Source organism: Coprococcus intestinalis (assembly GCF_023656595.1).
GTDB classification, from domain to species: domain Bacteria; phylum Bacillota; class Clostridia; order Lachnospirales; family Lachnospiraceae; genus Coprococcus_A; species Coprococcus_A intestinihominis.
In genome coordinates, this window is sequence record NZ_JAMOKJ010000018.1 from 1 (window position 1) to 57,671 (window position 57,671).

Annotated in this window: 53 protein-coding genes, 3 pseudogenes and 1 riboswitch; of the genes and pseudogenes, 10 read left to right on the top strand and 46 right to left on the bottom strand. The window is 42.7% G+C overall.

Features of this window, described 5'->3' with window-relative positions; all coding sequences use genetic code 11:
* Window positions 1-564: 564 nt before the first annotated feature.
* The 16 genes and pseudogenes from NBH03_RS12710 to NBH03_RS12785 all read right to left on the bottom strand — a co-directional run bounded on the left by NBH03_RS12710 (window position 565) and on the right by NBH03_RS12785 (window position 14,263).
* Window positions 565-910, bottom strand: a pseudogene (locus NBH03_RS12710) (YoaP domain-containing protein).
* A 157-nt stretch (window positions 911-1,067) separates the two neighbouring features.
* Entirely contained in the window at window positions 1,068-1,682 is a 615-nt protein-coding gene (locus tag NBH03_RS12715; protein ID WP_250799803.1) for a TetR/AcrR family transcriptional regulator, read from the bottom strand.
* A gap of 56 nt (window positions 1,683-1,738) precedes the next feature.
* On the bottom strand, window positions 1,739-2,638 hold the full coding sequence (locus NBH03_RS12720; protein ID WP_250799804.1) for an ABC transporter permease: 900 nt from the start codon (window positions 2,636-2,638) through the stop codon (window positions 1,739-1,741).
* The gene (locus tag NBH03_RS12725) at window positions 2,638-3,549 is read right to left on the bottom strand and encodes an ABC transporter ATP-binding protein (RefSeq protein ID WP_250799805.1); all 912 of its coding nucleotides are present in this window, start codon (window positions 3,547-3,549) and stop codon (window positions 2,638-2,640) included. Before NBH03_RS12725 ends, NBH03_RS12720 begins: the two co-directional genes overlap by 1 nt.
* Window positions 3,550-3,616: 67 nt before the next feature.
* Entirely contained in the window at window positions 3,617-4,207 is a 591-nt protein-coding gene (locus tag NBH03_RS12730; protein WP_250799806.1) for a TetR/AcrR family transcriptional regulator, read from the bottom strand.
* A gap of 173 nt (window positions 4,208-4,380) precedes the next feature.
* Window positions 4,381-5,529 carry a beta-aspartyl-peptidase gene (gene iadA, locus NBH03_RS12735; RefSeq protein ID WP_250799833.1) on the bottom strand — a complete coding sequence of 383 codons (1,149 nt, stop codon included), beginning with the start codon at window positions 5,527-5,529 and terminating at the stop codon, window positions 4,381-4,383.
* A 94-nt stretch (window positions 5,530-5,623) separates the two neighbouring features.
* Window positions 5,624-6,664, bottom strand: a complete 1,041-nt coding sequence (locus NBH03_RS12740; RefSeq protein WP_015513292.1) for an alcohol dehydrogenase — start codon at window positions 6,662-6,664, stop codon at window positions 5,624-5,626.
* 113 nt (window positions 6,665-6,777) lie between these two features.
* Window positions 6,778-7,098, bottom strand: a complete 321-nt coding sequence (locus NBH03_RS12745) for a nucleotide pyrophosphohydrolase (protein WP_215689999.1) — start codon at window positions 7,096-7,098, stop codon at window positions 6,778-6,780.
* 242 nt (window positions 7,099-7,340) lie between these two features.
* Window positions 7,341-7,892 carry a hypothetical protein gene (locus NBH03_RS12750; protein WP_250799807.1) on the bottom strand — a complete coding sequence of 184 codons (552 nt, stop codon included), beginning with the start codon at window positions 7,890-7,892 and terminating at the stop codon, window positions 7,341-7,343.
* Between the two features lie 140 nt (window positions 7,893-8,032).
* Window positions 8,033-8,563, bottom strand: coding sequence for a type II toxin-antitoxin system death-on-curing family toxin (locus NBH03_RS12755; RefSeq protein ID WP_250799808.1), 531 nt, complete (start codon window positions 8,561-8,563; stop codon window positions 8,033-8,035).
* A gap of 149 nt (window positions 8,564-8,712) precedes the next feature.
* Complete coding sequence (locus NBH03_RS12760) at window positions 8,713-9,636, bottom strand: helix-turn-helix domain-containing protein (RefSeq protein ID WP_250799809.1); 924 nt, start codon at window positions 9,634-9,636, stop codon at window positions 8,713-8,715.
* Between the two features lie 141 nt (window positions 9,637-9,777).
* Complete coding sequence (locus NBH03_RS12765) at window positions 9,778-10,368, bottom strand: nitroreductase family protein (RefSeq protein WP_250799810.1); 591 nt, start codon at window positions 10,366-10,368, stop codon at window positions 9,778-9,780.
* 87 nt (window positions 10,369-10,455) lie between these two features.
* The gene (locus tag NBH03_RS12770; RefSeq protein WP_250799811.1) at window positions 10,456-11,313 is read right to left on the bottom strand and encodes a YitT family protein; all 858 of its coding nucleotides are present in this window, start codon (window positions 11,311-11,313) and stop codon (window positions 10,456-10,458) included.
* A 273-nt stretch (window positions 11,314-11,586) separates the two neighbouring features.
* Window positions 11,587-12,129, bottom strand: a complete 543-nt coding sequence (locus NBH03_RS12775) for an NADH peroxidase (protein ID WP_015515274.1) — start codon at window positions 12,127-12,129, stop codon at window positions 11,587-11,589.
* Window positions 12,130-12,324: 195 nt separating this feature from the next.
* The gene (locus tag NBH03_RS12780) at window positions 12,325-13,380 is read right to left on the bottom strand and encodes a pyridoxal phosphate-dependent aminotransferase (RefSeq protein ID WP_215690004.1); all 1,056 of its coding nucleotides are present in this window, start codon (window positions 13,378-13,380) and stop codon (window positions 12,325-12,327) included.
* A 55-nt stretch (window positions 13,381-13,435) separates the two neighbouring features.
* Complete coding sequence (locus NBH03_RS12785; RefSeq protein WP_250799812.1) at window positions 13,436-14,263, bottom strand: MerR family transcriptional regulator; 828 nt, start codon at window positions 14,261-14,263, stop codon at window positions 13,436-13,438.
* A gap of 141 nt (window positions 14,264-14,404) precedes the next feature.
* Here NBH03_RS12785 and NBH03_RS12790 point away from each other — a divergent pair, with 141 nt between their 5' ends.
* Entirely contained in the window at window positions 14,405-15,742 is a 1,338-nt protein-coding gene (locus NBH03_RS12790; RefSeq protein WP_250799813.1) for an MATE family efflux transporter, read from the top strand.
* A 321-nt stretch (window positions 15,743-16,063) separates the two neighbouring features.
* On the opposite strand, the gene NBH03_RS12795 is transcribed toward NBH03_RS12790, so the two are convergent.
* The 5 genes and pseudogenes from NBH03_RS12795 to NBH03_RS12815 form a co-directional block, all read right to left on the bottom strand.
* Entirely contained in the window at window positions 16,064-17,125 is a 1,062-nt protein-coding gene (locus NBH03_RS12795; RefSeq protein WP_215690007.1) for an FUSC family protein, read from the bottom strand.
* An 80-nt stretch (window positions 17,126-17,205) separates the two neighbouring features.
* Window positions 17,206-17,661, bottom strand: coding sequence for a MarR family winged helix-turn-helix transcriptional regulator (locus NBH03_RS12800; protein ID WP_015513274.1), 456 nt, complete (start codon window positions 17,659-17,661; stop codon window positions 17,206-17,208).
* A 267-nt stretch (window positions 17,662-17,928) separates the two neighbouring features.
* A complete protein-coding gene (locus NBH03_RS12805; protein ID WP_117539185.1) occupies window positions 17,929-19,047 on the bottom strand; it encodes an iron-containing alcohol dehydrogenase family protein in 1,119 nt (372 codons plus the stop codon).
* 151 nt (window positions 19,048-19,198) lie between these two features.
* Window positions 19,199-19,471: pseudogene (locus NBH03_RS12810) on the bottom strand (P-II family nitrogen regulator); the annotation flags it as partial.
* Window positions 19,472-19,531: 60 nt separating this feature from the next.
* The gene (locus NBH03_RS12815) at window positions 19,532-20,926 is read right to left on the bottom strand and encodes an alanine/glycine:cation symporter family protein (protein WP_250799814.1); all 1,395 of its coding nucleotides are present in this window, start codon (window positions 20,924-20,926) and stop codon (window positions 19,532-19,534) included.
* A 261-nt stretch (window positions 20,927-21,187) separates the two neighbouring features.
* Here NBH03_RS12815 and NBH03_RS12820 point away from each other — a divergent pair, with 261 nt between their 5' ends.
* Window positions 21,188-21,790 carry a helix-turn-helix domain-containing protein gene (locus NBH03_RS12820; RefSeq protein WP_215690009.1) on the top strand — a complete coding sequence of 201 codons (603 nt, stop codon included), beginning with the start codon at window positions 21,188-21,190 and terminating at the stop codon, window positions 21,788-21,790.
* A 105-nt stretch (window positions 21,791-21,895) separates the two neighbouring features.
* Here the strand turns inward: NBH03_RS12820 and NBH03_RS12825 are convergent, their stop codons facing one another.
* From NBH03_RS12825 to hcp, 8 genes are all read right to left on the bottom strand, one after another.
* Window positions 21,896-22,306, bottom strand: a complete 411-nt coding sequence (locus NBH03_RS12825) for a putative toxin-antitoxin system toxin component, PIN family (RefSeq protein ID WP_250799815.1) — start codon at window positions 22,304-22,306, stop codon at window positions 21,896-21,898.
* Between the two features lie 15 nt (window positions 22,307-22,321).
* Window positions 22,322-22,615, bottom strand: coding sequence for a type II toxin-antitoxin system RelB/DinJ family antitoxin (locus NBH03_RS12830; protein ID WP_250799816.1), 294 nt, complete (start codon window positions 22,613-22,615; stop codon window positions 22,322-22,324).
* 251 nt (window positions 22,616-22,866) lie between these two features.
* The gene (gene malQ / locus NBH03_RS12835) at window positions 22,867-24,351 is read right to left on the bottom strand and encodes a 4-alpha-glucanotransferase (protein ID WP_215690010.1); all 1,485 of its coding nucleotides are present in this window, start codon (window positions 24,349-24,351) and stop codon (window positions 22,867-22,869) included.
* Entirely contained in the window at window positions 24,348-25,382 is a 1,035-nt protein-coding gene (locus tag NBH03_RS12840) for a LacI family DNA-binding transcriptional regulator (RefSeq protein WP_250799817.1), read from the bottom strand. Before NBH03_RS12840 ends, malQ begins: the two co-directional genes overlap by 4 nt.
* Before the next feature lie 112 nt (window positions 25,383-25,494).
* Window positions 25,495-26,331: a carbohydrate ABC transporter permease gene (locus tag NBH03_RS12845; protein ID WP_215631991.1), complete on the bottom strand. Its 837-nt coding sequence runs from the start codon at window positions 26,329-26,331 to the stop codon at window positions 25,495-25,497.
* Window positions 26,332-27,174, bottom strand: coding sequence for a carbohydrate ABC transporter permease (locus NBH03_RS12850; protein WP_215631990.1), 843 nt, complete (start codon window positions 27,172-27,174; stop codon window positions 26,332-26,334).
* Window positions 27,175-27,324: 150 nt separating this feature from the next.
* Window positions 27,325-28,710: an ABC transporter substrate-binding protein gene (locus NBH03_RS12855; RefSeq protein WP_250799818.1), complete on the bottom strand. Its 1,386-nt coding sequence runs from the start codon at window positions 28,708-28,710 to the stop codon at window positions 27,325-27,327.
* A 275-nt stretch (window positions 28,711-28,985) separates the two neighbouring features.
* A complete protein-coding gene (gene hcp, locus NBH03_RS12860) occupies window positions 28,986-30,587 on the bottom strand; it encodes a hydroxylamine reductase (RefSeq protein WP_227082250.1) in 1,602 nt (533 codons plus the stop codon).
* A gap of 85 nt (window positions 30,588-30,672) precedes the next feature.
* On the opposite strand from hcp, the gene NBH03_RS12865 reads away from it, so the two are divergent.
* Complete coding sequence (locus tag NBH03_RS12865; protein WP_215631987.1) at window positions 30,673-31,335, top strand: Crp/Fnr family transcriptional regulator; 663 nt, start codon at window positions 30,673-30,675, stop codon at window positions 31,333-31,335.
* Window positions 31,336-31,337: 2 nt separating this feature from the next.
* On the opposite strand, the gene NBH03_RS12870 is transcribed toward NBH03_RS12865, so the two are convergent.
* The 3 genes from NBH03_RS12870 to NBH03_RS12880 are packed head-to-tail and all read right to left on the bottom strand — an operon-like array spanning window position 31,338 to window position 36,551.
* Window positions 31,338-33,503 carry a hypothetical protein gene (locus NBH03_RS12870; protein ID WP_250799819.1) on the bottom strand — a complete coding sequence of 722 codons (2,166 nt, stop codon included), beginning with the start codon at window positions 33,501-33,503 and terminating at the stop codon, window positions 31,338-31,340.
* A 15-nt stretch (window positions 33,504-33,518) separates the two neighbouring features.
* Window positions 33,519-35,840 (bottom strand): ABC transporter permease, encoded by a 2,322-nt coding sequence (locus NBH03_RS12875; protein WP_250799820.1) that lies wholly within the window; start codon window positions 35,838-35,840, stop codon window positions 33,519-33,521.
* Window positions 35,841-35,852: 12 nt separating this feature from the next.
* The gene (locus tag NBH03_RS12880; RefSeq protein ID WP_015513261.1) at window positions 35,853-36,551 is read right to left on the bottom strand and encodes an ABC transporter ATP-binding protein; all 699 of its coding nucleotides are present in this window, start codon (window positions 36,549-36,551) and stop codon (window positions 35,853-35,855) included.
* Between the two features lie 179 nt (window positions 36,552-36,730).
* On the opposite strand from NBH03_RS12880, the pseudogene NBH03_RS12885 reads away from it, so the two are divergent.
* A pseudogene (locus tag NBH03_RS12885) lies at window positions 36,731-36,928 on the top strand (metal-sensing transcriptional repressor); the annotation flags it as partial.
* A gap of 86 nt (window positions 36,929-37,014) precedes the next feature.
* Here NBH03_RS12885 and NBH03_RS12890 read toward each other — a convergent pair.
* From NBH03_RS12890 to NBH03_RS12905, 4 genes are all read right to left on the bottom strand, one after another.
* Window positions 37,015-37,779 carry an acetoacetate decarboxylase family protein gene (locus tag NBH03_RS12890; protein ID WP_250799821.1) on the bottom strand — a complete coding sequence of 255 codons (765 nt, stop codon included), beginning with the start codon at window positions 37,777-37,779 and terminating at the stop codon, window positions 37,015-37,017.
* A gap of 23 nt (window positions 37,780-37,802) precedes the next feature.
* Window positions 37,803-38,825: a PDDEXK nuclease domain-containing protein gene (locus NBH03_RS12895; protein WP_015513255.1), complete on the bottom strand. Its 1,023-nt coding sequence runs from the start codon at window positions 38,823-38,825 to the stop codon at window positions 37,803-37,805.
* A gap of 77 nt (window positions 38,826-38,902) precedes the next feature.
* Window positions 38,903-39,445, bottom strand: a complete 543-nt coding sequence (locus NBH03_RS12900; protein ID WP_015513254.1) for a type IV toxin-antitoxin system AbiEi family antitoxin domain-containing protein — start codon at window positions 39,443-39,445, stop codon at window positions 38,903-38,905.
* A gap of 219 nt (window positions 39,446-39,664) precedes the next feature.
* On the bottom strand, window positions 39,665-41,041 hold the full coding sequence (locus NBH03_RS12905) for an MATE family efflux transporter (protein ID WP_215690017.1): 1,377 nt from the start codon (window positions 41,039-41,041) through the stop codon (window positions 39,665-39,667).
* A 331-nt stretch (window positions 41,042-41,372) separates the two neighbouring features.
* A riboswitch (FMN riboswitch) is annotated at window positions 41,373-41,485 on the bottom strand.
* Between the two features lie 217 nt (window positions 41,486-41,702).
* On the opposite strand from NBH03_RS12905, the gene NBH03_RS12910 reads away from it, so the two are divergent.
* Window positions 41,703-42,134, top strand: coding sequence for a hypothetical protein (locus NBH03_RS12910; RefSeq protein ID WP_250799822.1), 432 nt, complete (start codon window positions 41,703-41,705; stop codon window positions 42,132-42,134).
* Window positions 42,135-42,152: 18 nt separating this feature from the next.
* On the opposite strand, the gene NBH03_RS12915 is transcribed toward NBH03_RS12910, so the two are convergent.
* The 5 genes from NBH03_RS12915 to NBH03_RS12935 all read right to left on the bottom strand — a co-directional run bounded on the left by NBH03_RS12915 (window position 42,153) and on the right by NBH03_RS12935 (window position 47,596).
* Window positions 42,153-43,319, bottom strand: coding sequence for a pyridoxal phosphate-dependent aminotransferase (locus NBH03_RS12915; RefSeq protein ID WP_227082260.1), 1,167 nt, complete (start codon window positions 43,317-43,319; stop codon window positions 42,153-42,155).
* Between the two features lie 14 nt (window positions 43,320-43,333).
* Window positions 43,334-44,701 (bottom strand): FAD-binding oxidoreductase, encoded by a 1,368-nt coding sequence (locus NBH03_RS12920; RefSeq protein WP_250799823.1) that lies wholly within the window; start codon window positions 44,699-44,701, stop codon window positions 43,334-43,336.
* A 233-nt stretch (window positions 44,702-44,934) separates the two neighbouring features.
* Window positions 44,935-45,855: a MetQ/NlpA family ABC transporter substrate-binding protein gene (locus tag NBH03_RS12925; RefSeq protein WP_250799824.1), complete on the bottom strand. Its 921-nt coding sequence runs from the start codon at window positions 45,853-45,855 to the stop codon at window positions 44,935-44,937.
* 33 nt (window positions 45,856-45,888) lie between these two features.
* On the bottom strand, window positions 45,889-46,569 hold the full coding sequence (locus NBH03_RS12930) for a methionine ABC transporter permease (protein ID WP_250799825.1): 681 nt from the start codon (window positions 46,567-46,569) through the stop codon (window positions 45,889-45,891).
* Window positions 46,553-47,596 (bottom strand): methionine ABC transporter ATP-binding protein, encoded by a 1,044-nt coding sequence (locus tag NBH03_RS12935; protein WP_227082263.1) that lies wholly within the window; start codon window positions 47,594-47,596, stop codon window positions 46,553-46,555. The genes NBH03_RS12930 and NBH03_RS12935 overlap by 17 nt, the downstream gene beginning before the upstream one ends.
* A gap of 364 nt (window positions 47,597-47,960) precedes the next feature.
* On the opposite strand from NBH03_RS12935, the gene NBH03_RS12940 reads away from it, so the two are divergent.
* The 3 genes from NBH03_RS12940 (at window position 47,961) to NBH03_RS12950 (ending at window position 50,265) form a co-directional block, all read left to right on the top strand.
* Window positions 47,961-48,758 carry an enoyl-CoA hydratase/isomerase family protein gene (locus tag NBH03_RS12940; protein WP_215690023.1) on the top strand — a complete coding sequence of 266 codons (798 nt, stop codon included), beginning with the start codon at window positions 47,961-47,963 and terminating at the stop codon, window positions 48,756-48,758.
* 104 nt (window positions 48,759-48,862) lie between these two features.
* Complete coding sequence (locus tag NBH03_RS12945) at window positions 48,863-49,606, top strand: CoA transferase subunit A (protein ID WP_215690024.1); 744 nt, start codon at window positions 48,863-48,865, stop codon at window positions 49,604-49,606.
* On the top strand, window positions 49,606-50,265 hold the full coding sequence (locus NBH03_RS12950; RefSeq protein WP_117539229.1) for a 3-oxoacid CoA-transferase subunit B: 660 nt from the start codon (window positions 49,606-49,608) through the stop codon (window positions 50,263-50,265). The genes NBH03_RS12945 and NBH03_RS12950 overlap by 1 nt, the downstream gene beginning before the upstream one ends.
* A 74-nt stretch (window positions 50,266-50,339) precedes the next feature.
* Here the strand turns inward: NBH03_RS12950 and NBH03_RS12955 are convergent, their stop codons facing one another.
* Both NBH03_RS12955 and NBH03_RS12960 read right to left on the bottom strand, forming a co-directional pair.
* Window positions 50,340-50,936, bottom strand: a complete 597-nt coding sequence (locus NBH03_RS12955; RefSeq protein ID WP_215690025.1) for a GDSL-type esterase/lipase family protein — start codon at window positions 50,934-50,936, stop codon at window positions 50,340-50,342.
* A gap of 11 nt (window positions 50,937-50,947) precedes the next feature.
* A complete protein-coding gene (locus NBH03_RS12960; protein WP_250799826.1) occupies window positions 50,948-52,096 on the bottom strand; it encodes a PP-loop family protein in 1,149 nt (382 codons plus the stop codon).
* Window positions 52,097-52,285: 189 nt separating this feature from the next.
* Between NBH03_RS12960 and NBH03_RS12965 the strand changes: the two genes are divergently transcribed.
* The gene (locus NBH03_RS12965) at window positions 52,286-52,981 is read left to right on the top strand and encodes an AzlC family ABC transporter permease (RefSeq protein WP_250799827.1); all 696 of its coding nucleotides are present in this window, start codon (window positions 52,286-52,288) and stop codon (window positions 52,979-52,981) included.
* Window positions 52,981-53,304 (top strand): branched-chain amino acid transporter permease, encoded by a 324-nt coding sequence (locus NBH03_RS12970; protein WP_250799828.1) that lies wholly within the window; start codon window positions 52,981-52,983, stop codon window positions 53,302-53,304. The genes NBH03_RS12965 and NBH03_RS12970 overlap by 1 nt, the downstream gene beginning before the upstream one ends.
* On the opposite strand, the gene NBH03_RS12975 is transcribed toward NBH03_RS12970, so the two are convergent.
* From NBH03_RS12975 to NBH03_RS12985, 3 genes are all read right to left on the bottom strand, one after another.
* A complete protein-coding gene (locus tag NBH03_RS12975; protein WP_250799829.1) occupies window positions 53,285-54,661 on the bottom strand; it encodes an NAD(P)/FAD-dependent oxidoreductase in 1,377 nt (458 codons plus the stop codon). The genes NBH03_RS12970 and NBH03_RS12975 overlap by 20 nt on opposite strands.
* Window positions 54,648-54,953: a GNAT family acetyltransferase gene (locus tag NBH03_RS12980; protein WP_215690030.1), complete on the bottom strand. Its 306-nt coding sequence runs from the start codon at window positions 54,951-54,953 to the stop codon at window positions 54,648-54,650. The genes NBH03_RS12975 and NBH03_RS12980 overlap by 14 nt, the downstream gene beginning before the upstream one ends.
* An 80-nt stretch (window positions 54,954-55,033) precedes the next feature.
* On the bottom strand, window positions 55,034-57,550 hold the full coding sequence (locus tag NBH03_RS12985; RefSeq protein ID WP_250799830.1) for an RICIN domain-containing protein: 2,517 nt from the start codon (window positions 57,548-57,550) through the stop codon (window positions 55,034-55,036).
* Window positions 57,551-57,671: the final 121 nt, after the last annotated feature.

Below are 57,671 nucleotides of genomic sequence, written 5' to 3' on the forward strand. Positions count from 1 at the left end.
CTTCCTTCAGATTCTACCTTACGATAGACACCCTTGCTGTTCAGCTATACACTTCCTTGTCGCCTAGGCGTGTTCGGGACTTTCACCCGTTAGAGCGCGCCCATGGCGCGCAAACTAAAAATAGCAGGTCTTTTTGCGCCTGCTATTTCCACATTTATTCATAGGACAACTACACATTTCATCTCATTATTTTGCTATCCTCATCCGTATAAAAACCGTAGTCCACAACCTATCACTCCACCACGATTTGCCCCACTTTATCGCACTTCATCGCCACTTATAACTGTATCCACAGTCCTGCCGTGGCAGATAAAGAGCACTTTTATCATGCAATTTTACTTTCTCTAAAACATCTGTATAATTCTTGCGATCTCCATAACTACAATCTTTAGCATCACTCCGCCGGACATTACATAAAACCATATCTCACGCATATGCTGTGATTTTGCTATTGGTGTTGCTATTGTTACAATGATTATGATTGCAGCTCCGACACAACCAACAATGTTTGGAACGCTCACAAGTGAAAATATTCCAAGATTACAGCTTCCATCTATTTTTCATTTACTTTGATAACAATTTCAAAAATTTCCTATCATTCATCTGCTCGTTGGTTAAATATGCCCCATTATAAAACAACGCATAAGTTGTAACCGGAGTAGGTGCATTCTGCGCTTCTTCTTTACTCTGTAAATGAATAGCCCGGAATGATACGCCATTTTCTCTTGCAACTTCTTCTACAATCGGAACATATCCCCCTTTCTGCACTTTTCAGAAAAACAAGACCTTCCTTAAATTGCTCTTTTAACCATTCTTTTTTGGATGACACCTGAATGTCGTTGTTATTAGAAATAGCACAGCATATGTGCTCTTTGTCTATGTTCTCGTTTGTCACTTTAATATATTCCATAAATGTCTCCACCGCCTTCATAATATCACTTCTTCTATACTGTAACGTTATGCATAATTCAACTACTTCTAATTAAGGCTTATGTACCACTCAGTAACTGTCTTCAAATTCTGTAAAGATACTCGTTCTGAATCATCGTTCAAATCGTTTCACCCTTTCATCTTATCTGCATTTCCTGTAAAAAATGATCCATATGCTCTTCCAGTAGCTTTATCACATGGCTCTTGTTTTCTGTTCCATCATATATGCTGTAAAGTAAAAAAATAGGTCCATAAAAATCAAGTGCTGTCTGTCTGGCTTTTCCTGCATCTCCCAGCATTCCTGAAAACAAAGCTTCCATATAAGTTAATGGTCCGCTCGCAAGATAATTCTGATATAACTGTGCCATCTGTGGTTCCCTGTACTGTTCCAATGTCAGCATCTTACGGAAACAGCTTGAAAACTCTTCCTCTGTCCAATGAAGGAACTGAACCTTTGTGAACTGCTTGATCTTATCAAATGCCGTTTCTTTATACTCGGCTGTAACCTTTTCCAGATCACCCTCCGGCATTTCATACTGCTTTACTCTCGCAATATCCAATTCATTCATCTTTTCAATAATACTGTCCAATATCTCCTGCTTGCTTTTATAATGCTTATACAATGCAGCCTTGGTTACTCCAAGTTTTGAAGCAATATCATTCATGGATGTTCCCATATATCCACTCTGTGCAAATAACTTTAAGGCTTCTTCCAATATTTTTTCCTTTGTGTTCTTTTCTTTGCTTTCCATGTCTATCTCCTAATTTAAATCTGCCATAAAGTTATCTTTTGGTAACTTTAATTGTATCATCTGCCTTCCCCCTCTGGCAGCAATGTAACAAAATAATAAATAATTCCAAATACAGCTATACTTCCCATCATAATGCCGATCATCTGATTTACACTTACCACATTTCCATGAAATACCGGATTGCAATCAAGAGTATCTCTTATCGCTTCAACCATTTCACCCGGATAATATTTTCTCTCCATCTCCATGAATACTCCGTGAAGCATATGATTCTTGATCAATGAAGTGGCATATGTACTCGGAAGATAAGACAGTGCCTTCTGAAGACCTGAACCAAAATTTGAAATCGGCATATAAGCACCACATATAAAACCATATCCTGCGCTGACAATTGTACCCACAGCCGAAAGCTGTCCCTGTGTTGTCAACGGAAAGCTAATGATGCTTGAAAGCGTACTTCCAAACAGGACGAGCAATATTATATCAAATAAAACCCATAATACATCTGCTGCGTTCATATACCATCCCATTTTAAGCAGATATCCCAGACATAATATAAACGCAATTCCATTGACCATCAATGAATTAGCTACTGTTGACAGAAAATATCCCAAATAAATTTTGCCCTTGCTGACAGGTGAAACATTAAAATCCTTCCTTGTTCCATTTGCCTTGTCCTGCACCATAGTCAGATTCACACAGAATGTTACAGTAATACAGCTTACTGCCATAAGTGATGCTGTCAGTTGTGCTGCCACGGTTCCATTAATAAGCTTATCCGAAATCGTGATCATATCCGGAATTGCTGCTGTAAAAGAATCTTTGAAAACCTTTGCAAGAAATGTAGCATACAGAACAATCAGAATAACTGGTGTGATCATTGCTGTAAACAACATACCTTTATCTTTAAAAAACAATTTTCTGTTCCTGTTCATTAATGCCAATACTGTTCTCATCAATGCTCACCTCCTAGCTTTTTCCCTGTGACTGCAAGAAATACATCATCCATTCCACCTTTTACTACTTCATAATCCATGAATAGATCCTGATGCTCTACAATAAGCTCCGTAGCTTCTTTCGTATTTTTTACTTTTATCTGATATCCGTCACGTATTTTTTTATATTCCCTGTTCAATGTCTTTATTTCATCCTCGGAAACACCATAAACAGACACTATATCCTGTACATAATCATTTTTAAGTTCAAACGGTGTGCCTTCCGCTGCGATACTTCCTTTGTCAAGAATCACAACATAACCGGCATTAGCAGCCTCTTCCATATAATGTGTAGTCAGAAATACTGTCATATTTTCAGTTTTCTGAAGCTTCTCGATAACATTCCAGATTAATTGCCTTGTCTGTGGATCAAGCCCTGTGGTAGGCTCATCAAGAATCAAAATCTCCGGTCTGTGCAATAATGCGCGGGCAATATCAATCCTTCTTCTCTGACCTCCCGACAGCTTACCTACAGGTCTGTTTAAAAACTCGTCAAAATCCAGAATCTCGACCAGCTCCTGTAATCTCTTATCAAAGACATTTCCTGTAATGCCGTACAAAGCAGCTCTGCTCTTTAGGTTTTCTTTCACCGTTAGCGGTTTATCAAGTACGCTATCCTGAAATACAACTCCAAGCATCCTTTTTGTCTGTGCGCCGGCTTTGTCAGTTTCTATTCCGTTTACCTGAACCGTTCCACTGTCTTTTTTCAGCAGTCCACAAAGAATAGAAATGGTTGTACTTTTCCCTGCACCGTTTACTCCTAGAAATGCAAACAATTCTCCTTTTTTCACACGAAAGCTCAAATCATTTACCGCTTTTACTTCGCCAAAACTTTTATTCAAGTGGCTGATTTTAATTATATCTGATTCCATATTTTCTCCTTTTGTTTCATCTTTCCTTAACGGATTACTATATTATTTTTCATGATCTGATTCTCTTTCACTTCAACTCTTGTACCAAACTTTTTATAGCTGATACAAATTCATCTTTTACATTTTGCTTATCTTCTGCTCCATCATACATGCTGTAATAAAAATACATAACTGCATAAAATCCGGCAGCTTTGTCCTTAGCATTTGCAATTCCAATACTTTCAAATAAATCTTTCACATAAGAAGCAGGTCCAGCCACGAGATATTGCTGATATAAATTCTGCATTTCTTCACTGCGAAACTGCTCTATGGTCAGCATTTTTCGAAACGATGATGCAAAATCATCCTCTGTCCAGTACTCAAACATAGACTTGCTGTATTCCACCAAATCATCCAGAGATACATTCTCATACTGTTCAGGCATTTTTTCTTTTTCCCCTTCCGGCATATCATATTCTACTGCCTGTTCACCATCCTGCTGCTCCATACGCTGTACAATACAGTCAAAAATATCTCTTTTACTTTTGTAATGACGGTACAATGCACCTTTTGTCATATCAAGCTCTCCTGCTATCTGGCTGACGGAAACAGCCTCATAACCATCTCTGGCGAACAGATGCAAGGCTACAATTAATATCTCTTCTTTCCTATTACCCACGCTGGTAAACCTCCAATCCCAAAAATAAACGGCCGTTTACACCTTCATAATAGTAAACGATCGTTTATTTGTCAAGACTTTTCTTTTGCTTATATTATCTCTTTTTATAAGTCAACAGCTCTGGATTTTCACTTTTTGTCCATTAGGCAGAGTATATTCCACATCAATATACTTTATTTTGTATAAACTGTATTTCCTTTTGCAATTACTTCAACAAGCTGAAGTTCCTGGTCAAGAATACAAAGATCAGCATCATAACCTTCTTCAACCTTACCCTTTCCTTTAAGACGAAGAATATCTGCTGGATTAGATGTGATTGTAGAAATAGCTATTTCTAAAGGAATTTCTGTTTTAAATACACATTCCTTTACTTCCTTCAGAAGGCAGCTGGACTGTCCAACGCCCATTCCAAGGAATTCACCATCACTACTGTATATTGGAAGACTTCCCTGTCCATCAGAAGAAATTGTCATGCGATCAGGATTTACTCCTGCATCTAACATTCGTTTAATACCATTACACACACGTACCTCATCACGGATAGTTTCCCAATAATCAATATTTTCATTTCCGGTAAAGTCTACTGCTCCGCCTTTCAGCGCATACTCAATCGACTTGCCAAAAAGCATCTCATTTCGATTGATATGTGTTGGCAATATTTGAGAAGCCGGTATCTCTGTCTCATCTACTACTCGTTCAATAAGATCTAAGCATCTCGGGCTGTCGCCAAGATGAACATTTACAATACCGGCTTTCCCGGAAAGAACACCACCAAGTCTTGTATCCGCAACGACACGTGTAAATTCCTCAAAAGTCGGCTGTGAAGAACGATGATCAGAGATCGCGATTTCTCCAGTTCCAATGATTTCCTGAATCATCATAATATCTTTCACAATACTGTCAGTCAACGTGCGCACCGGAATATGATAATTGCCTGTATAACAGTATGCAGACATTCCCTGCTCATTCAATCCTTTTGTCTTTGCAACCAGTGCACACATATCACGACCGATTCCATCTGTTCCAAGGCAGCCAACAACTGTTGTTACTCCAAACTTCGTAATTCCTTCCATAGTTGCTTCCGGAGTACGATTGGCAAATCCACCTTCGCCACCGCCTCCAAGTACATGAACGTGGCTATCAATGAATCCCGGAGTTAAAAGTAACCCCTCTCCATTGATTATTTCTGCCTCAGAAAGAAATCCATCTGCAGATATAGAACCTGCATCTTTAATCTTAACAATCTTATCATTGATTGTAAGTACATCTTTTTTCCCCAGATGCTGTGGGGCATAAACATCAATATTCTGAATTAATTTCATCATAAATCACTCCCAATTATCTAGTGCAATAAAATATCCTATGTTTCGTAAAATCCCTTTGGTAAAAGAAATGTCAGAAGTGCTGCGATAACAACTAATGCCAACACTCAACAGCTACTTTTATAACACCATCTCTCTTATTCTCGAAGAGATCATAAGCCGCTTCAATCTTACTTAGAGGATAGGTATGCGTAATAAGTGGTTCTGTATTAATCTTTCCGTCAGCAATCAATTTCAATGTCTCATCGCAGTCGCATCCATCCACTCCACCGATTTTAAAAATAAGATTTTTGCCATACATATCCGGAAGCGGTAAACTCTGTGCTTTATCATAAAGTGCAACGATTGTTACAATTGCATTTGGTCTTGCGCACTCCCATGCAAGACGAAACGTTGATTCTGCTCCGGCAACTTCGAGAACAACATCTGCTCCACCATGATCACTTGTTTTCTTAACAAATTTCTCGCATTCTTCCGGGGAAACAGTAAGTACATCTGGATAATGCTTATTAATAAATTGAATACGTTCTTCGTCTTTCTCACACATGATAATGTGCTTTGGATTCTTCAGCATAACGCAAAGCAATGTACAGATTCCTGTAGGACCTGCACCAATGATCAGTACTGTGTCATCTTCTGTAATTTCAGAAATACGAGTTGCCCAGTAACCGGTAGCCAGAACATCTCCAACGAATAATGCCTGTCTCTCTGTAACTTCATCTGGAATCTTGTTTAAACCTTGATCTGCGAACGGCACACGCACATACTCAGCCTGACCGCCATCGATGCGACAGCCAAGAGCCCAACCGCCATTTTGGTCAGTACAATTATTGACGTAACCTTTTTTACAGAAATAACATTCACCACAAAATGTCTCCACATTTACTGTTACTCTGTCTCCCGGTTTAACATGAGTAACAGCACCTCCAACTTCTTCAACAATTCCAACCATCTCGTGACCAACAGTAATTCCCGGAACTGCACGTGGAACACTTCCATGCTTGATATGCAAATCACTGGAACAGATACTCGCAAGCGTTACCTTTACGATAGCATCCCTTTCATGCATGATTACCGGTTTCGATTTTTCTCTTAATTCAAATTTCCCTTTTGATACATATGTATAAGTCTGCATTGTTTTCTCCCCACCTTTTTCGAATAATATAAAGCGGTTTGCTCTTTCGGATTATCTCCATCCCGATAAGGCACTGTGGCCGCCATAACACACTATTTCAGCACACTTCCTTCTTAAAGCTCATTATATTTCTTTGCGCTGCCTTTTGCTTTCTCCACCGGATATTTTGCCTCATTCATTGTCATCTTCATATTGATAATTTCATCCGCGTCCAATCCAAGAGCATCCAACAGATTCTGGGAATACACCATCACATCTGCCAATTCCTCTTTTACATGCTGCAAATCATACTCCTTATCATTCCACTGAAAACACTCTAATAATTCTGCCGCCTCAATGACTATGGATTTTGCCAAATTGCCCGGAGAATGAAACTGCTCCCACTCCCTGTCTTCTGTAAACTTTCTGATTCTGTCTATCGTTTCCTGTTTCATAATAATTCCTCACTTTTCACCAGATAGGTTCATTTCTCTTATTGATAAATCTTTTATCTCTGTATTTTGCTATCCGCAAACCGAACATAGCTGGCTGCTGGCATAATTTCCATGTTCCCATGCCATAAGTATACAATACTATCTAACTTTTGGCTACATTACCCCAACGTCTAAAGCCAGTCGGATTGCGGTAGCCTTATTTCAAAAAGTCAAAATTAGTCATTCCATCACCCCTCATATGATTACCGCAAATCCAAAGCTCTTCGAAGAACTGACACAAAATTTATATGATATTCAATGCCATCCACCGTATTGATGCCATTTCTGAGATTATCACTCAATACATGTTCTGCATATTCCCCGTATTCAGAATACCATCGTATTTTATATTGTGGTATACACTCTGCTCTCTCAAGCCGAAAACATACCGCATCCTCCGGTGTCAAATCACTAAACGTTTCTATGACACCATCCGTTTTTCCATTGATGCCAAATCCATACACCTTCAATTTTGGTATCACACAATCCACCGGCCTGAATACAATCGTTGATATGCCCACCGTCGGCTCCTCGGTCCATATTTTCGAATAAATCGCATTCCGACATTCCATTTCAACATCGTAATCTGTCGGATAATCCTGAATGGAGACATTACTTTTCCATTCTTTACGCCGACGGTTATGTACAAAACGGACAATGGCAAGAATAACGCTGATAACACCAATCGCTGTAAAAACATTGCTGATGAGTGCCCAATATGAAGAATTGAAAAACTGTAAGATATAATCAGGCATTTTATACTTCCTTTCTGGGGTATTTTCATGTGTGTTATGTAACCAAATAATCGCTGTGCTTTTGCAATGAAGAAAAACCGGCCAACTGATTTTTCCAAACCAGCCAGTCGGCATCTTTTCCTCTTTCTGCTTCACTTATCTTATTTCATACAATTCATTACAACCGTAATCATCATTTCCATCTCATCCGGTCTGGACTCAGCAATCATAATCGTCAGCGCTACCAGTGTATGGTCATCAATTGTCTTCTGACCATTGGCAAACAATGCACCATTCTTATCAAGAAAATACAAGAACATCGCTGCTGCAATTCTCTTGTTGCCATCGAAAAAGCTATGATTCTTCGTCACAAAATACAGCAAATGCGCCGCTTTCTCTTCCAATGTCGGATAAACTTCCATGCCCGCAAAAGACTGATAAATGTTTCCAATACTGCCTTTAAAAGAGTCGTCTTTTTCCTTGCCGAAAAGATCCGATTCTTTGCCAAACCGCATACAGGCGACCACATGCATACATTCCTCATAAGTTAATACATATGCGGCTTCATTTCCTTTTGGTCTTTTCATCGTCTGATGGTCATACGCATCCAACAAATCCAGTGCCGTACTGTACTGCTCAATGACTGAAAGTACCTGCTGGCTGTCAAATGAATTATTCTGTGTACGTTTCATCGTATATCCCCCATGTATGTCATTCTATCATCAGCTGAATTCAGTATAACATATCAACTGATATTCTATTTCCCAATCAAACTTTTTTTCAACAGCTTGATGATTTCTTACTGCAGACGATTTTACTTCAATACGCTGCATTTTATTTCTCAATTCAAGGAATCATCATCTTTTTCGAATTTCACTGTCAGATAATAAACCTCATCATTACAGCTGTCAACATTTTCATTTTCAATATCTGAGAATGGTGTCACACTCAACGCGTTTTTTGCATAATACAAAGCCAATATGCCGATTTCTTTTCCGGGCTGAATCGTTATTTTCCCTTCATCAATGCTTTTTGCTGACCGTCCGTAATAATTTCTACCCTGTACATCCTCCAAAATATTAAATTCCGTAGAAAATTTTGTTCCTTCACCGGCAACAATCAGTTTAACTTTAAAATTCTGAAAATCCGGTATAACCGCAATCATTCCGTTTCTTAACGAAATCTGCTCAAGCTCGGACCAGCTTATTGTTCCCAGCGAGCTTTCGGATTCCAACACACCTTTTTTGTAAACAGCCAATTCAAATGATATACCTTTAATTTCCTTATCCACAGCATAATCATATAAAAAAGCGCCATCCGCATCTGAAAGCATACCGGCAATATTCATCTCTGTACTATCCTGTGCCAGCGGTTCTATGTAATTCACTCTCGGCTGATTTTTAAACGTCAACAGATAAATCAGAATCCCCGCCATCACGCTTCCGAAAACTGCCAGCAACACAATGATTTTTTTCAATTTGCGCTTGCGGTGTTCTCCATCCTCCGTCACCTGGATCAGATTTTCCTCGGATTTCTGAAGCACCTCAGCAGGTTCAATATCTTCCCCGGCAATAAATTCATTGAGAGATATTCCGAGGATTTCACACAACGCCATATAAACAGAAACATCCGGCAGACAGATGCCCCGCTCCCACTTGGAAACGGACTTGTCACTCATTCCCAGTTTCTCTGCCACCTGTGCCTGCGTCATTCCAAGGGCTTTTCTCTTTCCAGCAATATATTTTCCAATCTTAACTGTATCCATGGCAATCCTCCTTTTTACTTTTTCAGCATAACATGACCAGCTAAAAATCAACACCTCTCCGTGGTAGAATTGCCATGGATGCCCCATAGTTACAATAAATTTGCCAATTCAAAATAAATATCTCTGTCACAAACGTGATTGTCAGATCATCACAAACTTATCTGCTTTCCTCTTCGGTGCCTTTGACGCCTCCTCCGCTGCATTGTATCCCAAAGCTATAATTCCCACCAGTTCACCATGTCCCGGTGCAAATTCATCTCTGAGATCCTTTGTCATATGAGCCTGGTTTGCTGCTGTCATCCAACAGCTGGACACACCATGGTCATAGGCACTGAGAACCAGATTCTCCATGGAAGCTGCAACACTCTGAACAACACCTTCATCCAGAAGGGCCCATGTATAATCCGGCTTGTCTCTGAAAGCCAGTACTACCGCAGGCGCCCCGCCAAGTGTACTGATGAACGAAAGTGTCGTCTTTACAACTTCCGGGTGAGCAGAAAAACGTTTTTCCAGATGCGGTCTATCCCTGTCAGAAACAACGCTCATCATTTCTTTCAATCTTGTCATCTTCTCAGGTGTACGGATAACCACATAATACCATGGCTGGAGATTCACTCCCGATGGTGCCCACAGGGCCGCATCTACAATTTCTTCCAAAATTTTGTCATCCACCGGTGTATCCTTGAATCTTCTCACCGACCTGCGTCCGTACACAACATCTTTAAACTCCATAAACATTACCTCCTGTAATCTCTATTCTTTATATTTTACCGGCGGAATCAATCGCCGGTTCCCCTTAAACTTAAAACCCGACAATATCTATTCCCACACCTTCGGCTGATACTGCATATGCGATACATTATAAACCGTAATAAAGGCCTTCGGATCCTCACGATTAATATACGCCATCAGTTTCTGATATTCGCTCTTATCAACAATCGTGATAATCTCATTGTGTTTCTCTTTATTATAAGCGCCAATGGCCTCATAAATCGTTGCGCCGCTGTGCAGCTCATGAATAATAAACTGTCTCAGGGCTTCTTCCTTCTCTGTAATAATGCAGACTCTGCGCTTGATATTGTGGTCAAAAATAAAATGATCCAACACAATGCCGTTGAAATAAGTGCCGAGAATACTCAGAACTACAGTCTTTTTGTCATAGACCAGTGCAGCGGACAATGCCACACACATGCCGGAGAGGGACATGGCTTTTCCCAGTTCCATATGTAAATATTTATTCATGATCTTCGCCACAATATCCAGGCCGCCGGAAGATGCATTGCGGTTAAACAAAATACTTAATCCCACGCTGACAACCAGAATATAGCAAATCACATCCAGTTCCTGACTACCTGTCATGGAATCATAATCCGCAAATATTTTCTCAAAAATACCGATAAAAACCGGCAGCATAATGCTTGTATAAACGGTTTTCACACCGAATTCCCTGCCGCATGTCAAAAATCCGATGATCAGCAGCACCACATTCAGAATCATGGTAATCGCTGACAAGGGCAACGGCACAAAATTCGACAAGACAATACCCAGACCGGAAATACTGCTGACAGATGTATGACTCGGGACAAGGAAGAAATACACAGCAGCAGCAATAATTGCCACTGCCACTGTCAGAATGATAATTTCCTTTATAACTTCATTAAAATTGATTTTCTTCATAACACAACTTTCTCCTTCTACCCTATACCTTATCCGCTAACCCAGCACTTGTCAATCTTTTTTCATTCTAAGAACAAAGTATGCGCTTGTCGCACACTTTCGCGCGTGAGCGGATAGCACCGCTATATATTCCTCTCCGCGAACTGCGCTTTCTGGCACACAGTGCCTTTTTATGTAATAGGGAATTCCAACAGATTTCCTATTACATAAAAAAAAGCCCCATACTATTCATGTTACAGAATTGTATGGAACTTTTTTTCTAAATACTTTTAATTAACCGAAGTATCTCTTCAGCAGACCTTCAAACGCTTTGCCGTGTCTCGCCTCATCGCGGGCCATCTCATGAACTGTGTCGTGGATAGCATCCAGGTTCAGCGCTTTCGCACGTTTAGCTAAATCGAATTTACCTTCTGTTGCGCCGTGTTCAGCATCTACTCTCATCTCAAGGTTCTTCTTCGTGCTGTCTGTGACAACTTCACCAAGAAGTTCTGCAAACTTCGCTGCATGTTCAGCCTCTTCATAAGCGGCTTTCTCCCAGTATAAACCGATCTCAGGATAGCCTTCTCTGTGCGCCACACGCGCCATTGCCAGATACATACCGACTTCTGAACATTCACCTTCGAAGTTCGCTCTTAAATCAGCCATGATATCTTCAGGTGCACCCTGAGCAACACCTACAACATGTTCTGCAGCCCATGTCTTATCACCGGACTGTTCTTTGAACTTGCTGGCTGGTGCCTTACAGACTGGACAAAACTCCGGAGCGTTTTCACCTTCATAAACATAACCACATACTGTACAAACCCATTTCTTCATAATTATAATCTCCTTTTCTCGATATGATTTTATATTCGTGTTTCGTTTTATTTTTAAATAACAGTAATCATTACTGTTATCGTTATAATACACGATATCCACGCTTTTGTCAATCACTTTTTATCATTTTCTCAAAACTTTTTTATCATTCTGTCAGTTCAAACTTTCTCCGGTAATTTCGCTGCTCCAATTCATTTATCTCTCCAAAACTACTTTCAGCGCTGCGATTAATTTTTCATTATCCGCATGGCTTTTGACTGCAATCCTGAAATATCCCTCCGAAAGATTTCTGTAGTTGCTGCAGTCACGAATCAATATGCCTGCTGCAATCAAACGTTCCTTTAAGTCCCTATCTGCTTTCAGCAATATATAATTAGCCGCGCTTTTCCAATACTGTACCCTCAGTGTATCCAATGCCTGATACAAATATTCTTTTTCTTTTCTGATATACTGCACAGTTTCTTTGACAAAATCATCCTCTTTGAGGGCTGCTTTGCCTGCTGCACTTGCCAGAACTGACACATTCCATGGCGGCCCTGCCTGATACATCCGATCGATCAATTCTGTATCCGCTGTCAAACCAAATCCCAGACGGACACCAGCCATGGCATACATCTTTGTAAAAGCCTTCAATATCATTAAATTTGGATATTCCTTCAGCTTTTCAACTAGAGAATTTTCTTCTTCACGTCCTGTAAAATCCATGAAACACTCATCCAGAAACAACCGGATTTTATTGTCTTTGCAGCATTCAGCAATTGATGCTAAAATCTGTACCGGTATCAGAACCCCAGTCGGATTATTAGGATTGCACAAAAAAATAACCTCCGGCATTTCTCGTTCAATCAACGTCAAAATATCTTCTTTAATGCAAAAATCCTGGTGATTCAAAGAATACACCGCTGTTTCAGGTACGTCATACGATGCCCAAAGACTTTGCCAGGCTCCCTCATACTCCGCAAAGCAAGGTGCCGTCACCAGAATTTTCTTCGGTCTTACCGCATACACATACCGATAAATAACGTCCGCCGCTCCATTTCCGCAAATGATCTGACTGCTGTCTATATGATACTTCTCTCCGATGGCTTTTCGCAGGCTGTCGCTGTACATTTCCGGATAATGACCAATTTGCCCGATAGCATCAGCAATTGACCGATTCACTGATTCTGGGGCCCCAAGCGGATTAATATTCGCTGAAAAATCCAGAATATTATTGTATTGATAAATATCTCCGCCATGTATATTCTTCATCTGATTTCTCCTGTCTATTCAAAGTTTCTCTTCAATTCATCTGCTGCCTGAATGATCACCTGTCACTCGCATCCAAAATTCTCACTGCTACTTCAGTTACATAATCCTCTATTTCCTTGGCAATAAAATTGTCCACCACATACCGCTCAATATAAAACGACTCAGTCTTTAAGTGATGCTGTTCTTTATATTGCAGCAATCGCTCATATGTCTGTCCAATATTCATCCAATGCCCTACATGATAAGCAGTAATATACCTGCCTCCCGGCAGAATCTCATACTGACCTGTCGCAGGCCGCTCATCCACCAGCAGAATCGTGTTGTCATACTCTGTAAATTTCCCTTTTTGGACATTTTCGTCATATTGAATATAAGCTGCATCATAATCGCTCCGCATACCCGACTTCTTGAATTCCGCAATCAACTCGCTGGTTTTCCGATAGATGGATTTCTCCAGGCCATCCGCTACATGCCCATACAAATAGTATCTCTCGGAAAATGCCTGAATCGTCACTTCCGAAAAATCTGTTTTTTCTGCATCTGCAATTTTCTCCCGCCGCCTGGACAGCCATTGTTTCATCGCTTTTAGCTTTTCTATCTCTCTGTCAATCTGCTGTTCTCTCTCTGCAAAAACATGCATCACCCGCTCCGGGCTGCGATGCGCAAGCATATCTCTGATTTCTTTCAGAGGCATCCCCAGGTCCCGCAGCATCCGTATGGTATCAAATGTCTCCATCTGATAAATGGAATAATATCGATACCCGTTTCCCGATACCTTTTCAGGGCAAAATAAGCCAATGTCATCATAATGAAACAATGTATCCTTTGAAACACCCATGGCCGACGCAAACTCACCTGTTGTCATATATTCATGCCTGTCCATTTTATCCCTCCAAAAGCATTTCTGCCTTTTCACGCATCTAATTGTAAATATTTGTATTCCCTCTTGACTATAGGGTTACCCAATAGTATATTCTATCAAATGTTGATAAAAGTTACACTATCTTTTGAAAGGATTTTATTTATGAGTCACTCAATTAACGGCCATTTTACACCGGCCTCTCTTTTAAAATTTGCCGCACCTTCCATCATTATGATGATGTTTATGTCATTATATACGATTATCGACGGTATTTTTATTTCACGTTTTGTCGGCAGCAATGCTCTGTCCTCTTTAAACATTGTTTATCCAATCATTAATATTGTTTTTGCCATTGGCACCATGCTGGGCACCGGTGGCAATGCCATTATCAGCCGTTACATGGGGGAAGGCAAAAATAAAGAAGCCAAGGAATGTATGACCCAGTTTGTGGTCATCAGTCTGCTCATCAGTGTTGTCATTCTTGTGCTGACCCATATGAATCTGACTTCTATTTCCAGAATCCTAGGAGCCAGCGATCTTCTGCTGGCTGACTGCGACAGTTACCTTTCTGTCGTCGTCAGCTTTGCACCGGCAGCCATCCTGCAATGTCTGTTTCAGTCTTATTTTGTTACTGCAGGCCGACCAAACCTTGGCCTTGTTCTGACGATGATCGCAGGTATCCTGAATGCCGTTTTGGACTATGTTTTTATCGTTGTTTGCCAGATGGGCATCAGCGGAGCTGCCCTTGCCACAGGTATCGGTCAATCCATTCCGGCTATCGCCGGCCTGCTGTTTTTTACATTTTCGAAAGGTTCTCTGCATTTCACCCATTTCAGACTCCATCTCAGGGAGCTTGGACAGGCCTGTTATAATGGTTCCTCTGAAATGATCTCCCAGCTGTCCAATGCCATCGTTACATTTCTGTTCAATATTGTCATGATGCGTCTGGCCGGCGAACAGGGTGTCGCTGCCATCACGATTTTACTGTACGGACAGTTCCTGTTCAATGCCTTTTATCTTGGATTTTCCATCGGCATCGGACCGATCGTCGGTTTCCAGTACGGCGCAGGCAACAAAAAAGAACTGAAAAATATCCATCGTATTGCTTTCCTCTTTGTGGGTATTTCCTCAGTTCTTCTGACAATCGCTGCCGTTACATTATCCACACCAATTGTTTCCGTCTTTACACATGATGCGGATACTTTCCGGCTGGCTGCTCCGGGATTTAAGATTTTTGCCATTAACTTCCTGTTCAGCGGTTTAAACATTACTTCCTCCGGATTTTTCACCGCCTTATCCAACGGTCTGATTTCCGCAATGATTTCCTTCTGCCGAACGCTTGTATTTATTGTATTGAGCTTGTTGATTTTGCCGACTTTCCTTGACTTAACCGGCGCATGGATTGCCATTCCGGTGGCAGAGTTTCTGACACTGCTCCTGTCGACGGTCATGCATGTACGGTATTTCTTCCGGCCTGGAAAACAGAATTACTTTATTTGACGCTGTGAAAACAATGCTGCGAAATCCCTAGTCTACGAAAGGTGCAGCAAAAGCCCTATTCAAAGCAGGCACGCTCGCGCTGCCCAGCATTAGCAGCGGTACATAAGATGTCAAAAAACGACATCTAAGTACCGGCTATGCTGGAAGCACCTGCCTTTGAATAGGGCTTTTGCTGCACCTTTTCGAATTTTATGCTTTCGCAGCTGTTTATTTAGACTTCATTTAAATATCACAGCTTTTAAATAAAATTAGCCGACACTATTTTTCATCCGTAAGAAATATCTTATGATTTTATTTTTATCAACTATGTAGAATACAGATTTATACTGCTTTCCTGCATTCTCTGCTATTAACCAGTTGTATAAGGCCATTCATAGCCTTATCGAACAGTACAGTATAAACAGAACCAAAGACATTGGCGCCGATTCGGAGAGCGACCGCTCCTGCCGCACCAAAGAGGCCGGAAGCGATAGAGAGGGCGCCGAAGGTATTGAAGACTGTCTGCCATGCGTATCCTGCAGAGTAACCAACACCAATTCCGCCAATGATGCCGATATAAGGATACATGGATGGCGGAAGTATGTAATACAATACAAGGAAAATCAGACAGCCGACGATGTTATACGGACCTCGCTTTTTGGCACGTTCGACAATATCCGACGAAAACGGCAGACAGACGGACATGCATGCAATGCCGGCCCACATGGCTCTCGGTAGCCCCAGCAATGAGAAAATCAGCAACGCTGTTGAAACCACCAGTGTCAGTTTGATGTACCACCAGTTTCTGGCCGAACGAATATTGAATTCTCTGAAAATATCCAGAAAATGTCTTCTGTAAGGACGCTTGCGCTGATTCTTATAAAAAACAGCCATACAAATCAGCATCCCCACCAACAGACTGATAACACGCAGATAATATGATCTGCCGGTGACATCATATCCCTGAAGCAATAAATATCCCAGCACAAATGTGGAATGATTGTACATAATGACATTGTGGCAGCCAAGCAGCATTAATGTAAAAATGCAGCCAATATTAATAACAAAGGCCGCCCATGGTGAAACCATATTGGAGACCCTCGGTCCGACGATCAAAATAGCAAAAATACCGACAATACACAGCAGACCATGATGCGTCCGAATACCAAAATCCGCCTGGCGAAGCACCAGAAGTGCTAACAGAAAAACAACCCCGGCTACACTATTGTCCGATCCGAAGATCATGCTGTATAAGGTTACCAGTGCAAAACAGAATGTCATGACCAGATAGACTTTAAAATTATAAATCAAAATATGTCTGCGTTTTTCCTTCTTATCTGTTGTGTTTTTAATTAATTGTTTGGAACCCGCGGAACTCAACTGCAATTCCTGATAAAATGTCATTAATCTTTCATCCTTTCATTAATCATATTCTTTTGCTTCATTTTTCTATTTCAGTCTGTGCGACTATTGACGCTTCTTATCTATTTGCTATTCGCGTTACTCAAAATCGTATTGGCCGCTTCAATGAGTCTGAATAATTTCTCAAAATCATCTGACGTCATCTGTTCCCTTAATGTGTACAATGGATCAAGGTAATAATAATACATCCGGTCTACTTCTTCTTTGCCATCATCTGTTACACGAATACCATAACTTCTCCGGTCGTTCAATGTTCTTTCTTTAATAATCAGTGCTTTCTTCTCAAGACTATCGATTAAACGACTGATAATCGTCTTACTGACTCCCATATCCGCTGCCAGCTGTCCCGGTGTCATCATACCGCCTGACAAAGCCACTCGAAACAGTAAATCCACCTCCTGTGCAGATGCCAGATCCCCTTTACTGCTCTTTCGAATAGCCATGCTGCCAAAATGCCGCAATTCTCCCTGTTTTCTAATCATCTCTCGCCAATATTTGTCCTTTTCTGTATTTCTCATTTCATATATCCTGTTCAATCTTTATTGATGCAGCATCTTTTTGATACACCAACTGATCCTTCATACCATTCATCAGAAGTTTTGTATCTTCATATCGGAGTACTCATGCCGTCTATTTAGTTCACAATGTAAACTATCTAATCTGTAAAATATCATACTGCAAATTTGTTTCTTCGTCAAGCAGAAAATGGATGAAACCTGCATCATCATGCCACAGGTTTCACCCATTTTTAATCCGTGCTACATCTCTGTTTATTTTTACTCCTTTTAATGTTGTGCCAGATAACTCTTTCCGGCTTCATCTGTTTCCAGGATAGCGTTTTTAAATTTTTCCTCTGATGCACCGCCCGGTACGAACTGCCACTCGATCACGCTGGATGCTTTCTTCACAATCTTATCCACATCTTCCGTTGTCAAATCCATTTCTTCCAGTGTAACCGGCAATCTCATATCTGCGTTAAATGCCATAATTTTATCACGTTCTCTAATCTGTCCATCATAAGTCAGCAGACACAGCACACCAAAGGAAACGATCTCCCCATGCAGATGTTTCTCCGCTGCCGGTATCGTAGATACGCCATAATAAACACAATGAGCAAGTGTACTATTGTAATAATAATCATCCTTCGGATCCGGCTGTGCTTCATGGGTTTCAAAATTTGACACAATACCTGTTGAAATGATAATATCCAATGCAACCTGTTCCAGTGCAAAAGATGGTTTTCTCTGTCGGCAATCTTCCAATGCCTGTTTGCCGTACGTCAGCAGAGGTTCTGTACAAATGGTTGAAATACAATGTCCCATCAATGGTGTATGATACATCGGCTTATCACGGGTTACAAAAAGAACTTCGTATTCTTTTGAAAGGGCATCACCAATTCCCGCCCAAAACAACTCTGCAGGTGAATCTGAAATGACTTTTGTATTAATAAAAGTATGATAAGCCGGCGTCTTCATATAATAATACTCTTTAAAAGATGCATCCTGATTATATACAACCGCAATAGCTGTACATGCGGCACAGTTAGAGGCCAGTGTCGGAAAGGTAAAAAACGGTTTATCCAACATATCCGCCAAAATCTTAACTGTATCACAAGCACGTCCGCCGCCGATACCAAACAGCATATCTGCATTTATTACTTCCGGGTGCTTCTTCAGTATTTCAACATTTTCATAATTCGAATCACCGCCATACCAGATAAAATCAGTAATTTCAAAATCAGTGCCTTCCAAAGCCTTTAATAATTCCGGCTTCGCTTTAGACATCGCCGTCTTTCCTCCGATAGCAACTGCCTTTTTACCATACTTTCGTGTTACATAAGGAATCTCTTTATAACATTCCTCTCCTACGCTATAACTTGGCAAAAATATACTATAATTTGACATTCTGATCACCCTTTCCATTTCATGTCATTCATTCTGTTTTTCGAATATTGATTATGTTATTGTCTGTACTATATATTAATCCTGATTTTTTTCAAAATCAAGCATTAAAAATGTCAGAAGCACATCTCTACTTCTGACATTTCAATTCTTTTCAATTTAATGCATCATACCCGCATTCCCTTGTCCGGATCTTCATGGCAGAACGAATTTCATAGCTGAAAATCTTGCCGTCACCGACTTCGCCTGTGAAAGCGGCTTTCTGAATCGCAGCAATGGTTTTCTGCTCCCATTCTTCTGAGGATACGACAATTTCAAACTTAATTTTCGGCAGCATCATCACATCTACTTCCGTACCACGCACGCGCTTTTTGTAACCACGCTGTGCCCCGCACCCCATGACCTGTGAAACGGTTACCGTCTTTACCAAATATTAACTTTGCTGGGCATTATCCGATGCAAATGACTTAAATACTTTACAAAAATCCTATTTCTCCGCTTTCTCTTTCTCATACTGTCCCAGTGCCTGAAATGCCTCCTTCGACAACGGATATAGGATTGAAATATTAAACAATGTCATCAGGCCGATGCCCACATCACCCAGATCCCATACAAATGTATAGGCGGCAATACCGCCGATGAACAGCATAACCAGCGCCAATACTTTATAGGCCATCTGCCAGCACCATTTATCACCAAAAAGGTACGCCACATTAGATCGGGCATAAAAAAGAATACCGAGAAATGTTGAAAAACTGAACATAGCTAATGTGACTGCAATAAAAATCACGCCAAATCGCCCCAGATGAAATTCCATGGCCGTCTGCAAAAGTGCCATACCTGACAGACCATCTGTCACTTCCTGCGGTACAAGCAGCATAATAAATGCGGTGCAGCTGCAAATCACAATGGTATCGATAAAGACGCCAAGAGACTGAACCAGTCCCATGGTCACCGGTGTCTTTCCCTCTGCAGCAGCTGCCGCACAAGGTGCAGAACCCGAACCGGCCTCATTGGAAAACAAGCCGCGTTTTACACCATTCATCAAAATAGCGCCAAAACTTCCGCCGGCAAACTGCCGGATGCCGAAAGCTTCTTCAAAAATACGCTGAAAAACCCCCGGCAATGCCGTTATATTCATTCCGATGATAATCAATGTGATCACAAAATATAAAACGGCCATCACCGGTACCAATACATCCAGCACCTTGACCGTCGCATTTTTCCTGAGCACGATCACCGCCGCCAAAATTACCAGTGCAATCGTTGTATAAAGCGGCGGAATGTTAAAGGCATTGTTAAATGATTCCGAAACCGAATTACTGATAACCTGACTGATACCGCACCAGCAAATCAGACCCGAAATGGCAAATAATACCGCCGGCAGAACATACCTTTTCTTCCTACCTTCTTTGCGCTCGAAAAAACGATGGATATAATAAGCCGGTCCACCGCGATAACCGCCGTAAAGCGGGTCTTTTTCTTTATAAAGCTGTGCCAGTGTAGCCTCAATAAAAGCTGTGGCAGAACCCAAAACCGCCATGATCCACATCCAGAAAACAGCACCGGCACCACCGGCAGAAATAGCCGCTACAACACCCACAAGATTCCCCATACCGACACGGGTGGCCGTGGATACAATCAAAGTCTGAAAAGGTGACAGACCATTTTCCCCGCTCTTTTGTTTCGTCAGGGCACGCACCATATCCGGGAACAGGCGAACCTGCATAAAACGCGTACGAATCGTAAAATAAACCGCCGCCGGCACAAGAAATATAATCAGCAGTGAAATGCCGATAGAACCGCCGACCGGCAGCGGAATTTGAAATAAGTCGCCCCACAGAAAATTGTAGGTGGCTTCAATAAGCTGTACAATAAACATTCTAAATTTCCTTCCCTAAATAGCAAAACGCCATAGTTATTAAAAGTTGTGCTTTATCACTTTCACCTTTAACAGTATACAGTAAAAAAGTTAAAAGCTCAATATAAACTTCTCTTTTATGTTTTATCTGAATCTAATTCATGTTACAATAAAATTCATGTACCAGACACATGTGTCTGCTTCCGAAATACAGCATTTCTCACTTTGTGTCGTGTTTCCGGCAGATATTTTATTTTACCCTGTCATCAAGGAGGTTACAGTGTGAATCAACAAAAAATTGGAAGTTTCATCAGAGAACTTCGAAAGGAACAAGGTATCACTCAGGAACAGCTTGCCGAACAATTCAATGTCTCCGCCAGAACGATTTCCCGTTGGGAAACCGGGCATAACATGCCAGATATCAGTCTGCTTGTGGAAATTTCAGAATTTTTCGATGTAAGTATTCCTGAAATCATCAATGGTGAAAGGAAAAGTGAGAATATGAACGAAGAAGTCAAAGAAGTCGCTGAAAAATTATCAGATTATGCAGGTGAAGAAAAAATCAATATGATCAAGAATGTCAGGAATTTAAGTATTACAGGTGTCTGCGCGCTCATTCTCTGTTATATTCTTGAAGCTGCCGGCGTATCCGGACAAAATAGCTTCTTTGAAAAACTGTATTTGTATTGCGAAACTTTAGTGCCGGTAACAATTACTATGATTGTTTTTTATTCAACAGGTTTGATCAATAAACTCCATCGAAAAAACAGATCGTCTGTACTTGATAATTTTCCTAAAGCAATCCGAATTATCATTACTGCCGTCCTGGCATTTGCCGTGGCAGCGCTTCTTAAACTATTTCTGTCAAATGTTCTGGGATTATAGACTATCTCATAGGTACAAAACAAGCGGCCGTGAGTTTTCTGCTCACGGCCGCTGTTTTGTAATAAAAAACCTCTCATGTAATAATACAAGCTCTAACATACCACACTACTGATAAATAATAGAAAGCAATTCATTCGGTGTCACAACAAACGGCTTTTTAGGAAAATGCTTACCATTTCCTGTAACAAGATATGCATTCTCATCCCTCTTTGCCATAACAACTTCATAAAAAACAAGGTCCTTAGGATCAGGAAGTATCTCGCCCGTAATAAACTGTTTTGTGAATACTCCATATGTTTTAATTGCGTCCAACAGAACTCTAATACTTGCATCTGGGAATTTGAACTTCGGGCGATGAAGAACATTGTCATATTCCGAAAGGATTTCTTCATTAAATACAGGAATAATCTTCCCATCAAAAACAGCATTAAGCACCCGAACTGTTGCCGCATCATTATGCTTTGACAACAAAGCGGATATCAAGACATTTGTGTCAATTACAACCAGGTAATTCATACATACTCTCCCATTCTAATCTCTATTACTGCGGACAAGCTGTATTTCTGCATTAATATCATCCAATGATAATTCTTCCAGATTATTCTGTTTGGCCGATAGCCGCAATGCATTAAACGCAGCACGACCATCCTCTAATGAAACATTGGCTGGCGCAGAAATTTCAAATGGGATTTTTCGTTCTCTTACAACTGCACGAGCAAAAATGTTGAATGCAGTAGAAGCGTTCATACCAAATTCCTTACATAAATTATCAAACTGATTTTTCAAATTCTCATCCATACGAATACTAAATGTAGCCTGAGCCATAACCATACCTTCTTTCACTTAAAACTTTTTCAATCTTGAATTGCAATTTAAATCCAGGTTGAATATATCTTTACTGGATATATATATTATATGCAAAAGCATACAAATAATCAATATTTTATTCTAATTTATTTAATTTATAACATATACGGTTCAAAAAGAGTATAAAAATACCCACCTCATACAAAAACAAGCGACCGTGAATTTTCTGCTCACGGCCGCTTTATATAATCTCTCTCTTAAATTCTGTTTTAGTTCACTCTCTCATACAGCACCATCATCCGATGTATCTTCTGTGCCAGTTCTTCTGTGAACACTCCCGGCAATGCCCGCCACTGCCAGTTCCGCCCCACAGTGGACGGCTCGTTCATTCTGGCTTCGCTGCCAAGTCCCAGAAGATCCTGCGCCTGCACGATGGCTGTGTCTGCCACACTTCCCCACAAAGCCCGCATCATACCCCAGTGATAGCCTTCCTCTTTTGTCAATCGGAAGTATTCTCTGGCCCATTCTGTATCAACAGGATCCGCGGATGCAAACCAGCCTTGAATGGTATCATTGTCATGGGTTCCTGTATAAGCCACACAGTCCCTGATAAAGTTATGCGGCTGATAGCCGTTGCCATTGGTATCCCTGCTGTCAAAGCCCAATTCAAAAACTTTCATGCCAGGAAATCCGCTGTCAGCCAAAAGTTTCTTGACAGAGTCTGTCAGAAAGCCTAAATCTTCGGCAATAATCGGTTGTTTACCAATCTTGGCTTCCACCGCATTGAAAAGTTTCATGCCCGGCCCCTGCTTCCAGTAACCGTCTTTGGCCGTCTCAGCGCCATACGGAATCGCAAAATAAGAATCAAAGCCTCGGAAATGGTCGATTCTCAGTACATCATAAATATGACAGAAATAATCGATTCTTCCAACCCACCATGCATAATCATCTTCTGCCATCTTGTCCCAGTCAAAGAGCGGATTGCCCCACAACTGTCCTGTGGCAGAAAAGCCATCCGGCGGACAACCGGAAACTTCCTTCGGCATCAGATTCTCATCCAGCTGGAAAAGTTCCGGATGGGCCCAGACATCCACGCTGTCCTGGGAAACATAAATCGGCAGATCACCGATAAAATCAATGCCTTTGTCATTGACATACTGCTTCAGACTCTTCCACTGACGGAAGAAGAAATACTGCAGCACTTTCCAGAAAGCAATCTGTTCAGCCATTGTTTCGCGTACTTTATCAATGGCCGAATGATCGCGTCTTTTCAGTTCATCCTCCCACTGCCACCATGAACAGCCGCCATGGGTATCCTTCAATGTCATAAACAGCGCATAATCTTCCAGCCAGAAAGCCTGCAGCTCGCAAAATGTCTCAAAATCTTCCGGTTCATTTTCCAAAAAACGTTTTGCAGCCAATTTTAAAACCGGATAGCGTTGTTCATAAAGTCTTCCATAATCAATTCGTGATACATCATCACCCCAATTAACAGATACATATTCTTTTTTATCCAAAAGCCCTTCAGACGCCAGCAAATCCAAATCAATGAAATAAGGATTGCCTGCAAATGTAGAAAAGGACTGATACGGCGAATCACCGTAACTGGTCGGACAGATTGGCAGAAGCTGCCAATACTGCTGTCCTGCATCGCTGAGGAAATCAGCAAACTTTCTTGCCGCTGCCCCCATCGTTCCAACGCCATATTCAGACGGCAGAGACGCCAGGTGCATCAAAATACCGCTTTTCCTCACTTTTTCTCATCTCCTTTATTCTGTACTGACAGAGCGCAGGTACTTTCACCCCTTATAAAAAGTGACGGAATTCTCTCATACGTCACCGGAAGCTCCTCCCGGATATTGCCAAGCAGTATCTCCAGACTACGTCTGGCAATAATCTCACTATCCTGCTTGATGGTCGTCAATCTCGGACACATATACTGACTGAGTACAATACCATCAAAGCCAATCACCGAAATATCTTCCGGTACCCGAAGGCCCCGGTCTTTGATGGCCCGAATGGCCCCAATCGCCATCACATCTGACATAGCAAAAACGGCTGTCACCTCAGGCATCTTGTTCAGAATTCTCAGCATGCCATGATAACCATCTTCCATAGAGAATCTGGCACCTTCATACTGTCGGCTCCTGTCAAAATTCCGTCCACGGAGTTCAAATGCTCTCCGACAGCCCATATATCTGGACCTTGCTGCGTAAGAATTCTCCAATTTGCCGCCTAATACCCCGATTTCTCTGTGTCCCAGCGTGAACAGATACTCAATCGCCGTCTGTGCCGCGCCTTCATCATCCGTACTGACGCTTGAAAGATTCTCAAGTTCCATCCCCTCTGCCGAGTTCGTAACCAGCAGCCCCGGAATGCCGGCATCCCCAAAACGACCGCGATAATACTCTAAATCGCTGCCTAGAAAAAGAATGCCCATGGGCTGCCGTTCACGACAAATCTGCAGTGCCTGTTCAACTTCATTCTCATCCTCATCAATATAGTAGATCAGACAGACATAGCCACGCTCTTTGATCAATCCCTGAAGCTTTTCAACAATCGTTGCAAAAAGCATGTTATTATTACCTTTGACAATCACTGCAATACCACTGTTAGACTGCTGTTTCAGATGCTTCGCATTATTGTTCAGTTTAAAATGATTTTTTTTGACAACGGCCATGACCTTTTTCCTGGCCTTGTCAGAAACATCCGGATGATTATTCAGTACCCTTGAGACTGTACCTACGGAATATCCGGCTTCCTTTGCAATGTCTTTTATTGTCACAGTTTTTACCTCTCTCTTCAGGTGTCAGATTCAATATCTGTCTGCGAATCCTGATACAGAATGTCAGTCTGCTTCGCAGATACATTTCTCAGCAGGATTTCCGCATACAATTCTAACCCTTAACAGCACCGGCTGCAACACCCTCGATAATATATTTCTGGCAGGCAAGATAAAAGATAATAACAGGAATAACCGCCATAATCAGCGCCGCCATGATCGCGCCCATATCTACTCGTCCATAACTGCCCTTCATATACTGGATTGCGATGGAAATCGTCTTATATTTATTAATATCCAAAACAAGATATGGCAGCAGGAAGTCATTCCAGATCCACATTGTCTCAAGAATACCAACTGAAATATAAGTTGGCTGCATGATCGGCAATACAACTGAGAAGAATGTACGCACCGGATTGCATCCGTCAATCATCGCCGCTTCTTCTATTTCAATAGGAATGGATTTAACAAAACCGCAGAACATAAAGACGGCCAACCCGGCACCAAATCCCAGATAAATAATAATGATGCCCCAAGGTGTATTTAATTTGAGACGGTCTGCGATCAATGACAATGTAAACATAACCATCTGAAATGGTACAACCATTGAGAAAACACATAATAAATAAAATGCATTGGTAAACTTATTCTTCACTCGGGTAATTGCCCATGCGCACATAGAAGTACAGATCAGAATAACGATAACAGAACCCACAGTAATAAATACTGTCCATCCTACAGCCTTCAGCAGGCCATACTGATCCAACGCAGTTGTATAGTTGTCCAGACCAATGAAATTCTTCGCTGACGGAAGCTTGAACGGTTCCAGATTGATAAATGATTTCTTCTTAAATGAGTTAAGTAATACAATAATAATCGGTGCAATATAAATGAGACCCAATATGGTAAAAAAGATTGTACCGATCCAGCTCAATGTCTTTTTGTTCTTCATTTACTGCTGCACCTCCTTCGAACGTGTTGCTCTCAGCTGAATAAGACCAATAGCCACAACGATGACAAAGAAAATAACCGCTTTGGCCTGCCCAACACCTTCCCATCCTGAACGGCCATAGAATGTGTTGTAAATATTCAGCGCCATCATTTCAGATAATTTGGACGGCTCACCAGCTGTCAATGACAGGTTCTGGTCGAAAAGCTTAAATCCGTTGGTAATGGATAAGAATGTACAAATCGTAATAGACGGCATCATCATCGGAATGGTAACTTTCCATAAGCACTGCCAGCTATTGGCACCGTCAATCTGTGCTGCTTCCATAACTTCTCCAGGAATAGACTGAAGTCCGGCAATATAGATGATCATCATATAACCAATCTGCTGCCATGATACCAGAATGATCAGTCCCCAGAAGCCCAGCCACTGGTTCAATGCCAGCGCTGTGGAATATTTTGCAAGAATACCGTTAAAAATCAGCTGCCATATATATCCAAGAACAATACCACCGATCAGGTTCGGCATAAAGAAAATCGTCCTGAAGATGTTTGTTCCTCTCATTTTCCTCGTCAGAGCCAGCGCCAGTGCAAAGGCGCAGACATTAATCACTATTAGTGATACAATCGCAAAAAGTGCCGTATACCAAAACGAATGTCTGAAAATTGTATCCTGAAATGCTTTTACATAATTGCTGATACCTACAAATTTCGCATCTTTGACTGTCGTGAATTCACAAAAGGACAGTCCAACACCCATAATAAACGGTGCGATAAAACCTATGATAAATGCAGCCAGAGTCGGTAAAACGAATATCGGAAGATAACGTTTAATGGCCTTTTCCACAAAATCAACCTCCCTCTTAAGTTGATAAAAGTGCGAGTCCAAATATGCCTGGCAGATTCTACCCGCATAAAAAACCAGTGGGCGGGCAAGGGATGCCCGCCCACTGTCTTTTAATCTACAGTTACGATATAAAACCGTTTGCGTTCCTGATTATTTGGAAGCTGCTGCTTCTTTAGCCCATCCGTCTACGAATGCGCTTACAACTGCTGCCCAGTTATCATCTGTCTGGTCTGCTGCGTATGTTGTCAGAGCAGAACCAACACCGTTCTTCCATTCTTCTGAAGGCATTGTGGAGAATGTCCATGCAACTGGTGTATAGCCATCAGCTACATACTGGTTAGCGATGTTAACCAGAGGATTGGATGATTCAAGGTTGCCTTTGAAAGGAATAACAAAGCCCATGCCTGCGTCACCGGATGGCATTGCACCTTCGCCGCCGCACATAGCTTTTGTACCAACTTCAGATGTTACACACCAGTACATGAAATCAAGTGTAGCCTGGATATCTGCTTCGCTTGCTTTGCTGTTAACACACCAGTAGTTCTCTGTACCTGTACAAAGACCCTGTTTGTCTTCACCTTCAGCACCGATGTAGATTGGCAGCATGCCAAGGTTGTCATCACCGAGTTCTGCAACATCGTTGTATGCCCATGTACCATTCTGATAGAATACAGCCTGTTCTGTTACGAATTCAGCAACTGCATCATCACCTGTCTTTGTGGAAAGAAGGGACGGATCACATGTTGCGTTGTTGATGTAAAGATCCCAGATATTTCTATAGTTGTCAAGGTATGTACCTTTGATGGCATCTGTTGTATTGATGTCGTCTGCTTTGTATTCATAGTAGATTGGAAGATTTGCAAGATGTGTCTTGAATCTCCAGTCAGAAGAGCCATCCATACCTGCGGATGTAAAGGCTGAGAAGCCAAGCTCATCCTTACGTGCTGTGATGTCTTCAGCAACTTTCTTCAGATCATCAAAGCTCTTGATATCATCCTGTGTATAACCTGCTTTTTCAAGAAGGGCTTTGTTGTAAATGATGCCGTATGTCTCGATAACATAGCCGATACCTGCCATAGAATCGCCATCCATCAGAGCAAATTCATCATTTGTCAGTTCACCTGCGATCTTAGAATCCTTCAGATCGTAGCAGTAATCTTTCCAAGAAGCCAGACCAACAGGACCATTTACCTGGAATAATGTTGGTGCATCTGTCTTAGCCATCTCTGACTTCAGTGTTGTCTCATAATTACCTGATGCAGCTGTTAAAACTGTTACAGGAACACCAGTCTCTTCTGTGTACAGCTTAGCCAGTTCCTGCCACTGTGCATCCTGTTCAGGCTTAAAGTTCAGATAATAAACCTTGCCGTCGCCTGCTGCTGTGCTTTCTTTCGCTGCCTCTGTTGCTGCCTCTGTTGCTGCCTCAGAACCTGCAGGAGCCTGTGTCTCTTTTGTTGAAGAGCTGCCACAGCCTGCAAGCATGGAAACACTGAGTGCGCCAACCATGGCCAGAGCTAATAAACTTCTTTTTTTCATTATGATTCCTCCTCGTTTTAAAGATAAAACCTTCCCGGAAACGTTTCTGGAAACGTTTCCAACTCTGTAATTACATCATATACCACTTCAACAAAAAAAGCAAGAGAATTCTCTTGCTTTTTTGTCAAATTGTTAGTTATTTATATTTTAAGTCTCTGTTTTTGTGCAGTTTGACATGAGTTTTCCCTGTATTTTCCAATTGAATCATATACTTCGTCCTGTTTACGACTATATAAGACACCACCTGAACTACTCTTGTGATTGACCCCAACATCTTATGATTGCATTCCGAGACACCGTGCCATATCTGCTTCCGGTGTTGTCACCGCACCGATATTGTAGGTATCCACCAGAATCTTCAGTACATTTGGTGAGATAAATGCCGGCAGTGTCGGTCCGAGAAGAATATTCTTGATGCCGAGATGCAGCAGCGTCAGCAGGATGCAGACCGCTTTCTGCTCATACCAGGACAGTACCATGGACAACGGCAAATCATTGACACCACAGCCAAAGGCATTGGCCAGCGCCACTGCCACCTGGATTGCGCCATAAGCATCATTACATTGTCCCATATCCATAAGGCGAGGCAGACCGCCAATGGTTCCCAGATCTAAATCGTTAAAACGGTACTTACCACAAGCTAATGTCAGTACAATGCTATCCTTTGGTGTTTGCTTCACAAAATCCGTGAAATAATTTCTGCCCGGTCTTGCACCGTCACAGCCGCCCACCAGGAAGAAATGACGGATATCTCCGGCTTTAACCGCTTCAACCACTTTATCAGCCACTGACAGAATTGTGCCGTGACCAAAACCGGTTGTCACTTCATGCCCGCCGTTGATGCCGGTAAAATGCTGATCTTCCTTATAACCACCAAGTTCCAACGCTTTCTCGATCACCGGTGAGAAATCTTTTTCATCGCCGATATGCACGATTTCCGGATAAGACACCATCTCTGTAGTAAATACTCTGTCTGCATAACTTGCTTTTGGCGGCATCAGACAGTTGGTTGTAAACAGAACCGGCGCTGGCATATTGGCAAATTCTTTCTGCTGGTTCTGCCATGCGGTACCGAAATTGCCTTTAAGATGCGGATATTTTTTCAACTCAGGATAAGCATGAGCCGGAAGCATCTCGCCATGGGTGTAAATATTGATACCCTTATCCTTTGTCTGCTCCAAAAGCTGTTTGAGATCATACAGATCATGACCTGTCACAACAATAAACGGGCCTTTTTCTACAGTTAAAGGAACGGTTGTCGGCTCCGGCGTCCCGTAAGTCTCTGTATTGGCCTTATCCAAGAGTGCCATACACTTCAGATTCACTTCTCCCACTTCCATAACTACCGGCAAAAGTTCATCCACTTTCCAGTTTTCACCGATGACAAAAAGAGCCTTATAGAAAAATTGATTAACATCTTTGTCAGTGTATCCAAGCACAGCAGCATGATAAGCATAGGCTGCCATACCTCGGATACCAAAAAGAATCAGTGATTTTAATGAACGAATATCCTCATCTGCTTCCCAGATGCCTTTCATATCATAATCTTCTGTTCTGCCGCATGGAGAACCGCATGATTCACAGTCCGGCACCAGTTTGTGCTTCTCCTCATGCACACGATTGATCAGAGCGTTAATGGTTTCATTATTAAAATTCACATTTGTGACGGTTGTAAATAATCCCTCGATAATGACTTTATCAGTGGAAGGTCCCGGTACATTTCCCTCTGCCGCACGGGCAAGACCGATGAGTGCCCCTGTCAGTTGATCCTGAAGCTGTGCTGTATCCGCCTGCTTGCCACAGACACCTGCTCTGCCTGTACATCCGCCGCATCCGGCTGTCTGCTCACACTGAAAACAAAACATATTATTTTCCATTGGAATACCTCCTTGACTTTATGCACCTATCATAGTATACTTTGCCCAAAAGTTACGTTGTAATTCCAACAAAAGGAGCTCTTTTATGAGAGAATATTTTCCAGTGATAAAAAAATCCGCACTTTTTCAAGGTATCTCTGAGGATGATTTAGATGGCATGCTGACCTGTCTCGGAGCACGGACTGCTTCCTATTCAAAAAACCAGCCGATTTTCTGGGAAGGGGAACCGGCAAGTCTTATTGGTGTTGTATTAACCGGCAAAGTCCAGATTGCCAAAGATGATTTTTTCGGCAACCGCAATATCATTTCCATGATGGAGCCGTCACAGCTCTTTGGCGAAGCTTTTGCCTGCGCCGGCATAGAAAAACTGCCGGTCACTGCAACCGCAGTTACCGACAGTGAGATTCTTCTGCTGGACTGCCGCCGTGTCATCACCACCTGCGGCAATTCCTGTGAATTTCATAATCGGATTATCGCCAATCTTCTGCATATTGTTGCCGCCAAAAACATTATGCTGAATCAGAAGATTGAGCTGACTTCCAAACGGACCACCAAGGAAAAGCTGATGGCTTATCTGCTGATGCAGGCTAAACAAAATAAAAGCCGAATTTTTGCGATTCCTTATGACCGCCAGGAGTTGGCGGATTATCTCGGTGTCGAGCGCAGTGCTATGTCCGCAGAACTCAGCAAATTGCGCCGGGAAGGCCGGATAGATTATCATAAGAACCAATTTAAAATATTAGAATAACTTTACTTTTTTATCTCGTCTGTTTCTACAATAAAACGTACACTTCCGGTTTTTCCTTTTTCAAGACCAGAGAAGTTGTTGTACTGCTCATCTGCTTTTTTCAGAGCACGGACACGGGTGATGATATTTTCCAGGTCATCCCCTGCCAGTTTTTTCAGTTCCTGAATGCCCTCTTTGTCAAATTCTTTCATGCCGTCACTGAGGGCATCTGTTCCCTCTGACAGGCCATCAAATCCTTTAGAGATAGCATTTCCGGCCGTGATGAGCTGTCCCGTACCGTCATTTAATGCCACCGATCCCTGATAAAGCTGCTCAATACCATTGTTCAAAGCCTGCACGCCTTCGGTAAGCTGACCGCTGCCGGAGACCAGGCTGCTGACACCGGATTTTAACTGTTCCAGTGTGCCTGAGAGTCCAGACATCTGTGTGCCAAGATTCGACAAGGCTTCTGAATACTGTCCCAGTACCTGCAGCTGTTTCTGCATATCTTCAACCAATACGGTAATTGTATCTGTACCCAGTGAAAACTCCGGAATTTCAAGGTCCGGCATATCTTTCAGCGCATCTTTTGCCTCGGCAATCTTTCCTGAAGCCGTATCCGTTGTATCGGAAATTGAAATACTGTCTTTCACTTTTGACTGAATCTCAGCTTTCTGATCATCTGTCAAATCTGTACCCGCAAGAGCCTCTTTCACAGCCTTTGATGCCTGCTCTTTTGCTTCTGATTCTGCCTTTTTCTCTGCCTCGCTCAAATCCACTGCATCCAGTGCACCTTTTGCCTCGGAAGTCTTTTTCTGAACAGATTCCTTATAAGATTTTGCATCATTGGCAAAGGTTTTCACATCATTTAACGTTGACTGCATGACTGTCAGCGCTTCTTTTAATTTTGCTGTATCCTGTGCCAGTGCTGCTGCGGCTGCGGACATCGGCTGCATATCCACAGACTGTCCATCCAGATTCACTGTTGCCAATGACTGATTCAATGTTTCAAGTCCCTGCTGCAGGCCTTTGGCACCTTCAAGAAGTGCGCCTTTCTGGTCATTGACGGTTTTCAGCCCTTTCATTAAACCTGCGGAACCTTCATCCATTGCAGATACCCCTGTCAGATACTGTCCAAAATAGTCACCCAATTCATCCGCACCATCTGCCAGCTCTGCAGCGCCGTCCACCAGTTTGTCTGAAGCCTCTGATAAATCATCCATGGCATCAATCAAGTCATCTACATCTTTCAGGTCATCCGTATCCATATTGCCGAACATACCGTTGGAGATAATGGTTGCTGTGAAATCCAGTGAAAAATCTGTCACATCCGCTGTCAGTTCCACATATTCCGGAATATCAACATCTTCTGTGGCTTCATAATTCTTCAACTGCAGACTGTCGGAAAGTCCTGGCATGGCATAACCAATTACAATGTTCTGGTCATCCATTTCCACGGTTTTGCCGTTGGTCACTTCAATATTACTGAAGTTATCCGATGACAGGAACATGGCTGAGCACACAACAAAAGGTGTGGATACCTCAACTGTCTTTCCATTTACTTCTACTTTCTGAGAATACTTGTTGGTATAATCAAAACGGATTCTGACTTTGCCGCTTTGTCCTTTTAATTCATCCGCAGTCACCTGTTTGTCATTCAGATAATAAGTAATCTTGACATCCACCGGCAGAGCATCTGTAGAAGTACCTTTATATTGAATGTCCTCACCATGATTTTCCCATACAACCACGTTGCTGCCCTTCTCTGTAAATTCTTCGTCGCCTTCTGTGTTCTTAATGTCAGAAAGTGTCGAATAATCTGTGATTTCTCCCTCTCCTTCATTTTTCAGCACTGCCTCCACAGACACATCATAAATTTTGCCGGATGAATCTGCCTTGGCATAGACAGTTTCCGTTTTATCTGTTTTATCACTGCCTTTGTCAGCGCTTTTATCGCTATCCGATACCTGATCATTCTTACTGCCGTTCTTATCTGCATCTGTTGTCTTGGTTTCTTTATGGCTACTATTGTCAGTATCAGCTGAAGTTTCTGCTGAAACCTCATTCTCCGCTGCTTTGACCTGCTCCGTACAACCGCTCACAACAGACGCTATCAACGCAGCCACCACAAGCACCGCTGTTAATACGAGCATTCCCGCCTTATCTTTTAATCGCTTTTTTATTTTCATCGCACTGCCTCCCGTCTATTCCACATTTTTAAGCGCTGTATCCATCGGAATCTTCTGAATACGCCTGTACTCCAGCAAAGCAACCACACCATAGGAAACAACACCCATGATAAACATTTTGACATAAATTGATTTGCCAAGATAAATCGGAATCCAGCCGGACATACTGTTGATCAGCATCCACCGAAAAATATAAACCAGTCCTTCATAAACCAAAGGCATGCTGATCAGTATAGACACCGCCACCACGATAAATGTAGAAATAATATATAACCGGCTGATTTCGCTATTCGTATATCCCAGAATCTTGTTCATGGAAATGGACTGGGCATTTTTCTCAATGATGATTTTGGAAAGCAAATACATCAATACAACGAAAATCAGCACCGCAAATCCATCTATCAGATACATCATACTGCCCATGGACTGATCCAACTGACGGCTGATTCTGGTCAGGTCATCGATATCAATCAGTGAACCGATATATTTGGAATCAATATCTGTTATTTCGCTGTTAGAAAAGTAACCGCAAAAATAGTCACTGCCCAGATCAAACATGTCGTTTAATGCTTCTCTCGACATAAAGACATCCAATGCACCTTCGTAATCATAAATGCCCGTTACCGTCAGGTTATAGCTCTTATCCTCATAGGTTTCCTTCAGGGTAATCGTATCCCCCGGCTGCAGCAAATATTTGTCTGCATAAGCGGATGAAATATAGACATCCTTCGGCTGCAGATCCAGATGAATATATTGGCTGTCCGGTTCAATGCCATACAGCAGCACTTCTTCTGTCCTGGTGGCATTCTGCTGCATTTTCAGTGAATAGGCACTGAATTTTTCTGCATCTGGATTATCTGTTTCAACAGAACGACTGAACATCATCATATTCAACATACTTTCCAGCTTGTGATCCTCATCCACCGCTCCCACAGGCATCTGAAGCAGATACTGATAATTGGCCAGCATATTGTCGCCAATGGTCGCTTTGTAATGATCAAGTACTACCTGCAATCCCAGTCCAAAGAGCAGCAGCATATTGGCAAATAATATACCCACAAAAAGCACCAGATAATTGCTGAGATTCTGTAGAATGACCCTGATGCGGAATCGATTAAAAAACGGAATATGCACACTCAACGGCAACGCATGTTTCTGTTTTCTTCTGCTCAGATCACGTCTCAGAAACTTCAGCGGTGAAAGTGTCAGTTTGTAAGACAATACCGCGAAGGTGATGACTGCCATCAGCACCACTGGCACAATGGTGGTCAATACAAAGGCTTCCGAGTTCCACAATGTAACATAGGTCGGCAAACTGTAGCTGCCGTAATACATGCCCGCACAAACATCTTTCAAAACAGTGTATCCCAAAATATTGCCGATACCGGCACCGATCAAAGTGACAAAAATCGGCACCATCATATAATGCCGCACCAACTCACTTCTCGTATAACCGGATGCCCGAAGCGTGCCGATGACATTGGCCTCTTTGCTGATGGTGTTGCTGATGATCACACTGAACACAAAAGCCATGATCACAATAACCATATACAGCAGGACAATCATCATGCCTCTGTCACTGCCCATATCTTCACCGGTAAAATTAATCGCCTGATTCAGATAACGCGGTGTATAGCTGTCCAGTACAATAATGCTATTGATATCTGACATCAAATCATCCGACATTTCTTTCTCTTCTATGTTGTTCTTTGGCGATTGATTGTATTTCCATGCATACTGCCAGGTCATTTTAGACTGATCCAGCTGTGCAAAGCCCTTATCAGCCACAATGGCCACCCCAAACTTGATCGCATCAAACATTGAATCATTATTGTCCGAGAATAATGCGCTGTAATCAGACAATGCCACCAATCCTGTCACTCTCCAGCTGTGATCTGTTGATGCAATCACATCGCCTACTTTCAGACTGTTGTTGTCCGCATACATTCTGTCGATGGCAATTTCGTCCGATTTCTCCGGCATACTTCCTTCCATCAGACATACTTTATCGACGTCCTTGCGATCTGGAAAAATTCGAAGTGTACTATCATTCGTCACTAACGTTTCTTCCACATAAAACAAATCATAAAGTGTCACTCCCAGAGCTTCAACATTCTTCTTCTGAGCCTTGTTCATCTGTTTTACAACTGTGAAATGGCCGTCTTCTATATTGTATTTCTCAAAACTTTCATTATATGCCGTCAGCATACTGCCATCTGCCACAAGGAAACCGGATACAAACCCGATGGTTGCGATCAGAAGAATCAAAATCACCAGATATTTGCCCAATTCTCCTTTTAATTCCCTTGTCAGACGCCGGTTCAGTGGATTCTTCATCTGTACCACCTCCTACCAGTCCAATGCATCCGCCGAAAGTTTCTGCTCATTCAGATAATTCTTGCGGATCATGCCGTCTCTCAGACGTACCACACGATCCGCCATATCTTTGATGGCATCATTATGGGTGACCATAATCACTGTGTTGCCGTATTTCTGATTAACCTTCTCAATGAGTTTCAGGATTTCTTTAGATGTATTGTAATCCAGCGCGCCTGTCGGTTCATCACACAGTAGAATATCCGGATTTTTGACTATGGCTCTGCCGATGGCCGTTCTCTGCTGTTGTCCGCCGGAAAGCTGGTTCGGCAGCTTATTTCTATGGTCGTAAAGCCCCAGTGTATGTAAAAGTTCATCCACATCCAGCGGCTTCTCACTGAGATAAGCCCCGACTTCTACATTCTCCCTGACTGTCAGATTCGGGATCAGATTATACATCTGGAAAATGTAACCCAGATGCTTTCTGCGATACAATGTCAGCTTCTTTTCTTTCATATCTGCCATTCTTTCACCTCGAATGCAGATATCCCCGCTGTCTGCCTGGTCAATACCGCCGATAATATTCAAAAGTGTCGATTTGCCGGAACCGGAAGGCCCCAGAAGCACACAGAATTCCCCCTGCTCTACGTACAGATCAATCCCCTTCAACACTTCAACCCGGCTCTCCCCTGAGCCGTAAGATTTTCTGATTTGATTGATTTCCAGAAACATTCCTCTCGCCTCTCTTCATTCTATATTGACTGTTTTTCGCCGTAATATTAGTTATCTCTAACCAGTGTATCATACAACGACGGCGGTGTTAAAATAAAACAGCATAATTGATAAACATTCTCAATTATGCTATTTTAGACAATTATAAACTTTTCTCATTTCATAGGCCTGCTGCATGCATGATTGATGAATATGTGCCATGTGAAGATATTCTTTCCCAGATTAATGCTGCAAAATTTGCACTCCATAAGGCCGGACAGGTCGTATTGAAGGGGCACATCCAGCATTGCGTCAGATACAACATTGAACACGGTGATGCCGACAAGACCATTGCGAACTTTACCAAAGCGGTTGAACACTTTGCCAATATGCACTAACCAAAAACAAGAGCAAAAATGATTCTCTCAAACCATCTCGCTCTTGCTTTCTTCTTTGTTACTCTTTTATAAACTGTTTAACTTTTTTACTCAATAGCCTTTTGATGATAAACATCATTATAATGCCACAAATGTACCTTGGAAGCCCCGACAACCCGCAATATCGGCAACGAAGCCAAGACCTGTACAATATGGTACTGAGTCGGCATATCTTTCCACTCAGGTATCCACCATTCTAAAGAAGCATTTCCCCATACTCGTTCAGGCTGAGGCAAAGGTTTGGCATCCTCAGGTGCAGGAAATGTTTTTGGTGTTATTGTAACATATTGCACATCAGCCTTATTGAATCCTGCCTCTGAGTGCGGAATGTACTTGTAATGCATGATACCTTCATTCTCCTCATCAAAAAGTACTTTCTGCATTTCACTTAAATCATCCGGCTTTTCGTCCATTTTAAAATGTAATTTAAGGAATTCAAAATTCCATGATGATAATGCCGCATAGGTTCCGTCTTCTTCTTCGCATATATCTGTAATATCTGCATATATTTTCGAGTATCCCAGCTGCTCTCGCCCGCAAATAATAGGGTCTGCATGATTTTCCCAGATTGCCAGCTGATATTGTCCCTTTATTTCATCATTTGTGCCGCAATAAGTAACCGGTACATTAAATGTTGTAACATTATACCCATGTCCGGCCAACACACACTGTCCCATCTTGTCTGCGTCATTCGATGTCCAACCATATTCATACCGTAATGATGCCAATGTCAGTGTCGGATCTTTCAGCATCTCCTGCTTAGCCAGACCAATCGTACGCTCCGCTAGGCACTCAAAAATAATATAATCCAAATTGCTACGACACAAATGGTTGTTTATTTTTTCTCTTTATCTTTTAAAGAGAGTACTGCCTCTACCTGCGCAATCAATTGTTCCTTATCTGGCATATACGTTACATATTTTGATGCAAAAATATTATTGCTCAGACCGCCCAGTGCATATTGCATATCTACATTTCCTTTATCCGTACATAAAATTAATCCTATTGGCGGGTTATCATCTTCATCATTAACTTCTGCTGCATAGTAATTTAAATACATATTTAACTGTCCTACTGCTTCCGGCATTAATTTAATCGTTTTTAATTCAATCAAAACATATGATTTTAATATTTTGTTATAAAACACCATATCTACATAATAATGGACATTGCCAAATGTCACTCTTTGTTGTGTCCCAACAAACATAAAACCTTTTCCTAATTCTAATAAAAATTTTTCTATTTGTCTGACAAGTGCTTCCTCCAAATCAGATTCCATCATCGGCTTATTTTCTGGTATCCCTAAAAATTCAAATACGTAAGGATCTTTCACAATATCCTGTGGTTTTACAATTTCATTACCTTTTAACGACAATTCTAATACTTTCTGCTTATTTGCCTTCCCATCTGATAACAGAAGTCTTTCAAAAAGCGATGACGCAATTTGCCTTCTTAATTCTCTGACGCTCCATCTGGAATTTGCGCATTCAATTTCGTAAAAATGACGTTTAGCTTTATCAGAAATTGACAAAAGTTCACAATAATGCGACCAACTTAAGCGTTCAGACACTGTCTGAACGCTGCCATATTCTTTATAAAATGTAATCATATTCCAAATATTGGCACGTGAAAAACCTTTACCAAATTTTCTGGTAAGTTCTTTTGAGAGCATAGAAATTGTTTTGTTTTGATAATTCTCTTCATTTTCATGCAAATTAATATCTTCGACAAGCAGTTTCCCTATTTCCATATACGTTCTTAGGAGGGTATTATTCACTTCAACTGCAACATGTGTTCTTGCTTCCTGAAGTAATTTTTCTATTTTATTTATCATCTTATTATCTACTAATTTGTCCATACTTTCTCCTATAATATCAACTAACTTCACTACACCTATTATATCCGTTTTCTTCTAAATATCTTCTAGCAGATTCATCACAAAACCTCCAGTTGTATGGCATCCATAATCTTCTTTCCACCCTTGACTTTTTCAGCATAATCCTCCATACTGAAAAAATCCATATCATTAATTATCCTTCGGTAACTGCCAATCACATCTTTATAATAATCAAAAGGTATTCTTCCTCTAAATCGTATTAAATCCACCAGCAATCGCTCACGACTATATATTGGAATCTTTACGCTCTGATACTCTATAAGGCATTTGCCAATATCATACAAATCATCATTAACAAAACTTTGCTTTACCCTTTTATCTTTTATCCTTGAATCTTCTCTTTTCGTTGTCAAACAATAATAGTCCGGTATAATATCAGTCAAGCCATAATAGTAATACGCACTGCTCCCTGCAAATATCGCTCTCGGATACTTTGCAGTCATCAGTTCAAGTTCAGAACATATCTTTTTATCTGAATATAACCCCTTTTCTTTTTGAAATAAAATACCTGCTTCTATTGCTTTCTTAATCCTGTAATCTGTTCCATACTTTTCAAGACACTGCCTATACGTCAATATCATTCTGTCACCCCCCCCCTTCGTTTTAAGTAAAATTACACTCGTTCTTAATTTATGTGTATTTTTGCTTTAATTATACCATTTCATTTAATAAATTCAAGTAAAAATACACTTGTTTTTATTTCATGTGAGTTTTTACTCAAATCAATAGAAAAGCAAGAGCAAAAATGATTATCTCAACCATTGACGTTCTTGCCTTTATCACATTAAATATTATCTTTTTTACAACATCCCAGCTTTTTCCCACCGCCTGAATTCCGTCCGTGCCAAAGCCACACACAGCAGACAAGTAACTGTATCTGCCGCAGGTGCCGCCAGCAGTGCCCCGTCTAATCCAATCAATCTGGACATTACCAGTGCCAAAGGAATCAGTAACACGCCCTGTCGAATCAGCGGTACAAGTAATGATCTTGTCGGCTTCCCGATTCCCTGGAAGAAGGAACCCGTCGTCATATGCACCCCATACAGGAAAAAAGCCATCATATAAAGTCGGAAGCAATGCTGCGTACAGTCAAAATACAGCTGATTATCCGCAACAAACAATCCTGCTATCTGTCTTGAAAATACCATATAAACCAGCCACCATACAGCTGAAATAACGACTGCAATGCCAGTGGCCAGACGATAGGTCTGGCGCACACGCTGATAATTCTTCGCTCCGAAGTTATAGCCGTTAATGGGCTGAATGGCGGAGGAAACCCCCACAAACATGGAATGTGCAAGCTGATAAACTTTCATCATCATGCCATAAACAGAAAGCGCCATATCACTGCCGTAAATGCTGGCTTCACCGTAAACACGCATGAGATTGTTCAGCACGATCTGTACCAGCGCCGTTAATCCCTGAGTCAGCAAACTCGGAAAACCAAGCTGCAGAATCATCTTCAGCACCGGCCAGGTCGGGCGCAATGCGCCCTTTTCAAGCTGTACAGATTGTAATCTGCGCAGATAGAGCAGACATAATATGCCTGCTGCCATTTCTCCAATCACCGTGGCAATACCTGCCCCCACGACCCCCATTTTCAACCCGAAAATAAATACAGGATCCAGAATAATATTGACCACTGCACCGGCCATCATACATTTCATAGTATATTGCGGTGACCCGTCCGCACGAATCATCGCCGTAAAAGCCGGACAAATGAGCTGAAACGGGATACCAATGGCAATCACCCGCATATAAGCCAGCGATTCCCCATAAGCCGTATTCGTTGTTCCGAACAGCGTAACAATATGCGGCGCAAATATACCGCAAATGAATGCCAGCGCAATGCCGCTGGCAACAATCCAGGTCACTGCCTGCCCGAAAATCTTATTGGCATTTTCCTGCTCCCGACGTCCCAGACACAGACTGACATTAGCCGCACAACCATCTCCCAGAAGCAGTGAAACCGCGTTGACAAGAATTGACAGCGGAAAAGCGATATTGATGGCTGCCATTCCTGTGATGCCCACACCCTGCCCCACAAAAATCTGGTCTACAATGTTATAGATGTAATTAACCATCAAAGTCAGGGTTGTCGGAACAGAATACCTGAACAACAACTTCGTAAGAGGTTCTGTTTCCAAAGGACTTCTGTTTGTCTGCATATTTACCATTCTCCATCCCCTCCTCAATCATCATGACATTTTATCTCAGTCGAGAAGACCCCCACCTCTTTCAGGTGGTGAGTAACAGCAAATTTGTGTCAGTGGGAGTCCAATCTCCGACTGAGATAAACGCTCCGCGAGGATGCGCAGTGATTCTGTAAAGAATATGTCAGCTTACGCTGACCAGAATCACGCGCCAAGTCTCGCGGTCGCTCGACTTGAACAAAACAAAAAGCACCCGGCAGCTATTACTTCCAAAAGAAATAATATTGATACCGGATGCTGATAGGATGACTTGGATAGAATGAGCAAAAAAACGGCATCCGGCGCTCAGCCGGAAAGCCTCCTTCTCCCCTCCAGACTGACTGTTGGCTCCGGAATTACACCGAATTAGCCGAATGGCTCGCGGGCTGTCACCGCCAGTAGAGAACATGCTCATTTCCGAAGAAAACTTTACTTAATTTCAAAATAACATACTTTTCCTGGGCTGTCAACGGCTGATTGTAAAGTGAAAAATTTCGCACATTTCATCTTGACACCTGTTTTAAAGCCTAAATAAATCGTCATTTTTTCTTAAGAGATTCGTTCATTTATATCTCCTAATCATATGTTATACTACTCATGAAAATATTAGGATTTCAAAAATTTCACAGAACGGAGGTCGGAAACATTGAAAAAATATTTATTATTTTTGGGTATCATCGGTCTTTTTGCCTTAACCGCATGCGGCAAACAGGCCAAAATGTCAGATGTCACCATTGATTATGGCAGCTCCTCTATTTATTCCAAAGAAGATATGGATGCCGCCATCAAGGCCATTAAAACTGTATTCAAGGATTTTGACGGCTGTGAACTGCACAGTATTTCCTACAGTTCAGATGACCAATGCAGCACTCCCGATCATATTGCCTGGATGAACGAACTGGAAGCTGCCAATGATAACAAGGAAACCTTCGACCAGTGCATTATGTTTACAAGCGATTTTCATTCTCCGAAAAATGGCGGCGGTGCATGGAATCCTGATGAAGAATATACCGGCTGGCAATGGTGGCTGGCTCGTTCTAATGGCGGTAAGTGGAAGCTGATGACATGGGGATATTGAGGCTTCTAAAAAGAAAAATTATTTCTTCAATATCTTCCGAATATCCGCCAGTCTTTCCAACGCCGCATTCAATGTATCGTCCTTCTTTGCAAAATGGAATCGGATGTACTGGTTCACGTCTTCTCTGAAGAAGCTGGAACCCGGAACAGCGCCGACGCCGACTTTCTCTGCCAGATCCACACAGAATTCATAGTCATCTTTATAACCGAACTCGCTGATATCTACCATGACATAATAAGCCCCCTGAGGCTCTGTGAATGACAGGCCAATGTCTTTTAAACCGCCGACAAAGAAGTTTTTCATATGAGTATAATGGTCCTGCAATGCAACATAATAATCGTCGCCAAAGTTCAGTCCCGGCACAACCGCCTCCATCAGCGGTGCTGCAGCACCCACAGTCAGGAAGTCGTGCACTTTCTTGACTCTGTCAATGACTTCAGGCGGTGCAATGACATAACCCAGACGCCATCCTGTAATGGAATAAGTCTTTGAAAGGGAGTTGCAGATAATTGTACGCTCACGCATTCCAGGCAACGTGGCCATATAAATATGTTTATTCGGCTTATACAAAATATGCTCATACACTTCATCAGTAATAACATACAGATCGTATTTAATGGCCAGATCAGCGATGATTTGCAGTTCTTCCAGTGTAAAGACTTTGCCACATGGGTTGGACGGGTTGCAGAGAATCAGGGCTTTCACCCCATCCTGCTTCATGGCATCTTCCAGTACATTGGCATCAAAGTTAAATTCCGGCGGATTTAACGGCACATAAATCGGCTGTGCGCCGGACAGAATCGCATCTGCACCGTAATTCTCATAAAATGGGGAAAAGACAACGACTTTGTCTCCCGGATTGCAGACGGTGAGCATGGAAGCCATCATCGCTTCCGTACTGCCGCATGTGACAACAATTTCTTTATTCGGATCTACTTTCATACCCGAGAAATGTTCATGTTTTCTCGCAAGGGCTTCTCTGAAGTTCTGTGCGCCCCATGTCAGGGCATACTGATGCGGTCCGTGCGGTGCGATTTCACGCAGTCTGTCTGTGATTTCCTTCGGCGGGTCAAAATCCGGAAATCCCTGAGATAAATTGACAGCACCATATTGATTTGAGACTCTTGTCATTCTTCTGATCACCGAATCTGTAAATCCGGCAGTTTTATCACTTAACGGTTTCATATATCTGTACTCCTTTAGACATTGTAGGAAATGCCTGCATTTAAAATATTTTTCTCATCAAAAGCTGCTTTCACACGCTTCATCAATGCAATGTTTTCCGGCTTTGATGCTTTCAGCAGATATTTCTGCTTGCTCAGTCCGATGCCGTGCTCGCCGCTGGCCAGACCGCCCAGTGCATAAGCTTTATCATAAAGAACAGTCAGATTAGCGTCAAGCTCTTTTTCCCAGGTTTCATCGTCTCTATCACCTCTGACAACACACAAATGCACATTGCCGTCTCCGGCGTGTCCGAAACTGATCATGCGCATACCACATTCTTTTTCAAAGGCGTTGACAAAATTGACAAAGGCATCAATCTGGTTAATCGGCACAACGATATCCAGCGGCTCCTGCTCTGAAACAGCCTCCACACCTTTCACCAGCATACCGCGAATCTTCCATACTCTGGCTGCCTCCTCTTTATCCTCCAGCGGAAGAACGGAAAGGGCACCGCTTTCTTTTGCCACTTTGCGAAGTCCTTCGAGGTGGTCATTGATTTCATTTCTGCTGCCGTCAAGGGTTGTCAGCACATAGGCGCTGGCCTCCGGTTCAGGGAATGACATTTTCAGATAATCTTCCCCCAACTGAATCACTTTACGCTCAATAAATTCCATGGCTGTCGGATTCAAATTAGCCTGAATAATTTGTCTGACACTCTCAATACCTGCTTTCAGACTGTCGAAGCTGAGAAGGACACTGAGACTGTCTTCCGGCTTCGGAATCAGCTTCAGTATACATTTGGTGATCACCGCCAGTGTTCCTTCGGAACCAATGACAATCTCTTTCAGATCAAGGCCGGAGGTATCTTTACGGTTCTTGCTGCCCGCCATGACAACGGTGCCATCTGCCAGAACCAGTTCCAACCCCATGACGTAATCTCTGGTTACGCCGTATTTCACAGCACGCATACCGCCTGCATTGGTGCTGATATTTCCGCCGATGGTGGCTTTCTTTTCGCCCGGATCCGGTGGATAGAATAAACCTTTGCTTTCAACATAAGCCTGAAAATCTTCCAGTACAACCCCCGGCTCAACAGTGGCCGTGAAGGTTTCCTCATCCAGCTCAAGGACATGATTCATCAAAGACACATCCAGCACAATCCCGTGACCTGACGGTACAGTGGAGCCAACAAGATTCGTACCTGCACCTCTCGGTGTCACCGGCAGGTTATTTTTCCAGGCATAACGCATAACCCCGCTGACTTCTTCTGTTGATATCGGAAATACAACCGCTTCGGCTGTTCCTTTTTTACGTCCCAGATTGTCAGAAAGATACTGCGGATCAATCTGGCCTGTAATGATTCTGTTTTCATCTTTTATAATTGATAAAAGTGCTTCCTTCATGGCTTCTTTTACTCTCCTATTCTCTGTTGCAGCGATTCAGTTTTCTCACAACACGATAAAACACACTTTGAAGTTTTTACTCATTATCATTATGTTCAAGGTGATTATACTGCAAAATCCATCAACAATCGACTTTGCTGATGGGATTTTGCATCTCTAAATCATTTTCTCATGCCTTCAGCCACAATGGTCTAAAGCCAAACTGAATCGTTATATTTATTTTTGTATATCGATTATTTCTGTACTTCCCATGCAGGAACAAAGTAGCCGTTGAATTCATCCTGGAATATCTGCTTTGTTGTTTCTGACTGGAATAATTCTACAATTCTCTTGTAAACGGCATCGTCTGCGTCACTGCTGCGAACAGCCATCAGGCAGAAATAGCTGTCGTCATCGTAATCTTTTTCTTCAAAAATAGCTGTGCTCGGATCAATACCATAATCCAATGCATAGTTACCATTGACAACGGCTGCTGTCACATCCGGCAATACAGATGGGATATCTGCTGCGCCCATTTCCTTGATTTCAATTTTTACATTATATGTATCGATATCCGCAACCGTCGGATTAGCGCCTGCTTCTGCTTTCAGTGTGATCAGCCCTGCGGATGCCAGTACTTTCAGTGCACGGCCGCCGTTGGATGCATCATCCGGAATAGCAATAACGTCACCATCTTTGATTTCATCTACAGATTTTACCTTATCAGAATAAAGATTCATGGCAATGATAAATGTATCTGCAATTGGTGTAATATCATAACCATTCTTTTCCACATCATTGTTGAAATATGCGTGATGCTGGAAAGCGTTGATGTCAATTTCACCGGCATTTAAGGCTTCATTCGGCAAGGAATAATCAGAAAACTGAACATATTCCAAATCAATGCCCTCTTTTGCCAGTTCTTCTTTGATTGGATTCCAGATATCTTCATAGATAACGCCAGTTAATCCCAGTTTAACCACTCGTGTCTCACCTGAAACTGCTGTTTCGCTTCCTGCTGCCTCTGAACCTGCTGTTTCGGATGCTTTTGTTGTCTCAGCAGCCGCATCTGTGCTGCCTGTTGTTTCCTTTTCTGTGGTGTTTCCGCAGCCTGTTAATGCGCCAAGTGCCAGTGCGGCTGTTAATGCAAGTGCAATAATACCTTTCTTTTTCATGTCGTTTTCCTCCTAATGCATTGTGGTAAAAATTTAATGTGTATTTTTTTTCGCTATATAATTGCCGATGAGCTGTACCACCGTAACAATGATAACCAGCACAACCACTGTTGTATAAGTGATATCCGGCATGTTTCTCTGATGACCATACATAATGGCAAAGTTGCCCAGACCGCCTGCGCCGATGGCTCCGGCCATGGCTGTCAGACCGATCAGACTGATGATCGTAATCGTTGTACCGCGGGCAATGCCTGCAATACTCTCTTTCAGATACACTCTGAAAATAATATCTTTATTGTCCAGTCCCATGGACTGGGCGGCTTCAATCAAACCCGGATCCACATCCGCCAACGCTGATTCAATCTGTCTTGTAAAAAACGGTGCGCATCCAAATACCAGAGGCACAATGACACCTTTGACACCGATGGCCGTTCCCATGATCAGACGGCTAATGGGTACCAGGCAAGCCAGCAGGATAATAAAGGGTACAGATCTGAAAAGGTTGACCACCTTATCGATAATCTGATAAACCAGCGGATGTTCCAGAATATTTCCCGGCTTCGTTACCGTAATCAGAACTCCCAGAAATAAACCAACCACAAATGATATAGCTCCTGACCAGCCCACCATGATAAAGGTTTCCTGAATGCTCTTGATAAAAACATCCGGCCTGTCCATGACATTCGGCAGCCATTGATTAAGCAGTTCGACCATCCAGAATCACCTCCACTCCTACATTCTTGTCCTTCAGGTATTGAATTGCCTGATTGATATTGTCCGATGTTCCCTGGGCAATAACCACCAGACCGCCGATTGGATTTTCACCAATCAATTCGATACTTCCGAAAATAATATTTAAATCCAGATCAAATTTTCTTGATAACTGTGAAACAAGGGCTTCCGACACATTTCGCTCCAGATATCTGAAACGCAAAATAGCCTCTCCCGGTTTTAACTCCACCACAGGGCTCTTGGTCTCCACCAATTCATAAATCCGGGACATATTGGATGTGTTCTCAACGAACTCTCTTGTAATCTGCTCCTTTGGATTGGCGAAAATATCAAATACTGTTCCTGTCTCAACAACACGACCATCTTTCATAACCGCTACCCGATCACAAATGTCTTTAATAACCTGCATCTCATGGGTAATCACCACAATGGTGATGCCCAGCTCTCTGTTGACTTTCTTCAAAAGGTCAAGAATCGCTCTTGTTGTTCTCGGATCCAGCGCACTGGTGGACTCATCGCTGAGAATAATCTCCGGATCATTAGCCAGAGCTCTGGCAATAGCCACACGCTGCTTCTGTCCGCCGGATAACTGTGACGGATACGCTGAAGCCTTCTCCTCCAGTTCTACCAGTTTCAGCAAATCACGGACTTTCTTATCCTTTTGTTCCTTTGTCAGATTGCTGCCCTTTAACGGAAATGATACATTATCATAAACCGTTCTGGAAGCAAAGAGATTAAACTGCTGGAAAATCATACCGATTTTCTTGCGGTGCTGTCTCAGTTCTGCCGGTGACATGGCAGTCAGTTCCTCGTCACCGATAAAGACTTTTCCTGAAGTCGGCCGCTCCAGCAAATTAATACATCGAACTAATGTGGATTTGCCGGCACCGGAGAAACCGATGATGCCGAATATCTCGCCTTTCTCAATCTCAAGACTCACATCATTCACTGCTGCAAACTCCCGCCCATCATTATGGAAAACGCGGGAAACATGTTCAAATCTGATCAACTGACTCACTTCTTTTCTATACTGAAATTTTATTCGTTTCTAAAGAACTATGAGAATTCATATTCTCCCGTTACCTTAGCGATTTAGTAGGAATTATATGGTATATTTTTCTAATTGTCAATACGCATTTATAAATTCCCAGTGTTTTACTATGCTTTTGTTTATTTTATATACATTATTTCAGATTTTGTCGAATAATTAAGCATTATTCTGGTAAATGTTTGGAAATATCCGGAAATTATATTGCTATTTATGCCATAAACATGTATAATATTATATATAATCATTATGTACTTTGTACAATAATGCGTCATTTCTTTATTGTGATAATGTGTCAACCGATTATCTTAAAGGGGGTTTTTTTATGGAACTGAAAAAGCTGATCTACACTGTTAACGAAGATGGTATCGCTGTGATCACAATGAACTACATGAAGAATCTGAACGCCATCGATGAGCAGATGGCTGATGAACTGATGTATGTAGTGGATGCTGCTGAGAAGGACCCGAATGTAAAAGTTGTTGTATTAAAAGGTACAGACCGTGCATTTTCCGCCGGCGGTGATATCGGTTATTTCTATGAACTGATTCAGGCAGGCGGCGAAGTGAATATGGATGGCCTGATCAGCAAGGTCGGTGTGGTTGCAGATGGCCTGAAACGCATGAGCAAGATGGTCATCACTTCTGTTTGCGGTGCAGCAGCCGGTGCCGGTGTCAGCCTCGCTCTCGGCGGTGATTTTATGATTTGTGCTGACAATGCCAAATTCATTCTGGCCTTTGTCAATATCGGTCTTGTTCCTGACACAGGTGCAACTTATCTTCTGACGAAGAGCCTCGGTACCGCACGCACAATGGAGCTGGCTGCTACTGGTCGCCCAGTCAGTGCAGAGGAAGCGAAAGAACTCGGATTGGCTTACAAGGTTGTTGCCAAAGAAGAGTTGGATGAAGCAACCATGAAGTTTGCAAGGAAACTGGCTGCTGGTCCTCTTCTTTCCTATAAGAATATTAAGAAACAGATTTATGACGCTGCTTATTCCGATTACAAGCAGTGGCTTGCTGAAACTGAAATCCCGACACAGCGCGAATGTGCTGCATCCATGGATTTCCAGGAAGGCTGCAAAGCATTTATGGAAAAACGCAAAGCCCATTTTGAAGGCAAATAAAATTTCAAAAACAGTCTTAAAAATGCAAGCATTTTACACCTGTTTTTTGAAATTTTGCTTGGCTCTGAACAGTTACATTTTATTTAAGAAAGGTGGTTGTCAAATTGCTGTCTAAAGTTGTAAGCAAAGAAGAAGCCCTTACCAAAATCCATGACGGCCAGACTATTATGTTTGGTGACTGGCACGGTGAATTTGCCGCTGATGAGATTATCGACGGTATGCTTGAGAAAGGTATCAAAGATATCCATGCTATTGCTGTTTCTGCTGGTATGCCGGATCAGGGTGTCGGTAAGCTGATCCGTGAAAAACGCGTGAAATCGCTTGTAACAACACATATTGCTCTCAATCCACTTGCCCGCGATCAGATGTTTGCAGGCGAACTGGATATCGAGTTCTGCCCACAGGGTACATGGTCCGAACGTATCCGCTGCGGTGGCGCCGGCCTTGGCGGCTGCCTGACACCTACCGGTGTCGGCACAGAAGTTGAGAACGGCAAGCAGAAACTGACGATCAATGGTAAGGAATATCTCCTTGAGATGCCACTTCATGCAGATGTTTCCCTGATCAAGGCAACCAAAGCAGATACAGCCGGCAATCTCTATTTCCATCTGAATTCCAGAGCTACCAACAGCACAATGGCTTTCGCCGGTGATTTTGTCATTGCCGAAGTAGAAGAAATCGTAGAAGTCGGTGAACTCGGACCTGAAGAGATTCACGTACCTGCACCTATTGTTGATATGGTCTATGTGCGCACAGGCGAGAAACGCCCACTGTGTCCAATGTGGCAGCGTGCAAAGGCTAAGGCAGAAGCCAAAGCAAAAGAAAAGGCAGAAGGAGGGAATAAGTAATGGCAGAATTAACCGGACGCGCACTCATTGCATCCCGCTGCGCGAAATTCTTTAAAAATGGTGATTTTGTAAATCTTGGTATCGGTGTTCCTCTGATGTGTGTGAACTATCTTCCTGAAGGCGTAGAGCTCTGGCTTGAAGCCGAGATCGGAACGGTCGGAAGTGGTCCTTCTCCAAGCTGGGACGACGTTGACATCGACTGTATCGATGCCGGTGGTCAACCTGCTTCCATCATTCCTGGGGGAAGCGTTTATGATAACGAAACTTCCTTTATGTTCATCCGCGGCGGTCACATTGACGCAGCTGTTCTTGGTACATTGCAGGTCGATCAGGAAGGCAGCATTGCCAACTGGACGATTCCTGGCAAACTTGTTCCTGGTATGGGCGGTGCCATGGATCTCTGTGCCGGTGTCAAGAAGATTATCGTTGCAACTGATCACTGCGAGAAGAACGGTCAGTCCAAGATTCTTAAGAAATGTACACTGCCTCTGACAGGCTATCAGTGCGTCACAGATATCGTTACTGAAAGATGTTATTTTGAAGTCACACCGGAAGGTCTCGTTCTCCGCGAAGTTGCGCCGGGATATACAGTCGAAGATATTCTGGCATGTACAGATGCTGACGTCATCGTTCCTGATGAAGTTGGTGTGATGCAATAAATTTATAGTCGTTTAAAAAGGTATTGACCGACATTCATACCCCCGCTGCCCACCGGACAGCGGGGGTATTGTATTTAGAAAATGTCAGCCAATACCTTTTTCAATTCTTCGGCAAAAATCTGATGCCCCTTTGCCGTCATATGTACCCCGTCAGCCCCCAGTTCGACAGGCCAGACAGATGCATTAACAAAATGAAGATGAAGTTTCTCTGCAATATCCGCATAATAATCCCCAAGCTCACGACAGGCCTCATCCAAACCGGTGGATGACGGCGCCATCTCACCAAGAGCCGTAGACGGTGGCGCAATTAAAAGCACCTGTTCCGGTCTGCAGACCATTGGCTGTACCTGAAGAAATTCTGTCAGGAACTGTTCCATCCGCACGGCCACCCTGGCACTGCCGGAGCGAACCATGGTCAGCAGATCATTGGTTCCCAACATCACTGTCAGCAGATCGAAATCACCCTCCCGGCGCAGAATCTCCGTCAATTCATTCAGTTCCCATTGATCCGACGGAATCTCCCGTCCGTTCTCCCCCAGATTCACAACGTCATATAAACCAGAATTCTGAAGGATGCCAGTCCATCGGATATCTGCGTGATGCCGTCCGCCGACAAAACCGCAGGCACCATAAGTATTGGAGTCACCGTAACATATGATTTTATAAGCCATCCTGCTTCCTCCTATTCCTTTTGGTCATTATAAGTATCAAGGAAATGATGAACCTGTCCGTTCTGCTTATAGGCAATAATCGTGCTGAGATTGACATTTTCCACACTCTTGAAAATATTGCCCTCTACAAAAGGGTTCACTTTCTTCAGTTCACTGATTAACTGCTTAATCTCCATGCGCTTGGAGGCCGATGTGCCATCCGGACGACAGGAACTACAGGTGTCTGTAAAGCGGCAGGCGCACTGGATAAAATGCAGACCGTTTAAATCACGCCACTGCTTAATATCCTCCTCACGAATTAAATACATCGGACGAATCAGTTCCATACCCTCAAAATTACTGCTGTGCAGCTTCGGCATCATGGTCTGTACCTGAGCACCATAAAGCATCCCCATCAAAATGGTCTCAATGACATCGTCATAATGATGCCCCAATGCAATCTTATTGCACCCAAGTTCTTTTGCCTTATTATACAGATGGCCGCGGCGCATTCTTGCACACAGATAGCATGGGGACTTTTGGATATCATATACTGCTTCAAAAATCTGGGATTCAAAAACTGTAATCGGCACACCCATAATCCGGGCATTATTCTCTATTAACTTTCGATTAACTTCACTGTATCCCGGGTCCATCACAAGGAACACCAGCTCAAATGGAAATTTGTTGTGGCGTTTCAATTCCTGGAATAATTTCGCCATCAGCATGGAATCCTTGCCGCCTGAAATACAGACCGCGATCTTGTCCCCCGGCTGTATCAGATCATAGGTATTGATTGCCTTGGCAAACTTGCTGAACAGTGCTTTGTGAAAACGGCCTTTACGGAGACTCTTCTCAATCTCCTCCTGCTTGTCATCACCGCCAAAACTTGCCATCAGCCATGCACTGTAACCGCCCGACAGACTCACGGCATCATAATCCAGTTCGCGCAGTTTCGGCACCAGCCTCGCACTGTTCATGCCTTTCATGCAATATAATATATATTTCTTATCCTTTGCCAACTTTCCGGCTTCAGCCTGCTCAACAATATCCGGCATACTGACTGCGCCCGGAATGGCCCCATAGCCAAAAGAAATGGCATCCCTGACATCCACCAGCAGATAAGTCCCCACCGCCAGATCAGAAAGCCCTTTAATCGTTATCTCTGTTGCTTCGCTCATTCTTTATCTCTCCATATCATTTTCATTTATACCGTTTTGTATCTATTGTACCAGTCCCCGGGCATAAAAAAAAGCCCTTTCTTCTGTAAATGAACTGAGACAATCTCCCCCATCGTCAGATGTATCTATTTGCTTTTTTCTCATTAACTTGCTATGATAAGTAAAGTACATTTGGAAGGAAATAGAGAAATGAAGAAATATATAAAATACGCTTTTTCCAGGACCCTTCCCGTCCTATTCGGCTATATTTTTCTCGGTATCGCTTTCGGTATTGTGCTTCAGCAGGCCGGTTTTAATTTTATATGGGCTTTTTGCATCAGTCTTTTTCTTTATGCCGGCTCCATGCAGTTTGTCCTTGTGCCGCTGCTGGCTTCAGCCGCTTCGCCCCTGACCGTCGCCGTCACGACACTTTTCGTCAACAGCCGCCATGTTTTTTACGGTCTGTCGTTTATTGAATCCTTCAAAAAAATGAAGACGCAGCTCTACATGATTTTTTCTCTGTCGGATGAAACTTATTCCGTCCTCTGCAGCTGCAAAAACGAAGATCCGGAGGAAAAGAACCGACCAGCCTGGTTTCTCATCAACCTGTTTGACCAAAGCTACTGGATCATCGGTTCTGTCATCGGCGCTGTGCTTGGTCAGGTACTGCCATTTGACTTTACCGGTATTGATTTTTCCATGACCGCACTATTTGTTGTCATTCTGTTGGACCAGGTGCTGGCCCATCCTAAAGCCGCCGGCCGCTGCGCCGTTACAGGGCTTCTGGCAGGCATTATCTGTCTGTTCATTTTCGGCTCAGGCAATTTCCTGCTGCCGGCACTGATCATCACCGTTTTATTTGTCACAGCCTTTGCACAGGCCGAAAGAAGAAAGGAGCTGCCGTAATGAATACAGGACATTCCATTTTGCTGATCGCCATCGCATCCGGTATCACCTTTCTGATCCGCGCATTTCCGTTTCTGGTATTTAAAAAGCGGCAGATGCCGGCTTTCCTTAAAGAAATCGCCGACAAACTGCCGCCTGCTATTATTGCTGTCCTGGTTATCTACTGCCTGAAGGGTCCACTGACTGTCCTCGACACCGAAACCATTGCCGCCGCCATCGCCATTGCAGGTGTTGTCATCCTCCATCTCTGGAAACGCAATACGCTGTTAAGCGTGGCCGCCGGAACTGTTCTGTATATGATTTTTATTCGATGCCTTCCATAATGCGTCTTGCCACAAATACGCCGCTGGCTGATGCATGGGACAGTGAGTGTGTCACACCGCTGCCATCGCCAATGATATACAGCCCTTTATGCCGTGTCTCAAGATTCTCATCAATAGAGACTTCCATATTGTAGAACTTAACTTCCACGCCATAAAGCAGCGTATCTGCATTAGCTGTACCCGGAGCGATCTTGTCCAGTGCATAGATCATCTCAATGATACCATCAAGGATTCGCTTCGGAAGGACAAGGCTCAAATCTCCCGGTGTAGCCGACAATGTCGGTACCACAAGACTCTCTCTGATACGTTTTTCTGTACTTCTTCTTCCCCGAATCAAATCACCGAAACGCTGTACGATCACACCGCCGCCCAACATATTGGAGAGGCGGGCAATACTTTCACCGTAACCGTTGCTGTCTTTAAATGGCTCTGAGAAATGTTTGGCCACAAGAAGCGCAAAATTCGTATTCTCTGTTTGAAGTTCCGGATTTTCATAGCTGTGACCATTCACTGTGACAATACCGTTGGTATTTTCCGCTACAACTGCGCCCTTCGGGTTCATACAGAAGGTACGTACCAGGTCTTCGAATTTCTCTGTTCTGTATACAATCTTACTCTCATAGAGTTCATCCGTCAAATCCGAAAATACAACGGCAGGCAATTCAACACGGACACCAATATCCACACGATTGGATTTCGTTGGAATATCCATCTCCCGACAAACGGTCTCCATCCACTTACTGCCGCTTCGTCCAACGGAAATAATGCACTGTTTGCAAAAATAGCTCTCATCCGAAGTATGAACGCCATAGCCCTCGCCTTCTTTTGTCACATGCTCCACAGCACAGTTGAAAAAGAAATCCACTCTGTCTTTCAGCTCCGCAAAAAGCTGCTCCAACACAATATAATTCACATCCGTGCCAAGGTGTCTGACCGAAGCATCCAGCAGATGCAGGTTATTCTGGATGCAAATCTTCTTAAACTTTGTATCGCCGGTTGAGTACATCCGGGTGCCTTCGCCGCCATGGCTCATATTGATATCATCTACATACCTCATCAGTTCCATGGCTTTCTTCTTGCCAATGTATTCATGCAGTGTTCCGCCGAATTCATTGGTAATGTTGTATTTACCATCGGAAAATGCACCGGCTCCGCCAAAACCGCTCATAATGGCACAGGAAGGACATCCTACACAGTTCTTGACAGTATCCCCATTAATCGGACATTTTCTCCTCTCAAGTTCTCTGCCCTTCTCAAAAACGGCAATCTTCAATTCCGATTTCTTCATGGCCATTTCCCAGGCTGAATAAATACCGCCAGGACCTGCGCCGATAATAATCACATCATATTGTTTCATTCTTATAAATCCCCTCTTCCCATGACGCATTCAACCATTCAATTACCTGCGCTTTTCCCTCTTCACTAAAAGGAAAAAGCTGTGTTGTCTTAAGGGCATCCTGTGTCTTTTCATAAGCAAAGGGCTCTGGCCAGATTACTGCCAAAAGCCCTTCCTCCTTCAGGATATTGCCCTCTTCGTCTTTTGCTTCTTTTTGTTTGATGATACGGTATCGCATTCCCTGATAACTTCCCGTAAAAGGGTTGCCATAGTTATAAAAATTCAGGGATAAAATATCATCAGATGTAATCATCTGCCCACCATCCTTTTGATTCTCTGACAAAGTATCTCACTTCCAAAATGTATGGCATTTCGGAAGTGAGTTTTGAACAGTTATTTAACAAGGCTCCAACGCTGAGCTTTACCCATATTATAATTCCAAATTTCGATATTCTTGCCATTCGCCGGAACACCGCTGTATAAATCCAGGCAGCTTGTCGATGAGCATTTCGGAACCAGATAATAGCTTCCTGTGCCATCCGGAAGTACCTGCCACTGCGTTGCTGATGAAGACAATTCTACATTAGAACCGGATGCCGAACCCTGTCCTTTTACAGAAAGATACAGGCCGGAACCTTGGTTCTTAATTGTGTAGTAACCATTGCTCTGATAGGTGAACTTAAATCGTCTGAAAGCAACATTTCTATTTGCCCACAAAAGAAGATTCGTCCCCGACGTTTTTCCGTCACGATCAACCGAAATGGCATAATTCTTATTCTGAGCCAGAACCAGTCGATAGGTACCATTAGAAACAGTTCTGCCATTGCTCTTCACCATAAAAATCCGGTTAATCAATGTATAGGTGCCAGTGGTTGTCTTTACGGTTACCTTATAACGATAGGCACCTGCCGGCAATGAGCCGAACTTAATGCTTGTATCAAGATTCTTCAGATTATAGGCTTTTGCATTTGTCTGAGCTGTCTTTCCAATCTTCATTCTGCCATTCGTATCGTAAGCACCAACTGTCACAGATGTGATTTTCTCTCTTGATGAAACTGTGCCCCGAATGCTGAATGACGATCCCTGCTGCATATTGCCCGGTATAGTCTGACCGCTGATGGACGGCTTAGCTGATGAACTGATCAGATACCAGCGCTGTGATCCTCGCATATTGTAATTCCAAAGGTCTATATTCTTGCCATTATCAGGTATACCTGTATACAGATCCAAACAGCTTGTGTACGAACAGTTCGGAACAATATAATAACCGCCTGCACCATCAGGCAGCACCTGCCATAAGGTTGCTGATGAAGATTGTTCTACATTGGTTCCCGATGAACCTCTCTGCCCTGCTGCTGAGAGATATAACCCAGAGCCCATATTCTTAATCTTATAATAACCATTTCCCTGATAAGTAAACTGGAACTGTCGATATGGAATTTCTAAGCGATTCCAGAGCAAAATATTTGTGCCTGATGTATTTCTGTTGTTATCAACAGAAAGTACCTTATTCTGGTTCTTTGCTGATGCAATCAGATAAGTACCATCCTGAATCGTCGGGGAGTTACTGCATACAGAGAAAACCTTATCCAGCATTTGATGCTCTCCCTCTGAATCCTGAACAATTACTTTATAATGATACATACCACCAGAAAGGCCTCTAATCTTCACTGATGCATCTAATGCTGAAAGATCGTATGTATAAGTTCCCGGATAAGCAGTTCCGCCTGTTACCTGATGATTATTTCTATCATAAACACCGACTGTAACCGCATCCAACTTCAATCCAGAGGAAACTCTTCCCTCAACAAAAAATCCCTCTCCGGCTTCCATGCACTGAGGAGCTGTATAGTTGTCTAAAGTCACTTCATAGTTGTCAGCATCTTCATACCAGAAATCGCCATCTACGGATCCAGGGATGCCATCTACAGTCGTCTGTGAACTATACTGCCAGAAGTCATAATCCCCCGTATATCCGGTCTGATATGTATAATGTGCCAGCCAAATCGGATACTTCTCGCTGATAGCAGATGCATTCAGATTATTCTCCAGCATCCCTTTGTTCGCATAGACCATCGGTATATAGCCTTTCTGACTTGCATAATCACAGAACGCAAGACATACATTCGTAGCTGCCTGACGGGATAAATTCGCATTGTAAAGTCGTCCTGTTAAAGCGCCATAGCTTTCAGCATATTCATAATCCAAAACCATCGGCAGATCGATCTGATGCCCCTGCAGCCATCCGATCACCCAGTCCACTTCCTGCCTTGCCTCATCCGGTGTAATGGCCTGGGAATAAATGTACACACCAACTCTGATGCCCTGGGCCTGTGCTCCCTCAATATTCTTAATCAAGTACGGATCCTTGCCCGGATTGCCGTCACTTCCCCATCCTCTGTATCCGGCACGGATAATAGCAAATTCAACCCCATCGTCCTTTGCCTTCGCCCAGTCAATATCTTCCTGATAACTGGATACATCCACACCATATCTTACAACACAGTCTGAGAATCTGGAATTATGTCTATACTCATCCGGTACTGCACTCATTGTTGCAACACCATACTGTTTCTTCATTTCCTTCCAATACTGCGGATCATCTGCATACTGCGGGTCTACTTCCGGTTCATCCTCCGTCTCATCCATAGTCTCTGTCTCAGATGCCTTTGATGTATCTGACGTCGCTTTTGTATCGGAAGCCTTCTCTGTTGATACAACAGAAGCACTTTCTGTCTCAACAACTGTTTCTGTCTCCGTTTCTGCGGCATCCTCCGTACTGTCAGCGACATCTACCACAACAGCCTGCTGTCCGCTCAGATTGTCCGCTGTTCCCGCATCTGCAAAAGCTGATAATGTCGACGGCATCATCAACGCTATGACACATATTGCAGATATAAACTTTTTCATTTTCCTCTACTCCTTTGTTGTCTCTATATCTGTCATTATCATTTCCTATTCTAGCTTACCAGTTGCTCCATCTAAATGCAACCTCTTTTCACAGATATATGGCTATTTTTCATAATTCTTC

Coding starts and splice junctions, on each gene's coding strand:
- NBH03_RS12925 (WP_250799824.1), bottom strand. CDS start 45,855: ATGAAAAAGAAAGGTATTATTGCACTTGCATTAACAGCCGCACTGGCA.
- NBH03_RS12780 (WP_215690004.1), bottom strand. CDS start 13,380: ATGAAGAATATACATGGCGGAGATATTTATCAATACAATAATATTCTG.
- NBH03_RS12720 (WP_250799804.1), bottom strand. CDS start 2,638: ATGAGAACAGTATTGGCATTAATGAACAGGAACAGAAAATTGTTTTTT.
- NBH03_RS12900 (WP_015513254.1), bottom strand. CDS start 39,445: ATGATATTGACGTATAGGCAGTGTCTTGAAAAGTATGGAACAGATTAC.
- NBH03_RS12825 (WP_250799815.1), bottom strand. CDS start 22,306: ATGAATTACCTGGTTGTAATTGACACAAATGTCTTGATATCCGCTTTG.
- NBH03_RS12960 (WP_250799826.1), bottom strand. CDS start 52,096: ATGAGCGAAGCAACAGAGATAACGATTAAAGGGCTTTCTGATCTGGCG.
- NBH03_RS12755 (WP_250799808.1), bottom strand. CDS start 8,563: ATGAAACGTACACAGAATAATTCATTTGACAGCCAGCAGGTACTTTCA.
- NBH03_RS12980 (WP_215690030.1), bottom strand. CDS start 54,953: ATGATTACATCTGATGATATTTTATCCCTGAATTTTTATAACTATGGC.
- NBH03_RS12975 (WP_250799829.1), bottom strand. CDS start 54,661: ATGAAACAATATGATGTGATTATTATCGGCGCAGGTCCTGGCGGTATT.
- NBH03_RS12970 (WP_250799828.1), top strand. CDS start 52,981: ATGAATACAGGACATTCCATTTTGCTGATCGCCATCGCATCCGGTATC.
- NBH03_RS12830 (WP_250799816.1), bottom strand. CDS start 22,615: ATGGCTCAGGCTACATTTAGTATTCGTATGGATGAGAATTTGAAAAAT.
- NBH03_RS12775 (WP_015515274.1), bottom strand. CDS start 12,129: ATGAAGAAATGGGTTTGTACAGTATGTGGTTATGTTTATGAAGGTGAA.
- NBH03_RS12895 (WP_015513255.1), bottom strand. CDS start 38,825: ATGGACAAATTAGTAGATAATAAGATGATAAATAAAATAGAAAAATTA.
- NBH03_RS12795 (WP_215690007.1), bottom strand. CDS start 17,125: ATGACATTTTATCAGGAATTGCAGTTGAGTTCCGCGGGTTCCAAACAA.
- NBH03_RS12845 (WP_215631991.1), bottom strand. CDS start 26,331: ATGAAGAACAAAAAGACATTGAGCTGGATCGGTACAATCTTTTTTACC.
- hcp (WP_227082250.1), bottom strand. CDS start 30,587: ATGGAAAATAATATGTTTTGTTTTCAGTGTGAGCAGACAGCCGGATGC.
- NBH03_RS12740 (WP_015513292.1), bottom strand. CDS start 6,664: ATGCAGACTTATACATATGTATCAAAAGGGAAATTTGAATTAAGAGAA.
- iadA (WP_250799833.1), bottom strand. CDS start 5,529: ATGAAATTAATTCAGAATATTGATGTTTATGCCCCACAGCATCTGGGG.
- NBH03_RS12770 (WP_250799811.1), bottom strand. CDS start 11,313: ATGAAGAAAATCAATTTTAATGAAGTTATAAAGGAAATTATCATTCTG.
- NBH03_RS12765 (WP_250799810.1), bottom strand. CDS start 10,368: ATGGAGTTTAAAGATGTTGTGTACGGACGCAGGTCGGTGAGAAGATTC.
- NBH03_RS12745 (WP_215689999.1), bottom strand. CDS start 7,098: ATGAAACAGGAAACGATAGACAGAATCAGAAAGTTTACAGAAGACAGG.
- NBH03_RS12950 (WP_117539229.1), top strand. CDS start 49,606: ATGGCAGAATTAACCGGACGCGCACTCATTGCATCCCGCTGCGCGAAA.
- NBH03_RS12870 (WP_250799819.1), bottom strand. CDS start 33,503: ATGAAAATAAAAAAGCGATTAAAAGATAAGGCGGGAATGCTCGTATTA.
- NBH03_RS12715 (WP_250799803.1), bottom strand. CDS start 1,682: ATGGAAAGCAAAGAAAAGAACACAAAGGAAAAAATATTGGAAGAAGCC.
- NBH03_RS12940 (WP_215690023.1), top strand. CDS start 47,961: ATGGAACTGAAAAAGCTGATCTACACTGTTAACGAAGATGGTATCGCT.
- NBH03_RS12985 (WP_250799830.1), bottom strand. CDS start 57,550: ATGAAAAAGTTTATATCTGCAATATGTGTCATAGCGTTGATGATGCCG.
- NBH03_RS12855 (WP_250799818.1), bottom strand. CDS start 28,710: ATGAAAAAAAGAAGTTTATTAGCTCTGGCCATGGTTGGCGCACTCAGT.
- NBH03_RS12785 (WP_250799812.1), bottom strand. CDS start 14,263: ATGGACAGGCATGAATATATGACAACAGGTGAGTTTGCGTCGGCCATG.
- NBH03_RS12815 (WP_250799814.1), bottom strand. CDS start 20,926: ATGTTTATTGTACAGCTTATTGAAGCCACCTACAATTTTCTGTGGGGC.
- NBH03_RS12790 (WP_250799813.1), top strand. CDS start 14,405: ATGAGTCACTCAATTAACGGCCATTTTACACCGGCCTCTCTTTTAAAA.
- NBH03_RS12875 (WP_250799820.1), bottom strand. CDS start 35,840: ATGAAGAATCCACTGAACCGGCGTCTGACAAGGGAATTAAAAGGAGAA.
- NBH03_RS12920 (WP_250799823.1), bottom strand. CDS start 44,701: ATGAAGGAAGCACTTTTATCAATTATAAAAGATGAAAACAGAATCATT.
- NBH03_RS12865 (WP_215631987.1), top strand. CDS start 30,673: ATGAGAGAATATTTTCCAGTGATAAAAAAATCCGCACTTTTTCAAGGT.
- NBH03_RS12965 (WP_250799827.1), top strand. CDS start 52,286: ATGAAGAAATATATAAAATACGCTTTTTCCAGGACCCTTCCCGTCCTA.
- NBH03_RS12905 (WP_215690017.1), bottom strand. CDS start 41,041: ATGGTAAATATGCAGACAAACAGAAGTCCTTTGGAAACAGAACCTCTT.
- NBH03_RS12880 (WP_015513261.1), bottom strand. CDS start 36,551: ATGTTTCTGGAAATCAATCAAATCAGAAAATCTTACGGCTCAGGGGAG.
- NBH03_RS12955 (WP_215690025.1), bottom strand. CDS start 50,936: ATGGCTTATAAAATCATATGTTACGGTGACTCCAATACTTATGGTGCC.
- NBH03_RS12725 (WP_250799805.1), bottom strand. CDS start 3,549: ATGGAATCAGATATAATTAAAATCAGCCACTTGAATAAAAGTTTTGGC.
- NBH03_RS12930 (WP_250799825.1), bottom strand. CDS start 46,569: ATGGTCGAACTGCTTAATCAATGGCTGCCGAATGTCATGGACAGGCCG.
- NBH03_RS12915 (WP_227082260.1), bottom strand. CDS start 43,319: ATGAAACCGTTAAGTGATAAAACTGCCGGATTTACAGATTCGGTGATC.
- NBH03_RS12805 (WP_117539185.1), bottom strand. CDS start 19,047: ATGTCAAATTATAGTATATTTTTGCCAAGTTATAGCGTAGGAGAGGAA.
- NBH03_RS12750 (WP_250799807.1), bottom strand. CDS start 7,892: ATGCCTGATTATATCTTACAGTTTTTCAATTCTTCATATTGGGCACTC.
- NBH03_RS12760 (WP_250799809.1), bottom strand. CDS start 9,636: ATGGATACAGTTAAGATTGGAAAATATATTGCTGGAAAGAGAAAAGCC.
- NBH03_RS12800 (WP_015513274.1), bottom strand. CDS start 17,661: ATGAGAAATACAGAAAAGGACAAATATTGGCGAGAGATGATTAGAAAA.